Source organism: Limnohabitans sp. Rim8 (assembly GCF_943326455.1).
In the GTDB taxonomy this organism is placed as follows: Bacteria; Pseudomonadota; Gammaproteobacteria; order Burkholderiales; family Burkholderiaceae_C; genus Limnohabitans_A.
Window position 1 is genome coordinate 54,361 of record NZ_CALPTI020000010.1, and the last position, 43,114, is coordinate 97,474.

Annotated in this window: 48 protein-coding genes (1 of these 48 cut by a window edge); 20 read left to right on the forward strand and 28 right to left on the reverse strand. The window is 58.3% G+C overall.

Annotated elements, in window-relative coordinates; all coding sequences use genetic code 11:
* The 3 genes from Q1M54_RS08875 to Q1M54_RS08885 all read left to right on the forward strand — a co-directional run.
* A protein-coding gene (locus Q1M54_RS08875; protein ID WP_300556368.1) for a TRAP transporter large permease subunit crosses the window boundary here: on the forward strand, positions 1-8 show its 3' end. 1,291 nt of this gene lie to the left of the window's left edge; the window shows 8 of its 1,299 coding nt (coding positions 1,292-1,299); the start codon falls outside the window, past its left edge; its stop codon occupies positions 6-8.
* A 35-nt stretch (positions 9-43) separates the two neighbouring features.
* Positions 44-1,051, forward strand: coding sequence for a TRAP transporter substrate-binding protein (locus tag Q1M54_RS08880; protein WP_019427722.1), 1,008 nt, complete (start codon positions 44-46; stop codon positions 1,049-1,051).
* A gap of 97 nt (positions 1,052-1,148) precedes the next feature.
* Positions 1,149-2,342 carry a mandelate racemase/muconate lactonizing enzyme family protein gene (locus Q1M54_RS08885; protein ID WP_300556371.1) on the forward strand — a complete coding sequence of 398 codons (1,194 nt, stop codon included), beginning with the start codon at positions 1,149-1,151 and terminating at the stop codon, positions 2,340-2,342.
* 45 nt (positions 2,343-2,387) lie between these two features.
* Here Q1M54_RS08885 and Q1M54_RS08890 read toward each other — a convergent pair whose 3' ends face one another.
* The 9 genes from Q1M54_RS08890 to Q1M54_RS08930 are packed head-to-tail and all read right to left on the reverse strand — an operon-like array spanning position 2,388 to position 9,749.
* Positions 2,388-3,137 (reverse strand): SDR family oxidoreductase, encoded by a 750-nt coding sequence (locus Q1M54_RS08890; protein ID WP_300556373.1) that lies wholly within the window; start codon positions 3,135-3,137, stop codon positions 2,388-2,390.
* A 41-nt stretch (positions 3,138-3,178) separates the two neighbouring features.
* On the reverse strand, positions 3,179-4,219 hold the full coding sequence (locus Q1M54_RS08895) for an L-idonate 5-dehydrogenase (protein ID WP_300556375.1): 1,041 nt from the start codon (positions 4,217-4,219) through the stop codon (positions 3,179-3,181).
* A 20-nt stretch (positions 4,220-4,239) separates the two neighbouring features.
* Positions 4,240-5,022: an SDR family oxidoreductase gene (locus Q1M54_RS08900; RefSeq protein ID WP_300556377.1), complete on the reverse strand. Its 783-nt coding sequence runs from the start codon at positions 5,020-5,022 to the stop codon at positions 4,240-4,242.
* Positions 5,004-6,287, reverse strand: coding sequence for a TRAP transporter large permease subunit (locus tag Q1M54_RS08905; protein WP_300556379.1), 1,284 nt, complete (start codon positions 6,285-6,287; stop codon positions 5,004-5,006). Before Q1M54_RS08905 ends, Q1M54_RS08900 begins: the two co-directional genes overlap by 19 nt.
* The gene (locus Q1M54_RS08910; protein WP_300556381.1) at positions 6,284-6,823 is read right to left on the reverse strand and encodes a TRAP transporter small permease; all 540 of its coding nucleotides are present in this window, start codon (positions 6,821-6,823) and stop codon (positions 6,284-6,286) included. Before Q1M54_RS08910 ends, Q1M54_RS08905 begins: the two co-directional genes overlap by 4 nt.
* 53 nt (positions 6,824-6,876) lie before the next feature.
* A complete protein-coding gene (locus tag Q1M54_RS08915) occupies positions 6,877-7,851 on the reverse strand; it encodes a TRAP transporter substrate-binding protein (protein WP_300556383.1) in 975 nt (324 codons plus the stop codon).
* 39 nt (positions 7,852-7,890) lie between these two features.
* Positions 7,891-8,229 (reverse strand): hypothetical protein, encoded by a 339-nt coding sequence (locus tag Q1M54_RS08920; protein ID WP_300556385.1) that lies wholly within the window; start codon positions 8,227-8,229, stop codon positions 7,891-7,893.
* A gap of 19 nt (positions 8,230-8,248) precedes the next feature.
* Positions 8,249-8,779 carry a gluconokinase gene (locus tag Q1M54_RS08925; protein WP_300556387.1) on the reverse strand — a complete coding sequence of 177 codons (531 nt, stop codon included), beginning with the start codon at positions 8,777-8,779 and terminating at the stop codon, positions 8,249-8,251.
* 10 nt (positions 8,780-8,789) lie between these two features.
* Positions 8,790-9,749 (reverse strand): 2-hydroxyacid dehydrogenase, encoded by a 960-nt coding sequence (locus Q1M54_RS08930; RefSeq protein ID WP_300556389.1) that lies wholly within the window; start codon positions 9,747-9,749, stop codon positions 8,790-8,792.
* A 186-nt stretch (positions 9,750-9,935) separates the two neighbouring features.
* Between Q1M54_RS08930 and Q1M54_RS08935 the strand changes: the two genes are divergently transcribed.
* Positions 9,936-10,976, forward strand: a complete 1,041-nt coding sequence (locus tag Q1M54_RS08935; protein WP_300556391.1) for a LacI family DNA-binding transcriptional regulator — start codon at positions 9,936-9,938, stop codon at positions 10,974-10,976.
* A gap of 7 nt (positions 10,977-10,983) precedes the next feature.
* On the opposite strand, the gene Q1M54_RS08940 is transcribed toward Q1M54_RS08935, so the two are convergent.
* Positions 10,984-11,982 (reverse strand): 2-hydroxyacid dehydrogenase, encoded by a 999-nt coding sequence (locus Q1M54_RS08940; RefSeq protein ID WP_300556393.1) that lies wholly within the window; start codon positions 11,980-11,982, stop codon positions 10,984-10,986.
* A gap of 112 nt (positions 11,983-12,094) precedes the next feature.
* Between Q1M54_RS08940 and Q1M54_RS08945 the strand changes: the two genes are divergently transcribed.
* On the forward strand, positions 12,095-12,478 hold the full coding sequence (locus Q1M54_RS08945) for a hypothetical protein (RefSeq protein ID WP_300556395.1): 384 nt from the start codon (positions 12,095-12,097) through the stop codon (positions 12,476-12,478).
* Positions 12,479-12,548: 70 nt separating this feature from the next.
* Here the strand turns inward: Q1M54_RS08945 and Q1M54_RS08950 are convergent, their stop codons facing one another.
* Positions 12,549-14,384 carry a DEAD/DEAH box helicase gene (locus Q1M54_RS08950; protein ID WP_300556397.1) on the reverse strand — a complete coding sequence of 612 codons (1,836 nt, stop codon included), beginning with the start codon at positions 14,382-14,384 and terminating at the stop codon, positions 12,549-12,551.
* A gap of 335 nt (positions 14,385-14,719) precedes the next feature.
* On the opposite strand from Q1M54_RS08950, the gene Q1M54_RS08955 reads away from it, so the two are divergent.
* The 3 genes from Q1M54_RS08955 (at position 14,720) to ettA (ending at position 18,457) form a co-directional block, all read left to right on the forward strand.
* Positions 14,720-15,727: a tripartite tricarboxylate transporter substrate binding protein gene (locus Q1M54_RS08955; protein ID WP_300556399.1), complete on the forward strand. Its 1,008-nt coding sequence runs from the start codon at positions 14,720-14,722 to the stop codon at positions 15,725-15,727.
* A gap of 31 nt (positions 15,728-15,758) precedes the next feature.
* Positions 15,759-16,712, forward strand: coding sequence for a 3'-5' exonuclease (locus tag Q1M54_RS08960; RefSeq protein WP_300556401.1), 954 nt, complete (start codon positions 15,759-15,761; stop codon positions 16,710-16,712).
* Positions 16,713-16,795: 83 nt separating this feature from the next.
* Complete coding sequence (gene ettA / locus Q1M54_RS08965) at positions 16,796-18,457, forward strand: energy-dependent translational throttle protein EttA (RefSeq protein WP_300556403.1); 1,662 nt, start codon at positions 16,796-16,798, stop codon at positions 18,455-18,457.
* Positions 18,458-18,528: 71 nt separating this feature from the next.
* On the opposite strand, the gene Q1M54_RS08970 is transcribed toward ettA, so the two are convergent.
* A complete protein-coding gene (locus tag Q1M54_RS08970) occupies positions 18,529-19,155 on the reverse strand; it encodes a response regulator (RefSeq protein WP_300556405.1) in 627 nt (208 codons plus the stop codon).
* Between the two features lie 188 nt (positions 19,156-19,343).
* On the opposite strand from Q1M54_RS08970, the gene Q1M54_RS08975 reads away from it, so the two are divergent.
* From Q1M54_RS08975 to Q1M54_RS08990, 4 genes are all read left to right on the forward strand, one after another.
* Entirely contained in the window at positions 19,344-21,059 is a 1,716-nt protein-coding gene (locus Q1M54_RS08975; RefSeq protein ID WP_300556407.1) for a long-chain fatty acid--CoA ligase, read from the forward strand.
* Between the two features lie 14 nt (positions 21,060-21,073).
* Positions 21,074-22,093, forward strand: a complete 1,020-nt coding sequence (locus tag Q1M54_RS08980; RefSeq protein WP_300556409.1) for an LLM class flavin-dependent oxidoreductase — start codon at positions 21,074-21,076, stop codon at positions 22,091-22,093.
* Between the two features lie 23 nt (positions 22,094-22,116).
* Positions 22,117-23,136 carry a methionine synthase gene (locus tag Q1M54_RS08985; protein WP_300556411.1) on the forward strand — a complete coding sequence of 340 codons (1,020 nt, stop codon included), beginning with the start codon at positions 22,117-22,119 and terminating at the stop codon, positions 23,134-23,136.
* Between the two features lie 74 nt (positions 23,137-23,210).
* Complete coding sequence (locus Q1M54_RS08990; RefSeq protein WP_300556413.1) at positions 23,211-23,963, forward strand: 2OG-Fe dioxygenase family protein; 753 nt, start codon at positions 23,211-23,213, stop codon at positions 23,961-23,963.
* A 93-nt stretch (positions 23,964-24,056) separates the two neighbouring features.
* On the opposite strand, the gene bktB is transcribed toward Q1M54_RS08990, so the two are convergent.
* The 4 genes from bktB to Q1M54_RS09010 form a co-directional block, all read right to left on the reverse strand.
* Positions 24,057-25,241 carry a beta-ketothiolase BktB gene (gene bktB / locus Q1M54_RS08995; RefSeq protein WP_300556415.1) on the reverse strand — a complete coding sequence of 395 codons (1,185 nt, stop codon included), beginning with the start codon at positions 25,239-25,241 and terminating at the stop codon, positions 24,057-24,059.
* A gap of 125 nt (positions 25,242-25,366) precedes the next feature.
* Positions 25,367-26,122 (reverse strand): SDR family NAD(P)-dependent oxidoreductase, encoded by a 756-nt coding sequence (locus Q1M54_RS09000; protein WP_300556417.1) that lies wholly within the window; start codon positions 26,120-26,122, stop codon positions 25,367-25,369.
* A gap of 63 nt (positions 26,123-26,185) precedes the next feature.
* The gene (locus Q1M54_RS09005; protein ID WP_300556419.1) at positions 26,186-27,523 is read right to left on the reverse strand and encodes a c-type cytochrome; all 1,338 of its coding nucleotides are present in this window, start codon (positions 27,521-27,523) and stop codon (positions 26,186-26,188) included.
* The gene (locus Q1M54_RS09010; RefSeq protein ID WP_300556421.1) at positions 27,520-28,191 is read right to left on the reverse strand and encodes a c-type cytochrome; all 672 of its coding nucleotides are present in this window, start codon (positions 28,189-28,191) and stop codon (positions 27,520-27,522) included. Before Q1M54_RS09010 ends, Q1M54_RS09005 begins: the two co-directional genes overlap by 4 nt.
* 213 nt (positions 28,192-28,404) lie before the next feature.
* Between Q1M54_RS09010 and Q1M54_RS09015 the strand changes: the two genes are divergently transcribed.
* Both Q1M54_RS09015 and Q1M54_RS09020 read left to right on the forward strand, forming a co-directional pair.
* Entirely contained in the window at positions 28,405-28,923 is a 519-nt protein-coding gene (locus Q1M54_RS09015; RefSeq protein ID WP_300556423.1) for a GNAT family N-acetyltransferase, read from the forward strand.
* Between the two features lie 10 nt (positions 28,924-28,933).
* On the forward strand, positions 28,934-29,917 hold the full coding sequence (locus tag Q1M54_RS09020) for a tRNA-dihydrouridine synthase (RefSeq protein WP_300556425.1): 984 nt from the start codon (positions 28,934-28,936) through the stop codon (positions 29,915-29,917).
* 27 nt (positions 29,918-29,944) lie between these two features.
* Here Q1M54_RS09020 and Q1M54_RS09025 read toward each other — a convergent pair whose 3' ends face one another.
* Positions 29,945-30,310, reverse strand: a complete 366-nt coding sequence (locus Q1M54_RS09025; protein WP_300556427.1) for an Hpt domain-containing protein — start codon at positions 30,308-30,310, stop codon at positions 29,945-29,947.
* A 54-nt stretch (positions 30,311-30,364) separates the two neighbouring features.
* A complete protein-coding gene (locus Q1M54_RS09030) occupies positions 30,365-31,243 on the reverse strand; it encodes an NUDIX hydrolase (RefSeq protein ID WP_300556429.1) in 879 nt (292 codons plus the stop codon).
* Positions 31,244-31,410: 167 nt separating this feature from the next.
* Here Q1M54_RS09030 and Q1M54_RS09035 point away from each other — a divergent pair, with 167 nt between their 5' ends.
* From Q1M54_RS09035 to Q1M54_RS09045, 3 genes are all read left to right on the forward strand, one after another.
* Positions 31,411-32,325, forward strand: a complete 915-nt coding sequence (locus Q1M54_RS09035; RefSeq protein WP_300556431.1) for an SDR family NAD(P)-dependent oxidoreductase — start codon at positions 31,411-31,413, stop codon at positions 32,323-32,325.
* Positions 32,326-32,526: 201 nt separating this feature from the next.
* The gene (locus tag Q1M54_RS09040) at positions 32,527-32,799 is read left to right on the forward strand and encodes a DUF1883 domain-containing protein (protein ID WP_300556433.1); all 273 of its coding nucleotides are present in this window, start codon (positions 32,527-32,529) and stop codon (positions 32,797-32,799) included.
* A gap of 324 nt (positions 32,800-33,123) precedes the next feature.
* On the forward strand, positions 33,124-34,449 hold the full coding sequence (locus tag Q1M54_RS09045) for an NAD(P)/FAD-dependent oxidoreductase (protein WP_300556435.1): 1,326 nt from the start codon (positions 33,124-33,126) through the stop codon (positions 34,447-34,449).
* Between the two features lie 8 nt (positions 34,450-34,457).
* Here Q1M54_RS09045 and Q1M54_RS09050 read toward each other — a convergent pair whose 3' ends face one another.
* The 7 genes from Q1M54_RS09050 to Q1M54_RS09080 form a co-directional block, all read right to left on the reverse strand.
* Entirely contained in the window at positions 34,458-34,784 is a 327-nt protein-coding gene (locus tag Q1M54_RS09050) for a hotdog fold thioesterase (protein WP_300556437.1), read from the reverse strand.
* A 201-nt stretch (positions 34,785-34,985) separates the two neighbouring features.
* Positions 34,986-35,738: a short-chain dehydrogenase/reductase gene (locus Q1M54_RS09055; RefSeq protein ID WP_300556439.1), complete on the reverse strand. Its 753-nt coding sequence runs from the start codon at positions 35,736-35,738 to the stop codon at positions 34,986-34,988.
* Between the two features lie 59 nt (positions 35,739-35,797).
* Entirely contained in the window at positions 35,798-37,138 is a 1,341-nt protein-coding gene (locus tag Q1M54_RS09060) for an AMP-binding protein (protein ID WP_300556441.1), read from the reverse strand.
* Complete coding sequence (locus Q1M54_RS09065) at positions 37,135-37,602, reverse strand: MaoC/PaaZ C-terminal domain-containing protein (RefSeq protein WP_300556443.1); 468 nt, start codon at positions 37,600-37,602, stop codon at positions 37,135-37,137. The genes Q1M54_RS09060 and Q1M54_RS09065 overlap by 4 nt, the downstream gene beginning before the upstream one ends.
* Positions 37,603-37,620: 18 nt before the next feature.
* Entirely contained in the window at positions 37,621-38,088 is a 468-nt protein-coding gene (locus tag Q1M54_RS09070; protein WP_300556445.1) for a RidA family protein, read from the reverse strand.
* Entirely contained in the window at positions 38,051-38,488 is a 438-nt protein-coding gene (locus Q1M54_RS09075; RefSeq protein ID WP_300556447.1) for a MaoC/PaaZ C-terminal domain-containing protein, read from the reverse strand. Before Q1M54_RS09075 ends, Q1M54_RS09070 begins: the two co-directional genes overlap by 38 nt.
* Entirely contained in the window at positions 38,485-39,240 is a 756-nt protein-coding gene (locus Q1M54_RS09080) for a TetR/AcrR family transcriptional regulator (RefSeq protein ID WP_300556449.1), read from the reverse strand. Before Q1M54_RS09080 ends, Q1M54_RS09075 begins: the two co-directional genes overlap by 4 nt.
* Before the next feature lie 130 nt (positions 39,241-39,370).
* On the opposite strand from Q1M54_RS09080, the gene Q1M54_RS09085 reads away from it, so the two are divergent.
* On the forward strand, positions 39,371-40,381 hold the full coding sequence (locus Q1M54_RS09085) for a tripartite tricarboxylate transporter substrate binding protein (RefSeq protein ID WP_300556451.1): 1,011 nt from the start codon (positions 39,371-39,373) through the stop codon (positions 40,379-40,381).
* Positions 40,382-40,408: 27 nt separating this feature from the next.
* On the opposite strand, the gene Q1M54_RS09090 is transcribed toward Q1M54_RS09085, so the two are convergent.
* The gene (locus Q1M54_RS09090) at positions 40,409-40,702 is read right to left on the reverse strand and encodes a hypothetical protein (protein WP_300556453.1); all 294 of its coding nucleotides are present in this window, start codon (positions 40,700-40,702) and stop codon (positions 40,409-40,411) included.
* A gap of 376 nt (positions 40,703-41,078) precedes the next feature.
* Between Q1M54_RS09090 and Q1M54_RS09095 the strand changes: the two genes are divergently transcribed.
* The gene (locus Q1M54_RS09095; protein ID WP_300556455.1) at positions 41,079-41,651 is read left to right on the forward strand and encodes a TIGR00645 family protein; all 573 of its coding nucleotides are present in this window, start codon (positions 41,079-41,081) and stop codon (positions 41,649-41,651) included.
* Positions 41,652-41,730: 79 nt separating this feature from the next.
* On the opposite strand, the gene Q1M54_RS09100 is transcribed toward Q1M54_RS09095, so the two are convergent.
* On the reverse strand, positions 41,731-41,889 hold the full coding sequence (locus Q1M54_RS09100) for a TIGR02450 family Trp-rich protein (RefSeq protein WP_300556457.1): 159 nt from the start codon (positions 41,887-41,889) through the stop codon (positions 41,731-41,733).
* Positions 41,890-42,391: 502 nt separating this feature from the next.
* On the opposite strand from Q1M54_RS09100, the gene Q1M54_RS09105 reads away from it, so the two are divergent.
* A complete protein-coding gene (locus tag Q1M54_RS09105; RefSeq protein ID WP_300556459.1) occupies positions 42,392-42,721 on the forward strand; it encodes a GYD domain-containing protein in 330 nt (109 codons plus the stop codon).
* A gap of 108 nt (positions 42,722-42,829) precedes the next feature.
* Here the strand turns inward: Q1M54_RS09105 and Q1M54_RS09110 are convergent, their stop codons facing one another.
* Positions 42,830-43,051 (reverse strand): TIGR02450 family Trp-rich protein, encoded by a 222-nt coding sequence (locus Q1M54_RS09110; RefSeq protein ID WP_300556461.1) that lies wholly within the window; start codon positions 43,049-43,051, stop codon positions 42,830-42,832.
* Positions 43,052-43,114 lie beyond the last annotated feature (63 nt).

Consider the following 43,114-nt stretch of genomic DNA (forward strand, 5'->3'; position numbering starts at 1 on the left):
TGAGATGATTTTTTAACCCGTGTATTTTTTAAAGGAGACAAGCATGATGAAACGCAGAAATTTGGTGGCCCTGATTGCGGGCACATTCTTGGTGGCCTCCAGTGCCATGGCCCAGTTTGCCGACCGCAACATCAAGTTCACCAACGGCGTGAACGAAGACCACCCAGTTGGTGTGGGCGTGAAGAAAATGCAAGAAGTGCTGGCGGCCAAAACCGGCGGCAAGATGAAAATCACCGCCTTCTGGGGTGGTGCCGCGGGCGGTGACTTGCCAGCCACACAGGCTTTGCGTGCAGGTACGCAAGAGATGGTTTGCACCTCCAGCTCGCCTTTGGTGGGCATCATCAAAGAGTTGGGTGTGTTTGACTTGCCTTTCCTGTTTGCCAATGAAAAAGAAGCCGATGCTGTCCTTGATGGTGCAGCTGGCAGGTACTTCAATGCCAAGCTCGAAGCCGCAGGCTTGGTGAACCTGGCGTATTGGGAAAACGGTTTCCGTAACCTCACCAACAGCAAGCGCCCAGTCACCAAGTTGGAGGATTTTGAGGGTGTCAAAGTTCGTGTGATGCAGAACAACATCTTCCTGGACACCTTCCGCACGCTGGGCACCAATGCCGTGCCCATGGCTTTTGGCGAGGTGTTCACCGCGCTGGAGACCAAGACCATCGACGGTCAGGAAAACCCCTTCGTGACGATTGAGACCTCCAAGTTCAACGAAGTGCAGCGTTTCTTGAGTGTGACGCGACATGCCTACACGCCGTTCCTGATTCTTTACAGCAAAAAACTGTGGGACCAGCTGAACCCACAAGAGCAGGCGGTGTTGCGTGAAGCTGCACTTGAAGGCCAAAAAGTCCAGCGTGCCGCCAACCGTGCCCTGAACGAAAGATCTTTGGCTTCGCTCAAAACCAAGGGCATGCAGGTCAATGAAGTCAGTGCTGCCGAGCAAAACCGCATCCGCGCGCGCGTGGCTTCGGTGTACGACAAGCACAAAGACTCGATTGGCGCCGATGCCATCAAGGTGGTCCAAGACGAGCTGCGCAAGTCACGCGGCGGTTGATCTTCACGCCCTTTGATGAGGCGCTTTCGATGGCGCTGACCCAGAGCTCCACAGCCCCAAGCTGTGGGGCTTTTTTAACGACTGAATAGGTGTTCACATGAAAATCACGCAACTTGAGACCATCCGTCTGGGCGAGTTTCCCAACATCATCTGGGTGCGCGTGCACACCGATGAGGGCTTGGTGGGCTTGGGTGAAACTTTCATGGGTGCGCAAGCGGTTGAGGCTTATTTGCACGAATGGGTCGCGCCTAAATTGATCGGCCAAGACCCTCTGGCCATCGAGTCTCGCCAGCGCGACATCACTGGCTATTTAGGCTGGCGCGGTTCTGGTGTGGAAACGCGTGGCAACTCGTCTGTGGACATCGCCTTGTGGGACATCTTTGGCAAAGCCGCTGGCATGCCGGTTTACACGGCCCTCGGCGGCAAGAGCCGCGATGAGATTCGCGTGTACAACACCTGTGCGGGCTACCAATACATCCGCAGCAACGTCAACCAGACCAGCAGCAACTGGGGTTTGGGCAACAACGCCGGGCCTTACGAAGACCTGCAGGGCTTTTTGCACCGTGCCGACGAGGTGGCCGAGTCGTTGCTCTCCGAAGGCATCACCGGCATGAAGATTTGGCCTTTTGATGTGGCTGCAGAAAAGTCGCATGGCCAGTACATCAGCCCGCAAGACCTGAACACGGCGCTGGAGCCTTTTCGAAAAATCAGGAATGCGGTGGGCGACAAGATGGACATCATGGTGGAGTTCCACAGTCTGTGGCGCTTGCCCATGGCGCAAAAAATTTCAAGGGCTCTGCAAGAGTTCGACACCTTCTGGCACGAAGATGCCATCCGTATGGACAGCCTAGACTTGCTCAAGCAATACGCGGTGGACTGCAAGGCGCTGATTTGTGCGAGCGAGACGCTCAGCTACAAATGGGGTTTCAAGGATTATTTACAAACCGGCGTGGCGGGCGTGGCCATGCTGGACCTGAGTTGGTGCGGGGGGCTGACCGAGGCACGCAAAATCGCTGCCATGGCAGACGCCTGGCAACTGCCCGTGGCCCCGCACGACTGCACCGGGCCTGTGGTGTGGGCTGCGTCCACCCACTTGTCGCTGCATGCGCCCAATGCCTTGATTCAAGAGAGTGTGCGTGCTTTTTACAGCGGCTGGTACAAGGAGCTGGTGACCGAGCTGCCGCAAGTCAAAAACGGCATGATCAGCCTGAACGACAAACCGGGTCTGGGCTTGGAGTTGCTGCCCGACTTGCACAAGAGGGGCGATGCGGTGGTGCGCATCAGCCGATGAAAAAGGGGGTCTGAGAGGGCCCCCTTGCACATGGGTCTCGAAAAATCAACCGCGACCCACAAACGGCATGTTGGTGGCCATGACGGTGGTGAACAAGATGTTGGCGGACAAAGGCAGGCGGGCCATGGTCAGGAAAGTCTCGACCACAGCGCTCATGTCCATGCGCGGTTCGGCTTTGATGGTCAGGTCGGCCTGGTGCACGCCCGAGGCCATTTTGAGGGTCATGTCTGAAGCCACGTTGCCGATGTCGATCTGGCCCACGGCGATGCTGTAGGGGCGGCCGTCCAAAGACGCAGCGCGGGTCAGGCCCGAAATGGCGTGCTTGGTGGCGGTGTAGGCAATCGAGCCAGGACGCGGGACATGGGCTGAGATCGAGCCATTGTTGATGATGCGGCCGCCTTGCGGGCTTTGCTCTTGCATCAGCTTGAAGGCGTACGACAAGGTGTAGAAAGCGCCGTTCAGGTTGATGTCCACCGCACGGCGCCATTCGTCACCCGACAGGTCGCCTGGCAAGGTGTAGGGCAGGGAAATGCCTGCGTTGTTGAACACCAAGTCGAGGCGGCCAAAGCGCGAACGAATTTGCTCAAACAGGACTTTGACTTCAGGCTCTTTGGACAGGTCGGTCGGGATGGCGTGGGCGTTGCCAGCATGGGGGCCTGCTTCGGCCACGGCAGCGGCCAGTGCGTCGGCTCGGCGACCAACCAGAACCACTTGCCAGCCTTCTTTGAGCAGGGCCAGGGCGCAGGCTTTGCCAATACCTGAACTGGCACCGGTGACGAGGGCGATTTTGGACATGGTGAAAACTTTCTAGAGAGGACTGGAAAAACCTGCGATTTTCAGGCGTTTTGAAAAGAAATCTGTACCTTGAGCGACTGGCTTTTGTCTGCGGCCAGATCAAAAGCTTCGATGGCGCGCTCCACAGGCAAGATGCCGGTGATCACGGGTTTGCCGTTGACCAGGCCTTCGTTCAAAAAACGCACGGCGGTGGCGAATTCGGCGTGGAAGCGGAAAGTGCCGCGCAGGTCCACCTCTTTGGCCACGATTTGCGTCATGGGCAGGCTGATGTCGCCTCCCATGCCCACGGTGATCAGCACGCCACGGGGCACGATGGTGTCCAGGCCTAAGCGCAAAGCGGCTTCACTGCCCGAGGCTTCAAACACCACATCGAATTGGCCTTTTTCCACCTTGTAGGCCTCTAGCGCTTGGGGTTGGGTCTTGAGGTTGATGGTCTCGTCAGCGCCCATCTCTTTGGCGCAAGTCAAAGGCAAGTCGGCGATGTCGGCGGCCACGATGCGGGCAGCACCCGCACGGCGCAATGCACCAATCAAAAGCGAGCCAATGGGGCCGCAACCGGTCACCAGCACTTGCTTGCCCAAAACGCTGCCCGCACGCTGGATGGCGTGCAAGCCCACCGACAAAGGCTCAGCCAAGGCGGCTTCGGACAGACTCAGGTGGTCGGCAATCGGGTGGGCTTGGTAGCCCTCGATGATGAGTTGCTCACTGAAGCCCCCTTGGATGTGCGGGAAGGGCATGGCACTGCCGTAAAAACGCATGTGGAGGCAATGGTTGTGCTGGCCCGCTTGGCAAAAGCGGCAGTGGCCGCAGGGGCGCGAAGGTGAGATGGCAATGCGCTGGCCTTGGGGCACGCCGCTCACACCCGCTCCCACAGCATCGACCACACCCGAGATTTCGTGACCCAGCGCAATCGGCTGCTTGATGCGCACGGTGCCAAAGCCACCGTGTTGGTAGTAATGCAGGTCCGAGCCGCAAATGCCGCCATAGGCCACATTCACGCGCAGCTGCTGCTCACCCAAAGGTGGCAACTCGGTATGTTCGATGCGCAGGTCTTGGGCCGAATGGCAGACAACGGATTTCATGGGGGGTCCTCGCAAAAGCTTCAAAGGGTGGCGGTCACGCCGCCGTCAACATAAAGGATATGGCCATTCACAAAGCGCGAGGCGTCTGAGGCCAGAAAGACGGCCGCGCCGCCCAAGTCTTGCACATCGCCCCAGCGGCGGATGGGTGTGCGGCCCACCAGCCAGCTGCTGAAAGCCGGATCGTCGACCAGCTTCTGGTTCAGCTCGGTTTTGAAGTAGCCCGGGCCAATGCCGTTGACGTTGATGCCGAACTGGCCCCAGTCAATCGCCATGCCTTTGGTCAGCATTTTCACAGCGCCCTTGGTGGCGGTGTAGGGCGCAATGCCGGGGCGACCCAGTTCGCTTTGCACCGAGCAGATGTTGATGATCTTGCCGCGTCCACGTGGAATCATTTTTTGGGCCACTGCCTTGCCCACGAAGTACACGCTGTCCAGGTTGGTCTTCATGAGGGTGTGCCAATCGGAATCTTGGTACTCGTGCAGCGGGCCGCGAATTTGCATGCCCGCGTTGTTGACCAGGATGTCGATGGGGCCCTGCGCTTCGATGGTTTCTACCGCAGCACGCACACTGTTGGCATCGGTCACGTCAAACACCGAAGTGCTGACCGACAAGCCGTGTGCTTTCAAGGTCTGCGCAGCGGCGTGCACTTTGCTCGTCGTGCGGCCGTTCAAGATGACATGGGCCCCGGCTTGCGCAAGAGCCTCGGCCAGCGCCAAGCCAATGCCTGCAGACGAGCCTGTGATCAGGGCGCGGCGGCCCGATAAATTGAAGGAATCCAGAACATTCATCGCATCAACAACCATTTCAGAGGAACCATCACCAGGCTCGGGAAGGCAATGAGCGAACCCATCACCACCACCTGGGATATCAGGAAAGGCATGACACCCCGTATGACGTCGTGCATGGGAATGCGGCCCACCCCGCAGACCACGTTGAGCACCGTACCCACGGGTGGAGTCAGCAAACCGATGGCGTTGTTCATGATGAACAGCACGCCAAAGTAGACCGGGTCAATGCCTGCTTCGCGGACCAAAGGCATGAGCACGGGCGTCAGGATCAGTACCGTGGGGGCAAAGTCCAGCGCTGTACCCACAATCATCACCAGCAGCATCAACATGACCATCAGCAGGGTTTTGTTCTCGATGAACGGCCGCAAAATTGCGACAATCTGCGATGGGATGTTGGCCACCGTGATGAGCCAGGCCGACACCAAAGCCGCTGCCACCAAAAACATGACCACCGAAGAGGTTTTGGCAGCCGACAAAATGATGCGGTACAGGTCTTTGACCTTGATTTCACGGTAGATGAACAGGCCCACAAACAAGGAGTAAACCACCGCCACCACCGCCGCTTCGGTGGGCGTGAAAACGCCCATCTTCATGCCGCCGATGATGGTGATGGCCAGCAGGTAAGACCAAAACGCGTTGATGGTCACCGAGATGCGTTCTTTGAACGGCACCTTTTCGGCCACCTCCACCTTGTCTTTGCGGGCCACGATCCACCAGGTCACGATCAGGGCAAAACCCATCATGAGCCCTGGAAAAATGCCCGCCATGAACAGCTTGGAGATCGACACGCCGCCGATCACGCCAAACAAGATGAAGCCAATCGAGGGCGGGATCACGGGCGCAATGATGCCGCCCGCGGCAATCAGGCCCGCCGAGCGGTCCATGCGGTAACCGGCTTTGCGCATCATGGGCAGCAAGACGGCGGCCAGAGCAGCCGTGTCGGCAACAGCCGAGCCCGACAAGCTGGCCATGACAATGGCAGCGAACACCGCCACATAACCTAAGCCGCCACGAAAGTGGCCCACCCAGACCATGGCCGAATTGACGATGCGCCGGCTCATGCCACCTGCGTTCATCAACTCACCGGCCAACATGAAAAAGGGCACGGCCATCAGCGGAAAGTTGTCGGCCCCGTTGATCAGGTTTTGCGACACGATTTGCGTGTCGAAGTTGTCCAGGTGCAGCATCAGAGCCACGCCTGAGACCAGCAGTGAAAAGGCCAGTGGCATGCCCAGCGCCATGGCGGCGAGCAGCGAAACAATGAAAACAATCACGGTCATTTGGAGGCCCCTTGTGTGTGGGCGATCGCGATTTCTTCAGAGTCTTGCACTTGGATCAAATCGGTCTCTTTGAATTTTCCTTGTGCCAGATGCACCAGTTTGCCCAGGATCATCAGACCCATGGCCACACTGGTGATGTAGCCCACACCATAGACCCAGCTCATGGGTATTTCCGTCACGGCCGAGCGTGTGGTGGCGTTGATGCTGTGTTGTTTGAGTGTGCCGTAAAACATCAGGCTGCAGCAGCCCAGCATCAGCAGGTTGGACACAGCGAAAGCCAATTTTTTGCCGCGAAGGCTGAGCTTGCGCACGATGGTGTCCAAGCCGAGGTGACCGTTTTCACGCATGGTGACAATGGCCCCCAAGAAGGTGATCCAGATGAACAAAAACCGCGACAACTCTTCTGAGCTGATGATGCCGTCGTTGAAGCCGTAGCGCAGCACCACGTTGCCAAACACCATGATCACCATGGCCGACAACATGATGACCAGCGTGACTTCTGCCAGCTTGAAGAAAAGGTCGTTGATTTTTTTCATACGGAAATCAAAAAAACCCCCTCCAAGGAGGGGGCGTGTTGTCGGTCAAATCATCACTTGGTGTCTTCGATGGCTTTGAGCAAAGCCGGTCCGTTTTTCTCGCCAAAAGTTTTGGCAATTTCTGCTGACACGATCTTCTGGAACGGGGCCATGTCCACCTTCTCAATCACCTGCATACCGGACTTCTTCAGATCGGCCAACACCTTGCCCGCGTTGGACGCGTTCAAGTTGCGTTGGAAGGTGGCGGCTTCGCGTGCTGCATCGACCATGATTTTTTGGTAGTTGGCGGGCAGGCTGTCAAATTTGGCCTTGTTCATCGCCACCACCAAAGGCGAGTAAACGTGGTTGCTCACCGTCAGGTGCTTTTGCACTTCGAAGAACTTGGACGACCAGGTCACGTTGATCGGGTGCTCTTGTGCGTCAAAGGTGCCGGTTTCCAAGGCGGTGTACAGCTCGGCAATTGGCATGGGCGAGGGGTTCATGCCCAGCAGGCGAAAGGCCTGGATGTGGTACGGATTGGGTGTGGAGCGGATCTTCAAGCCCTTCAAGTCCTCGGGCTTGTTGACCGGACGCTTGTTGTTGGTGAAGGCGCGCCAGCCGTTTTCCCAGTAGGCCAAGCCTTTCAATCCGTGAGGTGTCAGCTCATTGAGCACGCCGGTGCCGACCGCACCATCCAGTACGTTGTAGGCGTGTTGTGCGCTGCGGAACACAAAGGGCAGTTCCATCGCGGCCGTGTTGGGCACGATGCCGTTGAAGTTGGAGGCACCGCTGGAGACGATGTCGATCGTGCCGCCGCGTGTGCCGTTGATCATGGCCGCGTCGTTGCCCAATTGGTTGGCCGGGAACACGGTGATTTCAACGTCGCCGTTGGTGCGTTGTTTGACCAGTTCAGCCAGCTTCAGGGCGGCGGCATGCTGGCCGTCGGTGGCGTTGACCGCGTGGCCCATTTTCAGGTTGAACTTGGCGGCGTAAGCGCTGGAGCCGACGGCGGCCACAAGGCAGGCGAGAAGGATGCGGGAAAGTTTCATGGTGTTGTCTCCTGGTTTAAAAAAGGACTGTCGCAAAACTCAATCGGTGGGCAGCGCATATTCATCTGCGCTGAAGACGGTGTGAAACACAGTGCCATCGAACATGGCGATCATGTCTTTCGACACTTCTTTGCTCTTCATGCGCACCTCGGAGGCCAGGGCGATCGCTATCGCCTCGCGGCTGGGGTAGCGGACGGCCAGCACCATGCCAAAGTGAGGATCGGCTACATCGCTTTCGACCTGGCGCAAGACGCGCACTTCTTGGGCGCCGGGAAAACGGGTCCACAGGGGCACCAGGTTCTCTCGGATGTAGCGGTTGAACGCTTCTTCCATGCCGGGTTTGACTTGGCCTTGGAAGAATGCACAGCGGATGAACATGAGGAGACTTTCGTAAAAATCAGAGGGCAGGGTGCAGCCGGCTGTGTAGAGCCTGGAGTGCTTGCGCGACCATGTCCTGTATGGGCTCGGTGATGGGCAGGCGAATGACATCGGTTTCATCGGCCCGGGGCTTTTCGAGGGTGAGGAACTGGCTGTCGAGCAAACCCGGTTGCATGTAATGCCCCACTCGCTGGCGCATGCGTTGTTGGATCAAATCGAAGTCGCCATCCAAAAACACAAAGCACACATCGCCTGCTTGTTCGCGGATGCGCTCGCGGTATACGCGCTTGAGTGCTGAACAGGCGACCACGCGCCCGGGTTCTTGGGCTTGCGCAAGGTAGTGCCCAATGCGGTCCAGCCAGGGCCAGCGGTCGGCATCTTGCAGGGCAATGCCCGAGCGCATCTTGGCCACGCTCTCGGGCAGGTGCAAGTCATCGCCATCCACCATTTCGAGACCCATGCGTTCGCCCAAGGCGCTCGCCATGGTCGACTTGCCGCAACCGGACACCCCCATGACGATCAGGCGCAAAGGCATGGTGTTCATGCGCATTGACTGTGGCTCACTTCAGCGCAGCTTGGCACTCGGGCACGGGTGTGTGCAGAGGCTGTCCCGCAATGCCGGCCTTCATGTTGTCAAAAGCCAGATCGGCCATGGCCTGCCGTGTTTCGGAGGTGGCGCTGGCCATGTGCGGCGTCAGCACAACATTACGCAGGCTCCACAGCGCTTCGGGCACATGGGGTTCGTTGGCAAACACATCGAGGCCTGCGCCTGCGATGGTGCCGTTTTGGAGGGCGGTGATCAGGGCCTCTTCATCAACCACGCTGCCACGGGCCACATTGATCAAAAAGCCACGGGGTCCCAGGGCTTTCAGCACTTCGGCGTTGATCAGGTGTTTGGTGCCTGCGCCGCCGGGCGTGATGGCTACCAAAAAGTCCACGTGAGAGGCCAGATCGGTCGCCGTGGGATAGAACTTGTGGCTCGATTCTGGTTTTTCGGTGCGGGCGGTGTAGGCGATCGACATGCCGAAAGCCTGAGCCCGTTGCGCGATGGCCTTGCCAATGCGGCCTAGCCCGACGATGCCCAGGCGTGCGCCCGTGACCTTGCGGCCCAAGGCCATGGGGCCGTTGGGCCACTGGCCTGCACGCACAAACTGGTCTGCCTGAGGAATGGCGCGGCCCACCGACAACACCAAACCCATGGCCAGATCCGCGACATCGTCGGTCAGCACATCGGGTGTGTGGGTCACGGGAATGCCGTACTCGATAGCGGCGGGCACATCCACACCGTCATAGCCCACGCCAAACACCGCCACTACTTTGGCATTGGGCAGTTGCGCCAGCAGACTGCGCGGCACGCTGGCCTCCCCCGTGCCGGCAACACCCACGATGCGGTGGGCCAGGGCGGCAAAGGCGGCCGGGTCGGTCACATGCGTGCGGTCGTGCACCGTGTACAGCGATTCCAGGGCTTTTTGGTAAAAGGGGTGCAGTTTGGCCACGGCCAGCACATCGGGTTTGGACACGTCACAACTCCTGTTCCTCGCTTTTGGACAGCGCTGTCCAAAAGGCTTAAAAAATGTCACCCAGATCGAATGCCTTGACATCGGCTGGCTTGCGGGAGATCCGGTTTTGGCAAGATTTCTCTTCAAAACCTGAGGGATAGCGCTATCCTATCGACCTGGTCACCCAGAACTTCTACGGATAAACCCTTGCCTAGTCCTCTTGCCCAGACCCGAAAGCACCGCGCATCAGGCCGCGTCACGCTGAGTGATGTGGCCCGCGCCGCGGGCGTGAGCCCCAGCACCGTCTCGCGGGCGCTGCGCGGGGAGCGGGCGGTGGACCCGGCCCTGATTGAGCGCGTCATGGCCGTGTCGGACATGCTTGGCTATGTGCCCGACCCGGCAGCCAGGGCCTTGGCCTCGCAGCGCAGTGACCATGTGGGCATCCTGATTCCACTGTTGTCCAATGCCCTGTTTGTGGACCTGCTCGACGCCGCCCAAACCAGTTTTCGCGCGGCCGGCTACCAGACCCTCATGGGCGTGACCCACTACAACCCCAGCGAAGAAGAACAACTGTTGCGCGAGCAACTGCTGCACCGCCCGGCGGGCCTGCTGGTGACCGGTCTCGATCACAACCCGGCGACACGCCAGCTGATGGCACGCAGCCAGGTGCCCTGCGTGCACCTGATGGATATGCCCGCCAGCGACGGTGAAGCCTTGTATTGTGTGGGCTTTCGGCAAACCGATGCAGGCGTTGCCATGACGCGCCACCTGCTGGGTAGAGGCCGCCGCCGCATCGCTTTTGCCGCGGCGCAACTCGATCCGCGCGTGATGCAGCGTCTGTACGGCTGGCGTCACGCCTTGCAAGAAGCGGGTGTGTTCGACCCCACGCTCGAATTCCTCAACCCCGCACCCTCATCGTTGGCATTGGGTGGCTTGATGTTCGAGCAAATCATGCAGCAGCGCCCCACCGTGGACGCCATCTTTTTTTGCAACGACGACCTGGCCCAAGGCGCTTTGATGGCGGCGCTGCGCAGGGGGGTGTCGGTGCCGCAGCAAGTGGCCATTGCCGGGTTCAATGACCTGACCGGCAGCGACCAAATGCTGCCCCCGCTGACCACCGTTCGCACGCCGCGAGCGCGCATTGGCCAGGCGGCCGCGGACATGCTGTTGAGCTTGATGCGCGGTGAGGAGCCCGAGCAGCCCCAGCTTGACTTGGGCTTCGAGATCGTCCAGCGCCAAAGCAGCTGAGGCGTTTTTAACCCATGCTGCCTGGCCCATGCAGGACATGGATCAAGGGCTCGCCCCGGCTCAAGCGGCCGATGTTTTCGGCCAGGGTCTCCTGGCGGCGGCGCACCGTGCCGGTTGTCCAGCCCGACATGTGCGGCGTCATCAGCACGTTGTCCAAACCCGAAAAATCGAACTTCGACGGTGCGCATTCGCTTTGCGTAGGGGTGGGATACTGGTACCAAGTGTCGATCACGGCTCCTCCAATTTGACGTGATTTCAGGGCCGCGTAAAGCGCTGACTCATCGATCACCGCACCCCGTCCCACGTTGAGCAGCACCGCATCGGGCCGCATGGCGGCCAAGACCGAAGCATTCACCAGCCCCTTCGTGTCCTTGGTCAGCGGCAGGCTGACCACCACCGCATCGGCGCTGGCCATGAAGGCGTGCAAGTCGTCCAGCGTCCAGCTGTGCTCCACCAGGGGGTGACGGATGGGGCTGCGGTTGGCCACATGCACCCGCATGCCAAAGGCCTTGGCGCGGTGGGCCACGGCTTGCGCGATGTGCCCAAAGCCGAGCAGGCCCAGGGTTTGCGCCCCCAGTTCTGAGCGTAGTGCGGCCTGGCGACCAGCCCAAAACGTCCATTGGCCTTGGCGCAAGTCTTGGTCAGCGCGTGCCAATGGCACATGGCGCGTCAGCAAGGCGGCCATCACGTACTCGGCTATCGCGCTCTCGTGTCCAAAGCAATTGGCCAGCGAGCACTGCGTGGGCAGCAGCGCGGTCGAGATAGCGTCGGTGCCCGCGGCCGGAGCGTGGAACAGCCGCGCCTTCAGGGGGGTGGGCATGGCGCTGTGGAGCTGGATGCCGATCACCACATCCGCGTTTTCGTACAAGGACTGTTCACCCGGCTGATCCAGCCCATCGCTCAGATCGCTGATGCGGTGCTCTGGGGCGATCAGTGCTTCAAAACCTTGGCGAAAATTGGCTGCATTCTGGCCATGGAAAACGATGTTCAAAGGGGCGGTGTTCATGGCGTCTGGTTGGGGTGAAAAACTTGACTTTCAGTCTAAGTCACGGACCTTGGGTCAACTTGTTGGCTCGGCGACAATCGGGCCTTGTAGTTTTTAGGAAAAGGTCACGTTCATGCAAGCCCTGAAAAAAGTCATTCTCTTCACCGACACCGACGGACGTGCCCGTTTTCGAGAAGAGTCGATAGCCCTGACCGAGGGCACACCGCAGAGTCAGTTGTCGTCTTTGATGGCGGCCAGCGCCTGCCAGTTGCGCCAAAGTCCGGTGGGTTTTCGCAGCAGCTTCCATTGCACCGGTAACCCGCAGTGGCTGTTTGTGTTGGGTGGCCAGATGGAGATTTTCTTGCAAGACGGCAGCTCACGCGTTTTTGGCCCGGGTGATTTTTTCTATTCGGCCGATACGCTGCCCCAAGGGGCCACGTTTGACCCCGCCGTGCACGGTCACTGGAGCCGCCAAGTCGGCCCCGATCCGCTGGTGACTTTGTTCGTGCGCGACTGATTCAGCCGGTCAGTCGTGCAAAAAAAAGAGCCCGCTTTTGGCGGGCTCTGTTCATGGTGCAGGGGGCTGATCAACGACCGAAGCCACGGCCTCCGCCGCCGCCGTTGCCACCCCGGTTGCCACCACCGTAACCGCCGCCACCGCCACGGCGGCCGCTGCTGGCCAAGCTGTCGATGCTGGTGCGTGTCGGGTCTGGCTGCCCGCTGCTGCGCACGGGCTTGCGGTTGGGCAAGTCCAGCCGCGCAAACTGCGTGGTTTTCAGGGGGTCAATGTGGCGTGGCAATTCGTCACCGTCGTTGCGGTGGCGGTCTTGCCCACCTTGTCCCCCTTGCGGGCCACGACCAGGTCCACGGCCATCATGACGCGGGCCCCGTGGAGGACGGCCTTGGCCATCACCGCGGTTCTCAAAGCGTGGATCGCCGCGTTGCTCTTGGCCGCGTCCGCCATCACGTCCACCTTCTCGGCGACCATCGCCCTGACCTTCAAAACGTGGAGCACCTTGGGGGCCACCTTGAGGGCCGTTCCGGCGTGATGGCGCTGGACCGTTGCGTGGCGCACGGGCAGGGCCTTGGCCCTCACCGCGTGCTTGGCGCTGGCCTTGGCCACCACCACCCACGGCGACTTTGTTGTCGCGGATGCGCTGCATCATGTCTTGGCGTGCGGCCTTGGCGGCTGCGGCCATCACATCGCGGCTTGGCGGCTTGCCTGCACCGCCCCACAAAGTTTGGCGACCCATGGCGATGGGCTCGGCCACCTCGCCTGGCTCGGGGCCAAAGCCTTCGAGCATCTGGACTGGAATTTCTTGTTTGGTGAAGCGCTCGATGTCCATCATGAAGCCTTCTTCGTCCAAGCAGACCAAGCTCACGGCTTCGCCGCTGGCGCCGGCGCGGCCCGTGCGTCCAATGCGGTGCACGTAGTCTTCGGAGACGTTCGGGATTTCAAAGTTCACGACGTGCGGCAAGTCTTCGATGTCAATACCGCGCGCGGCAATGTCGGTGGCCACCAAGGCGCGAATCTCGCCACTCTTGAAACCGGCCAAAGCCTGGGTGCGCGCTGTCTGGCTCTTGTTGCCGTGCAGGGCCATGGCTTTCACGCCGTTTTTGGTCAAGAAATCGGCCACGTTGTTGGCGCCGAACTTGGTGCGGGTGAACACCAGCACCTGGCTCCAATCGTGCTTCTGGATGATGTGCAACAGCACGTCTTTTTTCTTGCTGCGGCCCACCGGGTGGATCACCTGCGTGATGCGCTGAACCGTGGTGTTGCTGGGTGTGACCTGGATGCTTTGCGGGTCTTTGAGCAAGTTGGCTGCAAGTTCGCGGATCTCGTCACTGAATGTGGCCGAGAACAACAAGCTTTGCTTGTCTTTGGGCACCAAGGCCAGGACTTTCTTCACGTCGTGGATGAAACCCATGTCCAGCATGCGGTCGGCTTCATCGAGAACCAGCATTTCGATGCTGGACAAGTCCAAAAAACCTTGCCCTTGCAAGTCAAGCAAACGGCCGGGTGTGGCCACCAAGATGTCCACACCGCGTTTGACTTTGCTGATTTGAGGGTTCATGCCCACACCACCAAAAATCACGGCGGAGTCGAGCTTGAGGTATTTCCCGTAATCGCGCACCGATTCTTCGACCTGCGCGGCCAATTCGCGGGTGGGCGTGAGCACCAAAGCGCGGATGGCTTTGCCACCAAAGCGGTTTTGACCGGGCTCACTCAGGCTCAGCTTGTGCAGCATGGGCAAGGTGAAGGCGGCGGTTTTGCCGGTGCCAGTTTGTGCGCCGGCCAGCAAGTCTTGTCCGGCCAAAACGGCGGGAATGGCTTGTGCCTGGATAGGGGTGGGGGTGTCGTAGCCGAGCTCGCGCACCGCTTGCATGATGGCCGGGGCCAGGTTCAATTCTTCAAAGTTCATTTTCTGAGCGCCATGTCCGGCGCTGGGTGTCGACTCAATCAATGCTGTTGGCAGTGACCAGTGTGGGTCGACAGGTCTTAGGGTGGGCATGGAAACCGCAGGCGCTTGTTTTGAGCGATGCCCGGGTCAGGCCCCAGCAGGAGTGCTGATGCTGAAGCAACTGGAGGCCTCAACGGGGTGAATTGTCTCACAAAGCCAGAGAAGCCCTGACAAGCACCATTTTGACCAACCCGCATGCTCCTGTGGGTGTCATGGGTTCAAACCCCAATTCAAAGCGTAAAGATACCCGCCTAGACTGTGAACCAGACACATCCAACATCACCTAGGGAGACCCGATGCTCATTCGTCACCTCAACACACGCCGTCATCTTTTGATGGCGTCCACTCTGATGGCTGTCGGTCTGACCAGCTTGACTTGGATGGGGTCAGCCCATGCCCAGACGGCCGCATGGCCAGCCAAGCCCATCAAAATCGTGGTGGCCTTTCCACCAGGCGGTCTGACCGATGCTTATGCCCGCAACTACGGTGAGTTCCTCAGCGGTCGTTTGGGTGTGCCGGTGGTCATTGAAAACAGGCCCGGTGCAGGCGCCATCATCGGTATCGATGCGGTGGCCAAGTCCCCAGCCGACGGCTACACCTTTGTCATGAGCACCTCAGGTACGTTTTGGCAAAACAGGGTCTTGTACGCCAAGCTGCCCTACAACCTGGACAAAGACCTGACCCCAGTGACCGTGTTTCCATCCGGCCCGTTGGTGGTGGGCATCAACGACAAGATCCCTGCCAAGACCATGGCCGAGTTTGTGGCCTGGGCCAAGAAGAACAACACCTCCATGGGCACCTATGCGCCGGGTTCCTATCCGCACATGCTGGCCGATCAGACCAACCGCCAGCAGGGCACCACCATCCAGTCGGTGCACTACCGGGGTGAAGCGCCCATGTGGCTGGATGTGGCCTCGGGCCAATTGCAAATTGCGGTGGGCAGTTTCCAGGCGTTCAATGCTGTGTCCACACGGGGCGTGCGCGCCATTGGCGTGACCGGCAACTACCGCTCGCCCAAACTGCCCGATGTGCCTACGCTCACCGAGCAAGGCAACACCGAAAAACTGGTCACCCTAGAAGGCGGGCTGCCGCTGGTGGCCCCTGCCGGCACACCCGAAGCCGTGCTCAAACGCATGGCCGACGAGGCCGTGGCCTGGTCCAACACCGACAAAGCCGCCAAGCTGCGTGAAACCTTTGCCATCCCCAACAAACCCAAAAACCTGGCGGCCACCCGCAAGGACTGGGAGGCTGAAGTGCCCGTCTGGATCAAGCTGGCGGTGGATCTGGGCATCAAGCTGGACTGAGATCGCCGAAGTCGCGGTTTAATCTGGGCTTATGAAAAAAAGCGACCAATTGAGTTTTTTTGATGTCCCGGCCCCCGCTGCGTCCAGCGATCCCGAGACCATGGCCCAAACCCTGGCACAGCACCCAGACTTTCGGGTGCTGCGGCGTTTGGTGCCGCAGACCGATTACGGTCCTTTGAGCGGGCAAGCCACCCAGCGCGTGATCGTGCTGGACACCGAGACCACCGGGTTGGACAGCAAGAGCGAAAAGGTCATCGAGTTGGCCATGTTGTCGGTGTTGGTGGACACGACGACCGGTTTGCCGGTGGGGCCAGTCACGGTTTACGAGTCGTTTGAAGACCCGGGAAGGCCGATCCCGCCGCAGATCACCGAGATCACAGGCATTGACGACAGCATGGTGCAGGGCCAACGCATCAACGACGCGGCCGTGAAAGCGCTGGTACAAGAGGCTGATTTGGTGGTGGCCCACAACGCCGGGTTTGATCGGCCCTTTGTGGAGGCGCGTTTTCCGGTTTTTGCTGACAAGGCGTGGGCTTGTTCTTTTCAAGGCATTGACTGGAAAAAAGAGGGCAGCGGCTCGGCCAAATTGGAGTTTTTGGCGTCTGAGCGCGGCTGGTTTTACGACGCGCACCGGGCTCAGGTCGACTGCCATGCCTTGTTGCAGGTCCTGGCCTCGCCATTGACCGATGGTCAAACCGGCTTGTCGCGGCTTTTGTCCGGACTGGGCCAAACCCGGTACAAATTGAGGGCTACGGGGGCGCCGTTCGAGTCCAAAGACAAACTCAAGGCCCGCGGCTACCGCTGGGATGGCGAAGGCCGGGTATGGTGGTGCAGTTTGGCTTCAGACGATTTGCTGGACGCCGAGTGCGACTGGCTGCGCGAAGAGGTGTATGGCCGCCGCAGTGCACGGGTGCAATTGGAGGCCTTGGACAGCCGGGTGCAGTATTCCTCGCGATCAGGTCACGTGTCTGAGCGTACGGTCTGATTTTTTCCTTCAAACCCCGGCAAGCGGGGATAATGCCGGGTTGCACGCGCTGCAACCGCGCTTTTTTCTATTCAGGTTTACACATGGCTCAATACGTATTTTCGATGAACCGGGTTGGCAAGATCGTGCCGCCCAAGCGTCACATCCTCAAAGACATTTCGCTGTCTTTCTTCCCAGGTGCCAAGATCGGCGTGCTGGGCACCAACGGATCGGGCAAGTCTACTTTGCTGAAGATCATGGCCGGCATCGACAAAGAGATCGAGGGCGAAGCCATTCCCATGGCGGGCCTGAAAATCGGTTACCTGCCGCAAGAGCCCCAGCTTGACCCCAACGAAACCGTCCGCCAATCGGTCGAAAACGGCATGGGCGAGATCAAGGCAGCGCAAGCCCGCCTCGAAGAGGTGTATGCCGCCTACGCCGAAGAAGACGCCGACTTTGACGCCCTGGCCGCCGAACAAGCCAAGCTCGAAGCGATCATTGCCACTGCCGGTGACGCCTCTGACCACCAACTCGAAATCGCGGCCGATGCGCTGCGACTGCCTCCATGGGATGCCGTGATCGGCAACCTATCGGGCGGTGAAAAACGCCGTGTGGCGCTGTGCCGTCTGCTGCTCTCGCGCCCCGATATGTTGTTGTTGGATGAGCCAACCAACCACTTGGACGCAGAGTCGGTGGACTGGCTGGAGCTGTTTTTGCAGCGCTTTTCGGGCACCGTGGTGGCCATCACCCACGACCGTTATTTCTTGGACAATGCCGCCGAATGGATTTTGGAACTCGACCGGGGCTCCGGTATTCCCTACAAAGGCAACTACTCCAGCTGGTTGGAGCAAAAAGACGCCCGCCTGGCCACTGAGCAGCGCACCGAAGACGCTCGCTCCAAAGCCATGAAGAAAGAGCTGGAATGGGCGCGGGCCAACCCCAAAGGCCGCCAAGCCAAGAGCAAGGCGCGTTTGGCCCGCTTCGAAGAGTTGAGCGACCACGATTACCAAAAGCGCAACGAGACGCAAGAAATTTTCATCCCTGTGGCCGAGCGCTTGGGCAATGAAGTGTTTGAGTTCAAGAATGTCAGCAAGTCCTTTGGCGACCGTTTGCTGATTGACAACCTGAGCTTTCAGGTGCCTGCGGGTGCCATCGTCGGCATCATCGGTCCTAACGGCGCCGGTAAGTCGACCCTGTTCAAACTGATTTCGGGCAAAGAGCAGCCGGACAGCGGTGAAGTCAAGATCGGACAGACCGTTCGCATGGCTTTTGTGGACCAGAACCGCGACGACCTGGACAACGACAAAACCGTGTGGGAAGACGTCTCAGGTGGCTTGGACATCATCAACGTGGGCAAGTTCCAGATGCCTAGCCGCGCGTATTGCGGTCGTTTCAACTTCAACGGTGGCGATCAGCAAAAAAAGGTCGGGATGCTGTCGGGCGGTGAGCGTGGCCGTTTGCACCTGGCCAAGACCCTGATTGAGGGCGGTAACGTTTTGCTGCTGGACGAGCCCTCCAACGACTTGGATGTGGAAACCTTGCGCGCTTTGGAAGACGCGTTGCTCGAATTTGCCGGCTCCATCATGGTCATCAGCCACGACCGTTGGTTCCTGGACCGCATTGCCACGCACATTCTGGCCGCTGAAGGCGACAGCCAGTGGGTGTTCTTTGATGGCAACTACCAGGAATACGAAGCCGACAAGAAAAAGCGCTTGGGCGAGGAGGGTGCCAAGCCCAAGCGCGTGCGCTTCAAGGCACTGAAGTGATGCGTTGACCTGTTCATTGACCATGAAAAACGGGCCCCCTTGGGGCCCGTTTTTTGATTGGCTGACAAGCTTTAAGCCATTGCAGGAGCCTGCTCAAGTCTGCGACCTGCGATCAAGGCCGTTAAAAAGCCGTTGAACCATTGCATGTTCACAGGTTTGGCCATGAAGATGGTGCCTTCTGGCAGGCCACCTTTGGCAGCAATTTCATCTGCACTGAGGGCGGAAATCACCAAGCAGGTCATGCGTTGAAATTGTGGCGAATGCTTGAGGGTTTTGAGCAATTCAAAACCATCTACGCCGGGCATGTTCAGATCGGCGATGAGCACGTCAGGTTGGATGCTCGCCATGTCAATCAAGGCTTCGAGACCGGAGGACATGGCCGTGCAATCGACGGGCATCTCACAACGGCCGCAAAAGTCTCGGATCATGTCTCGGGTGACGGGATCGTCTTCGACCAACAACACACGCAGGCGATGTTCTCTGCCATCCAGCGGGCTCATCAGCATGTTGTGCTTTTTTTGGTAATCGCGAATGGAGAGCATGGAGATGCGGCGGTGACCACCTTGCGTCTTCCAAGCCTGTAGTTCGTTTTTTTCGACCAAGGTTTGAATGGTACCCACGGACAAACCCAGCAGCTTGGCTGCATAGGTGGTGCCGCAGTAGTCCTCGGGTGTGTCGGGGTTGTGTGGTGTTTGCATGGGTTTATTTTAATAACAAAAATATTAAACACAAAAAAATATAACACTTTATTGCGCTATATAAAGTGGTTAAACAAAACGCCAACTTTTTAAGAACCTCTTTGGACTTGGTCCCCCTTGCGACAAAGAGAGGTCCGTGCTGAGCTGGGGCCACGATTAACATGGCGTGTACTACAAGGAGACATTGAATGCCTGCCCATGCTGCTGTTTGGCCCGCCCGACTGCCTGCCCGTTTATCGGCGCCTGTCACATCCTTGTGGATGAATTTGGCCATCAGTGCTTTGAGATACCCCGAGAAAGCGGCCTTGGTTTTTATGGGTCGGGTCTGGAACTACCGAGAGCTGGCCGCCAGCGCAGAGCAGTTGGCAGGGCAACTCAAGGCGCTGGGCGTGCAATCCGGTGACCGTGTGGTTCTGGACATGCAAAACTGCCCGCAGTTGGTGATCACCCACTTTGCCATCTTGCGGATCGATGCGGTGGTGGTGCCGGTCAACCCGATGAACCGGGCCGAAGAGCTCAAACACTACATCACCGACCCGGACACGAAAGTGGCGGTGACCACCGCCGATTTGGCGTCTGAATTGGCTCAGGCCAGCGAGGCTTTGCCGCCCGAGCAGCGCCTTAAACACCTGGTGGTGACGCAATTCACCGATGTGTTTGACCCTGATACCGCCGGCCCCGAAGACATGCCCGAGGCTTGGCGGCCGTGGTTGTTGCCGGTGCGTTTTTTGCCAGAGCTGGCTTCGGGTCAGGTGCATGCCTGGGCCGAACTGATGGCAGCCCCCGCGGTGGACTTGCCGCCACCACTCGCCAAAACGGATGACCTGGCCATCTTGCCCTACACCAGCGGCACCACCGGCTTGCCCAAAGGCTGCATGCACACGCACGGCACCATCATGCACAACGCCATGTCCAGCGGCTTGTGGGGCAACGGCACCCCCGAAAACGTGACCTTGTGCGTCGTGCCCATGTTCCACATCACCGGCATGGTCAGCGTCATGCACACCAGCATTTTGCTAGGGGCCAGTCTGGTGCTGATGCCGCGCTGGGACCGCGATGTGGCGGGGCATTTGATCTCGAAATGGGCCGTGACGCACTGGACCAACATCCCGACCATGGTGATCGACTTGCTGGGCAGCCCGAACATGGACCGTTATGACCTGAGCAGCCTGGCCTACATCGGTGGCGGTGGTGCGGCCATGCCCGAGGCCGTGGCCCAGCGTTTGCTGGACCAGTTTGGTCTGCGGTACGTGGAGGGTTATGGCCTGACCGAAACCGCAGCCCCCTCGCACACCAACCCGCCTGATGCGCCCAAGAAGCAGTGCTTGGGCATCCCCTTCATGAGCGTGGAGTCGCGCATTGTGGACCCCGAGACCCTGGCCGAGTTGCCGCCGGGCGAGTCGGGCGAGATCGTGATCAGCGGACCGCAGGTGTTCAAGGGTTACTGGAAGCGGCCCGAGGCGACAGCCGATGCTTTTTTTGAGCGTGATGGCTACCTGTTTTTCCGCTCGGGCGATATGGGGCGGGTGGATGAAGAGGGTTACTTCTTCATGACCGACCGTTTGAAGCGCATGATCAACGCGAGTGGCTTCAAGGTCTGGCCTGCCGAGGTCGAAGCCCTGATGTTCCGCCACCCAGCGATTCAAGAGGCCTGCATCATCGCCACCCGAGACGCCTACCGGGGCGAGTCGGTCAAGGCGGTGGTGGTTTTGCGGCAAGACCACAAGGGCAAGGTGTCCGAGCAGGACATCATCGACTGGTGCCGTGAGAACATGGCCGTTTACAAAATGCCCCGCGCCGTGAGTTTTGTCGATGCGCTGCCCAAGAGCGGCAGCGGCAAAGTCATGTGGCGTGCCTTGCAAGAAGCCGAGTTGGCCGCCATGGGGTCGCCTGCTAAAACTTGAGTCCTTTTTTTGGTATGAGCCTCAGACTTTCTGTCCTTGACCAATCGGCTGCTGCCTTCGGGCGCGGCCAAGACGCGACCATTCGGCAGACACTGGAGTTGGCGCAAAAGGCCGAGGCCTGGGGGTATGACCGTTTTTGGGTGAGCGAGCACCACAGCCACCCCAGCATCGTTGGCAGTGCGCCGGAGGTGCTCATGGCCGCGATTGCAGCTCGCACCCGGCGCATTCGGATTGGCAGCGCGGGGGTGATGTTGCCGCACTACGCCCCGCTTAAAGTGGCCGAGCAGTTTCGTGTTTTGGACGCCTTGGCCCCCGGTCGCATCGACCTGGGTGTGGGTCGCGCCCCGGGCAGCGATGGGCGTACCGCGCAGTTGCTCAACCCGGACCGCCATGCATCCGAGCGTTTTCCGCAGCAGGTCATGGAGATGCAGGCCTGGGTGAGTGGCCACAACCTGCCGCCGGGCCACCCGGGGCACAACGTGTTCGCCTACCCGCTGTCAGAGACTGCGCCCACCGTTTGGATGCTGGGTAGCTCGGATTACGGCGCCCAGCTGGCCGCACATCTGGGCTTGCCTTATGCATTTGCCTATTTCATCACCGACGGGCAGGGCGCAGACGAAGCCTTGCAGATTTACCGCGAAACTTTTCGACCCAGCGCAGCGCTGCAAAGGCCCCATGCAGCCTTGTGCGTATGGGCCTTGGCTGCAGACACCGATGAAGAAGCCTTGCGGCTGTTTGAGAGCCGTGCCCGTTGGAAGATGGATCGAAATTCGGGCCGTATCGGAGCGCTGTTGTCGCCAGAGGAGGCGGTGCGCGACTACAGCCCCGCAGAACAGTTCGCTCTGGCACGACTGCGTGAGTCGGCCCTGATCGGCTCGGCCGCCACGGTGGGCCGCAAATTGCGCCAACTGGCCGCGCGGCTGGAGGTCCAAGAGTTGGTGGTCATCACCTGGACGCATGACCCTGCAGCGCAAATGCGCTCTTACGAGTTGCTCGCCCAAGAATTTGGATTGACGGCAAACTCGGTGCTTTGATTTTTATTTTTAGGATTTTTGACATGTTCACCACCGCAATCGCTGGCAGCTTGCCCAAACCCGCCTGGCTGGCCGAGACAGAAAAACTCTGGCCCCAGTGGACCACCCAGGGCCCCGAGCTGCAGCAAGCCAAAGCCGATGCCACGCTGCTGTGGATCAAGGCGCAGGAAGACGCGGGTCTGGATGTGATCGGAGACGGCGAGCAGGCGCGACAGCACTTTGTGCACGGCTTTGTGGAGCAGGTCGAGGGCATCGATTTTGTGAACAAAGTGACCATGGGCATCCGCAACAACCGTTACGACGCGCAGGTGCCCCAGGTCATTGCACCGCTGCGCCTCAAGGGCCGCGTGCATGCTTTCGAGGCCCAATTGGCCCGCGCCCACACCCAAAAGAAACTTAAATTCACCTTGCCCGGCCCGATGACGATTGTTGACACGGTGGCCGACCGCTTTTACGGTGACAAGGTGAAGATGGCCATGGCCTTTGCCGAGTTGCTCAACCAAGAAGCGCTGGCGCTGCAAGCCGATGGCGTGGACATCATCCAGTTCGACGAGCCGGCGTTCAACGTCTACATGGAAGAAGCCGCCGACTGGGGCGTCAAGGCACTGGAGGTGGCTGCGCGTGGGCTGACCTGCACCACGGCCGTTCACATTTGCTACGGCTACGGCATCGAAGCCAACAACAACTGGAAAAAGACCTTGGGTGACGAATGGCGTCAGTACGAAAAAGTGTTCCCTGCCCTGGCCCAAAGCAGCATCCAGCAAGTGAGCCTGGAGTGCATGCACTCGCATGTGCCGATGGAGATGATGAAACTGCTGGAAGGCAAGGATGTCATGGTGGGCGTGATCGACGTGGCCAACCCGGCCATCGAGACGCCTGAAGAAATTGCCGACACCATTGGCCGTGCTTTGCAATTCGTGCCCAAGAACCGATTGATTGCCTGCACCAACTGCGGCCTGGCTCCCATGAGCCGCGCTGTGGCCGAAGCCAAGCTCAAGGCCTTGGCCGAAGGCGCGAAACTGGCCAGTCAGCGTTACGCCTGAAACGACAAACGCTGGGGTGATCAGGGTCCTGCATCAGGTTATGCTCACCTTTTGTCCAGGACCCGGATCAACCCATGCCCCAACAATTGCTGCACCCCCCGCTGACCTCGCCCGATTGGCTGAACGCCACTTTGGCGGACCAAGGTTTTGCGGTACTCGGGTCGGCCAGCGTGTGCGCTTTGGCGGGCGTTCACATCGACGCGCTGAAGGCTTTGCAATCCAGTTGGGATGATTTGCCCCCAGACCAATACCTGAAGGACGGCGGCCGCTACCGCCGCCGCCGCCATGCCAGCTTTGAGCTGACCGATTCACAAGTCAAGGCCACCCCCCACCGGGCCCATTGGCAGCCCCTTTCTTATAACGCTTTGCATGGTGGCATGCAGCGCTGGTTCGACCCCATGGCGCCACAGGTGGTGCAGGCAGCCGCTTGGCAAAAACTCTTGGCTTGGTTGGGTTCGATCGCCTCTGCCGCCCAAGGCGCACAGACCTGGTACACCGAAGCCCACCAGTTCCGGATTGACACCACCGATGGCATTGGCCGTCCTACGCCAGAAGGGGCCCACCGGGATGGCGTGAATTGGGTGGCGGTGTTCATGGTGGGACGGCACGGCATCAAGGGTGGCGAGACCCGGGTGTTCGACATGGACAGCCCCCGAGGTCAGCGTTTTACCCTGAGTGAGCCTTGGTCGGTGCTGTTGCTGGACGACAGCCGTGTGATCCACGAGACCACCCCCATTCAGCCTGAACAAGACGGCGGCTGGCGCGATACGTTGGTGATCACGCTGCGCTCGGGTGGGTTTTTGGACGAACCTGCGATAAAAAACTGAACAATTTGCGCACCCCAAAACAAAGAGCCCAGTGTGAAAACACCGGGCTCTTTGTTTATGGGGGTGATCCCGGTACACCGGGACCAGCGGGCATCACATGCGCTCAAAAATCGCGGCAATGCCCTGACCGCCGCCAATGCACATGGTGACCAGCGCATAACGACCTTGCACGCGATGCAACTCGTACAAGGCTTTGACGGTGATCACAGTGCCGGTTGCACCGATAGGGTGACCGAGTGAAATGCCCGAACCATTGGGGTTGACTTTGGCCGGGTCCAGGCCCAGTTCGCGGGTGACTGCGCAGGCTTGGGCGGCAAAGGCTTCGTTGGCCTCGATCACATCCAGGTCGTTGACCGTGAGGCCCGCTTTTTTCAAGACAGCGTGCGTGGCGGAAATGGGCCCAACCCCCATGATTTTGGGGTCCAGACCGGTGTGAGCATAGGCCACCAGTCGGGCCATGGGCTTGGCACCACGGGCCTTGGCTGCACTGGCTTCCATCAGCACCACGGCGGCAGCCGCATCGTTGATGCCTGAGGCATTGCCTGCTGTCACCGTGCCGTTTTCTTTCACGAACACGGGCTTGAGCTTGGCCATGTCTTCGAGCTTGCAACCGGGGCGGAAATGTTCGTCGGTGGTGTAAGCCACGTCGCCTTTTTTGCTTTTGAGCATGACCGGCATGATCTGGTCTTTGAAGTAACCGGCCGCTGTGGCCCGTTCGGCACGGTTGTGGCTCTCAACTGCCAAGGCATCTTGCATCTCGCGGGTGATGCCGTATTTGGCCGCCACGTTTTCGGCCGTGACACCCATGTGGATGGTGTGGAAGGGGTCGTGCAGGGCGCCAAGCATCATGTCCACCATCTTGGTATCGCCCATGCGCATGCCCCAGCGTGAGCTCAGGCTCGCATAGGGGGCACGGCTCATGTTCTCAGCACCACCGCCAATGGCGATGTCGCAGTCGCCCAACAAGATGGACTGGCTGGCGCTCACAATGGCCTGAAGGCCAGAGCCGCACAAGCGGTTCACGTTGAAGGCCGGCGTGCTTTCGGCGCAGCCACCGTTGATGGCCGCCACACGCGACAAATACATGTCTTTGGGTTCGGTGTTGACCACATGGCCGAACACCACATGGCCGACGTCCTTGCCGTCGGTGCTTGCGCGTGCCAATGCTTCGCGCACCACTTGCGCGGCCAACTCGGTGGGGGCGATGTCCTTCAGGCTGCCGCCATAGGTGCCAATGGCGGTGCGCACACCGCTGACCACAACAACTTCACGACTCATGGCAATTCTCCAGTTTGAAAAGAAATGAAAGAACGGGGTTTATTCAAGCTTACGGCGCAGTGTCGGGGGTGATGGCTACAGTGGCCTGACAAGCGCCTGTTCCATCGTTTGAAGCGAACAGGGTTTCAACCCCTGACATCGGCCACAGGTGCCTGACCAAAGTCAGCCCTTGCCAAAAAGCGCAGCACCTGCTCGGCCGCCTGCTCTGGGCTGCTGAGCTGGCCATTGGCTTTGAGCTGAGCAAATTTGGATTGATCGGGGAAGGTTTCGCTGGCGGAGCCGCGCAACTGCACTTGCATGTCGGTGTCGATCACGCCGGGGGCCAGCGAGCAAACGCGTGCGCCATGGGGATGCAGGGCTTCGTCCAGCGCTAGGCAGCGGGTGAAATGGTCCATGCCCGCTTTGGCTGCGCAATAAGCCGCTTGGGACGCCATGGGGTAGCGTCCCAGGCCGGATGAAATATTGAGCAGCTTGCGGGGCAAAGCCCAAGTTTGGGTGGCCCCCAAAAATACCGCACTCAAAACCATAGGTGCTTCCAGGCCGACGCGCAGGGCTTGGGCCAGATCGGCAGGCTGCGATTGGCGCAGCGGCACAACAGGGGGGATGACGCCCGCGTTGTTGATCAGGGTAGCGCTTGCCAAGTGAGCTGGGTTTTGGTTTTGCAACCAATCCCGCAAACGTGTGCCGATGCCTTGAGCATCGGCCAAGTCGTGTGTCCATTGCAGCAAGGATGCCCCAGCTGTTGCAGCCGCTGCTGCCAATTCTGGGCTGGCCTGGCGAGAGATGCACAGCAAGCTGTGGCTTGGTTTGAGCAACTGCTGTGCCATGGCCAAGCCCATGCCGCGCGAGGCGCCTGTCAGGATGTAAAGATGTTGGTTCATGCCCCGATCTTATGATCTCCAGCGCATTCAAGAGTTGCCGCAGTTGACAAGCTCTCAGCCCCTTCAGTTGCCTTGCGCGGCCCGGATTCGGTTGACCTGCAAGGGGGTGACTTCACCGGCTTGATGGCCCCATTGCGTGCGCAGATGGGTCAGCACGGCAGCGATGTCTTGGTCATGCAACTCCAGCACGCCAGGTGGCATGCCAAATGGCCTGGGGTGACCTTGGGTGGCGGGGCCGTAGCCGCCGTACAACACCAGTTGCACCAAATTGGTGGGATCTTTGAGCAACACGGCCCGGTTGCCAGCCAGGGCCGGGTAGGCCACTTCGCCCGAGCCGGTTTTCACGCCCTGACCTTGTTCGCCATGGCACTGCAGACACTGGCGCTCATAAACCTTGGCGCCTTGGGTGGCCACCTGCGGGCTGATGCGGGTGACCGGGTTTGTCTGGGGTGCGGGCTGGCGTGTACGCTGGGCCATTGATTGCAAGTAAAGCGCCATGGCCTGCAAATCGGCTTCTTTCAGGTGCTGCAGACTGTGTTGCACCACCTCGCCCATGGGACCATTGGTTTGGGCTGTGTTGGACGCGCCAGTGCGCAGCAGGCGCACGATGTCGGGCAAGGGCGTGCTGGCCATGCCGCTTTCGGCGTCATGGGCCAAGTTGGGGGCGTACCAGTTGACCACCGGCATCAAGCCGCCCGACAAGTCGTGCACAGGCCCTGTAGCGCCCAGCGCGTTGCGAGGGCTGTGGCAGGCTGCGCAATGGCCCAGGCCTTGCACCAGGTAGGCGCCCCGGTTCCATTCGGCGCTTTGCGCGTGGTCTGCTTGAAAAGGGCTGGGTTCAAAAAACAAGCTGCGCCAGACAGCCAAGGCGGGTTGCGTGCCATAAGGCCAGGCCAATGTGTGGGCAGGTTGGGCCTGCACCACAGGGGGCAGGGTGTTCAACCAAGCAAAAATCGCGTCGCTGTCTTGTCGGGTGACAACGCTGGTGTGGTTGTAGGGAAATGCAGGTGTCAGCAAACGACCATTCGCAGAACGGCCCCGGTGCATCGCCTGCCAAAAGTCTTGCGAACTCCATTTGCCTAAACCAGTATTGGGGTCCGGTGTCAGGTTGCTGCTGTACACCCCGCCAAACGGCGTGTCGATGCGGCGCCCACCCGCCAAGGGGATGCCTCCTCGGGTGGTGTGGCAGGCCATGCAGTTGCCCGCCAATGCCAAGTAGCGGCCTTGCTCGATTTGAGTGTCGGTGGCCGTGGTCGCTGCGACTGGCGCAGCTTTGGCGGGGGCCAATAAGTCGCCCCAGTTGTCCCAGAGCACTGCAACTGTGAGCGCCAGCAGGCTGATCAGTGTGACCCATGCCACAAGCCGCATGGGGTGCATGGGTTGCATACTGGGCTGGTTCATGGACGGGACCCTTTGACCGGTTTGGCAGGGTTCTGGGCGGACAGTTCGGGTGCGCTGCCGCAGCGCAGTGCTTCGGGCAAAGCGGGGCCTGCGGGTGGTTGCGCTGCTGGGCGGGTGTCGGAGGGTAAGGCTTGTCTGGCCAACCAACTGGACACGGCAATCAAGTCGCCGGCCGGCATGCGCTGGACAATTTCAGCCATGCAATCGGGGGCGTGCGCGCGGCGTTGCCGGGTTTGCCAGGCACCCAGTTGGGCGTTCAAATAGTCGAGAGGCAAGCCCAGCAGTCCTGGCACGTTGGGCTGCACGCCTGTCAAGCGCGCCCCATGGCACTGGGTACAAGCCGGTAGCCCCCGAGAGGCGTCACCCTGTGTGACCAGTTGCTGACCTCTGGCCAAGCGATCGGGTGTGATGGCGTTGTTGGTTTTGGGGGGGGCGTAGGGCAGTTGCAAATCAGCAAAGTATTGCGCCATCTCGCCCAGATAGGCATCGCTCAGAGGGTCTACCAAACGTGTCATCAGCTCGTAATGACGGCGGCCTTCGGCAAAATTGCGCAACTGGTTGTGCAAATACCCAGCGGGTTTACCGGCCAAGCGCGGGTAATAGCCGTCTGGTCCAGCCCGGCCTTGCTCACCATGGCAGGCGGTGCAGGCTCGGGTGCGTTCGGCCATGTCATCGGCAAAACGAAGGGGTGTCTGTGCGTGGGCCCCAACCGCCCAAAAGGTCCACGCCAGCCAAAAGCTGGTGCCCCAAAACCATCTTGGAGCATGTTTCAAAATCATCCTCATGCTTTGAAGATAACCGATGCGGCGACAATGTTGGGTTTTGCGCTGAATGCCCTGTGCATGCAGTGCGTTGTTTTTCTCATTCTTCCATTTCAAGCCATGTCCGATATCCAAGTCCGATTTGCCAAACTTCAAGATGCCCCAGCGGTGGCGGCTTTGCATGCGAGCGCTTGCCGCGCTGCCTATGCCGGTCAAGTGCCCGATGCCCATTGGGACGCCACACCCATGCCCAAGCGGGTCTCGTATTGGAGAGAAGCCATCGAGTACGGCGAGCCTCAAGTCATCGTGGCCACCCAAGGCCAAGACATTGTGGGTTTTGTCGGCTTTGACCGCTCGCGCGACCCTAAGTCCAAAAACACCACCGGGGAGATCTGGGCGATTTACGCTGCCCCTGACCGCATTGGCCAAGGTATTGGGCTGGCCTTGTGGGACGCTGCCCGTGAAGGTCTCGAAGACGAAGACTGCACCGAAGTGACGGTCTGGTTGCCGTTGTTGCATGAGCAAACCTTGCGTTTCCATGACTTGGCGGGTTTCAAGCGAGAGATGAACACCGCCCGCACCGTGCCACTGGGTGGTGTCAAGGTGGAAGAGGTTCGCCTCAAACGCAAACTGGGCTGACCGTCAAAAAATGCAAATCATGCTGGCCCCCATGGAGGGGCTGCTCGACCACACCCTGCGAGATGTGCTGACCCGAGTCGGGGGTGTGGACCTGTGCGTGTCGGAATTCATTCGGGTCACCAACACCGTGCTGCCTCGCCGGGCCTTCGAGCGTGTGGTGCCCGAATTGCGTCAGAAAAGTCGGACAGTGGCTGGGGTGCCGGTGAAAGTGCAGCTCTTGGGCTCGGACCCGAGTTGCCTGGCTGATAATGCTGCCGCTTTGGCTGAATTGGCACCGCATGGCATTGACTTGAACTTTGGCTGTCCTGCCAAAACGGTGAATCAGCACCGCGGCGGTGCTGTCTTACTGGATGAGCCCGAACTGGTGGGACAGATCGTAGCGGCGGTGCGCCGTGCGGTGCCCGCGCACATTCCGGTGTCGGCCAAGATGCGGCTGGGCTACAACGACGACAGCCGCGCCGAAGACTGTGCATTGGCCATCGAGGCCGCCGGGGCAAGTGAGCTGGTGGTGCACGCGCGCACCAAAGCCCACGGCTACCGGCCGCCGGCCTATTGGGACCGCATCGCCGATTTGCGCCAGCATGTGCGTTTGCCGATTGTGGCCAATGGCGAAATCTGGACCGTGGCCGATGCCTTGCGTTGCCAAGAGGTGACGGGCTGTGATCGGCTGATGATCGGTCGCGGCATGGTGACCGACCCGGGCTTGGCCTTGGCGATTGCACACCACCGCCAAACAGGACAGGTGCTTTTGCCAGGTCAAGGCGTGGCTTGGGTGGTGATGCTGGATTTGATGCAGGTTTTTTGGGTTGGTGTGAGTGCTCGTGTGGCGACTCGCCACCGGGCTGGTCGGCTCAAGCAGTGGCTCAATTACATGCGCCGTGTCTACCCGCAAGCACAGCAGGCTTTTGATGCCTTGCGTTTGGTGCACGATGCTCAGAAGATCGATGCTTGGTTATTTCAACAGCAGTCTGAATCGGTGTCCTGCTTGGGTTGATGCTGTGCCTGCAAGCCTGATGTGGTCTTAGGCCTTGTTGTGCAGGGTCATGTGCGCCAGCACTTCTTGACGCAGGGTCTCGAGTTTGGGCGCCAAAAGGAGGTAAGCAGTGCTTAAATCGGTGGCTTCGGCATGCTTGCTCATGTCTTCGATGAGCACAACGTGCGCCACCAAACTGTCTACACAAAAAACTGGGGTGAATCCTTTGATTTGGTGCAGGATGCGGTTAGCACCTTGAACATCCCCTTGATCGAGCAGGGTTTGCAGTCGGGGCAAGTCTTCGCTCAATGTCTGATGGAGTGTTTTGAGCAGAGACAACACGCCTTGGTTGTCACCGATGAATTCCATGGCCCGGTCGATGGACAGAAATTCAGGCATTGGCGTGTGGTTCATGGGGGCATTGAGTTACAAAAGGCGTCGGTCGGAACCAAAGCGGATGAAACCATTTTAGTCAAGCAATGCCGCCAGACCCAACTCTGGCTCAAAGCGTTGGTTGATGAACATCAAGCGACTGGGTCCAGGAAAGGCAGCTTGTCTGACTGAATGGCGCGGGTCGCCCGGGTAGCAGATGGTTCGAACGCCGTCGTGGTCATATGGCTCGGGCTCGATCACCGGAGGGCGTCGGTTGTTTGCCTCGGCCAGCACACTTTGGGCATGGGTGTGACGGCTCAGGTGGACCAAACTCATGATTTGGGGAGGCGCCAACTCGATCTCTCGGTTCCAGTAACGCAAGAGCGCATCGCGAGGGTTGATCCAAAGGACTTCGGTGGCTTCATGGTTGTCGTGCTCAGCCAATTGGTCGTCGGGCACCTGGGTGACAAAAAAACGTGTGTCAAAGCGCTTGTTCGTCACCGAAGCTTTGCGTGGCGTGATCCACCTGCACCAGGGCAGCAGCACATCGGTGTGCAAAGACAAAGACTGTGCTTGGAATGCGTCATGCCAACTTTGACCGCTGCGCAGCGCTTGCAGCAAGGCAATGGCTTGTGGCGTGGCATGCGATGCGCAGCCGAGCAAGACCCGGCATTCTTCGTAAGCCTCACGCATGGCGGCCACAAATAGACCCGAGGCACGTTCACTGGGCAGATCGGGTTCGTTCAGCCTGTCGTGCAGCGTGGCGCTGTCTTGGCTCAAGCGTTGTTGCCAGAGCGGGTGTTGGTCCTCAGGGTCGAGTTTGCCTCCAGGAAAGACGTAAACCCCTCCCAACACATTCGAGGCCTGGTGCCTGCGCATCAACAGCACTTGCAAGCCTGACGGGCCATCGCGCAGCATCACCACCGTCGCGGCGTCCAAAGGTGGAGCGGTCAAGATCTCGGTGTTCAGTTCCATGAGGGTGTCAATCGGGTAACAGCCAACGCCTTGGCGCTGGTTTAAAGTTGAAAAAAGAGTTGCTAAGCAGTGTCTATAAAAGCATTTCGATCAGGTTAGCAGATGAATCAGGGGCCATGTGTCGCCTGTTTTTCGCCCTGTCATTTCACATCACAAGGAAATAATTCATGAGCATCGATTTCAAAGGCCGCGTTGCCATCGTCACTGGCGCTGGCGGCGGTTTGGGCAAGCAGCATGCACTGGCGCTGGCTGCACGCGGGGCCAAAGTGTTGGTCAACGATTTGGGCGGCAATGTGCATGGTGAAGGGGGTTCGGTGTCAGCGGCCCAAGCGGTGGTGAACGAAATTTGCGCAGCAGGCGGTGAGGCGCTGGCCAACGGCGCATCGGTCACCGACTTTGAGGCCGTCAAAGCCATGGTCCAGCAAGCGGTAGATGCCTGGGGCCGGGTGGATATCTTGGTGAACAACGCGGGCATCTTGCGCGACAAGAGCTTTGCCAAGATGGATTTGGCCGACTTTAAGCTGGTCATGGACGTGCACGTCATGGGTGCTGTGCATTGCAGCAAGGCCGTATGGCCGATCATGCAAGCGCAAAATTACGGTCGTATTGTGATGACCACATCCTCAAGTGGGTTGTACGGCAACTTTGGTCAAGCCAACTATGGCGCAGCCAAGATGGCTTTGGCAGGCCTGATGCAAACACTTTCGATCGAGGGTGAGAAACACCACATCCGCGTGAACTGCCTGGCCCCAACGGCCGCGACCCGCATGACCGAAGGCCTGATGCCCGAAGCCGTGCTGCAAGCCCTGGACCCCAGCGCCGTGGTGCCCGCCATGCTGGTCATGGTCGGCGATGACGCGCCCAACCGGACCATCATTTGTGCGGGTGCAGGGAGTTTTGAGGTGTCCCACATTACCCTCACCCAAGGGGTTTATTTGGGCACTGGTCCCGATACAGCCGAACGCCTGTTGGCGGCCATGGCTCAGGTCACCGACCGAGAGGGCGAGATGGTGCCGCGTTCGGGTTCTGAACAAGGGACCTTGGAGGTGGGCAAGGCCATGCAAGCGCATCGCGCTGCATAAGATCTACCTCAGTGTCCCTTTGCGCTGGCCTGAAAGGGTCAGCGTCCGTGATGACTGCGCGCAGTTTTTCAAGCAACGGTTTGGAAAGCCATTCCCAATAGGCTATTTTCTAGACTACGCCCAGGCGCATGACAGGCTATGAAGAAAAACTTTTTGGATGGATGAAGCTTATGATCGCGGCAATATCCACAAAGGACATGTATGGGATTTTTGCACACGGACATCGGACCCAGACAAGCAGGAGCTGTGGTGGAGGTGACCATTTCATCTGCCGCCAATGTACGACTGATGGATGACAATAATTTTAATAATTACAAAAATGGCATGAAACACATTTACCTGGGAGGCCTCGTGCGCCAGTCACCCATACGGCTGACAGTCCCTACATTTGGTCACTGGCATGTGGCCATAGACGTCAACGGCATTGAAGGGTCCAGCGGACTGAAAGCCGGCGTGAAAGTGGTGGCAGCTTAAGCGCGCAGACAGTTCCACTGATTCATTGAGCTTGGTTGGATCGTTGGGCAGTAAGGCTTAGACCCCTAAGGAGAACCAAGAGGCAGATCTGAGCTGCACCAATTTCCAGTTATTGTTGCTCAAGCGCATATGCCAAGCCTGCCGGTATACGCTGTCATCTGCAGGTCACACCGACATCGAATTGCTGCAAATTTGGCGTTTGCATTGCGCTTTACTTCAAATGCATACAGACTGTTTTTTCAAGCTAGTATGTCACCAGGAAGTGGCGTTTCACGTTGCTGGATATCCCGGGCTGAACGGGTTGATCTGATCGCGAGCATTTAAATGAGCAAACAACACAAAATTGTCATCGTGGGTGGTGGCGCAGGCGGTCTGGAACTCGCAACCCGGCTAGGACATAGCCATGGCCGACGACAGCGTGCACTCATCACGCTGGTCGATAAAAACCGCACCCACATCTGGAAACCCAAGTTGCACGAAATCGCTTCGGGCAGCATGGACTTGGGCGACCACGAAGTGGATTACATGGCGCAGGCCCATTGGAACCACTTCACCTTTCGAATTGGTGAGCTCAAGGGACTCGACCGCGCCAACAAAACCATCGAACTCGCACCCTATGTGGACGAGCAGGGCCGAGCTGTGACGCCCACCCAACACATCCACTACGACACACTCGTGATTTGTATTGGGAGCTTGAGCAACGACTTCGGCACCCAGGGCGTCAAAGAGCATGCCTTGAAGCTGGAAACGCAGCATGACGCCAAGTCGTTTCATTCCAGGATGGTCAACGCCTGTATCCGCGCGCACAACCAGGCCGAGGTCATCCACAAACGACAATTGCATGTGGCCATCATCGGCGCGGGCGCCACGGGGGTGGAGTTGGCTGCGGAGTTACACCGCACGACGCGCGAGGTGGTGGCTTTTGGCCTAGACCGCATAGATGTCGACAAAGACATCAAAGTCAGCTTGATTGAGGCGGCCGACCGCATTTTGCCGGCCTTGGTGCCGCGCTTGTCGCAAGCCACTGAGCAACTTCTTTCGCGCTTGGGCGTGCAGGTGCTCACCAGCTCCAAAGTGATGGAGGTCATGCCCACCGGCATTCGCTTGGCCGATGGCCGCGAGATCGAGTCCGAACTGGTGGTGTGGGCCGCAGGCGTGAAAGCGCCTGATTTCTTGAAAGAATTTGGCGGGTTGGAAACCAACCGTATCAACCAGTTGGTGGTCCATGACACGCTTCAAACCACACGCGACCCCGATATTTTTGCCTTGGGTGATTGCGCCGCTTGCCCCTGCTCGGATGCCGATGGCGGCCGGGCGGGCATTGTGCCGCCGCGTGCACAAGCAGCGCACCAGCAGGCCACCCATATGTGGCAGCAAATTCAACGCCGCTTGGCCAACAAGCCCCTCAAGCCTTACCGTTACAGAGATTTTGGCTCACTGGTCTCTCTGGGCAAGTTCAGCACGGTGGGCAACATGATGGGCGGTTTGATCGGCAAGAGTCTGATGATCGAAGGCTATTTTGCCAAGCTCATGTACCTGTCTTTGTACAAACTGCATGAACTCGCCATTCACGGCATCCTCAAAACCACGCTCTTTACCCTGTCGCGCATGATCACCAAACAAACCAACCCGACCGTCAAGTTGCATTGAGGTCAGGATCAACGTCGCCGCACAGCCACTGTGTGGTTTGCTTTGGCAACATGGCTTGTGCGGCCCAGATGCAAGAGCCTGGCCACCCCATAGACGCATCCATCCGATACAGCACGGACATGGTTGGCGTTGATTTCCTGCCCGACATCAGGGTGTTTTTCAGGCTTGCCGACAAGTGACCCAGCCCATGAGTCCAAAGTTTCGGCCAGAACAACGGACACACCACCATGCAGCACGCCTGCAGGCTGCCGAGTCCGGGCATCGACGGGCATGCGAGCTTTGAGGTAGCTTTCACCTGTCTCCAGCACTCGATGCCAAGATGCCCGTTTGCGCACAGCGCTCCTCGTTCGTTCAGAGGGTCGAGATTGGGTGAACCTTTCCAGAGGGACATGTGACCGATCGTCCAGATATTGCAGCCACTTTAATGAAAGAACGCGGTATTCGTTGGTAGTTGAATAGGTTCTTTGAACAAATGGCGCCCACCCGGGCACCCTATGCTGCCAACGTTCGAGCGACGAGCGCTTGCCGACCGACACTTACCCCAAGTTGACCACAATGCCCGACAATTGGCTGGCACGCGGAGAAGCGAGGTAGACGACAGCATCTGCGACTTGTTCCGGTTCAATGGCCGGTAGGAAAATGCCATCCTTGATCAGGTCGGCGGTGCGGGTCTCATCCCCGTAGCGGCGCTTCGCCGTCGCTTTGAGCATGTTGTCAATGCGCTCGGTGCGGGTCGAGGGCGGATGGACACCCATGACTCGGACACCAAATTCCTTTGAGCCCAGGCCCATGCCTTTGGTGAACGCCGCCAAACCTGCGTTGGCCGTTGAACCACACAGGTAGTCGAAAGAGGCACGCTCTCCCGCCATGCCGATCACGTTGACGATGACGCCGCTACGGCGTTCCTTCATCGCTGCATAGGCTTGCCGGGTGAGGTTGATTGTGCCGAACAACTTGAGTTCCCACGCATGTCGCCAAGCCATATCGTCGATCGTTTCGATGGTCCCCGACGGAATGTCGCCAGCGTTATTGATCAAAATATCAATGCTTGCGCACAAGTCGGCCGCTTGCTTGAGTTCAGCCGGCTTGCGCAGATCCAGCGCATGAACATCGACTTGCACCTTGTAACGGGCGATGAGATCCGCTTGCACCTTGCTCAGAAGTTGCTGATTGCGCGCCACCAAAATCAGATTGCAGCCCTCAGCGGCAAACGACTGTGCACAGGCAGCCCCAATGCCTTTGGAGCCCCCGGTGATGAGAACCGTTTTTCCAGTGAGATGCAAATCCATGAGCGACTCCAGTCAATAAGCGGAGATTCAAAAAAATACGTGCAAGCTCATCAGATGCTTTAGCGCTTGTCCACGAAACGCAAGGCTTTGGTCTGACTGGACGGATCATAGATGTCGAGCGCAGCAGCAAATTCAACCCGTGGCCTGACACGCACTGCGTCCTGAACACGATCTGCTATGACCCCCGCCAGCTGCTCGCGGTCCGTTGAGTTCGTTGCAAGTCGGACCAGCAACTCGTCCATCGAGAACTCATCCTGAGCGTCCATGCGCTGCACCACCACCTGCAGTTCATCGACCTCGGGCAGACTTTGCAAGGTGTCGAGCAGCACTGCCGGATTGATCAACATGCCCTTGACCTTGACCAAGTCCTTGGCGCGCACAATTGGTCCGATGATCCGGTCACCATTGCGGCCACAGTGTGGGCAGGGCGAACGATCCATCGAAACCATGTCGCCCACCAAAAAGCGGATCAACACAGTGCCACGTCGATCCAGGTGGGTGACTGCAAGAGCCCCGCGCTCGCCATCAGGCAAGCGTCGCCCGGTGTCCGGATCGACGACTTCATGGAACTGAATTTCTGGCGCTGGGTTGTGCCAGCCGCTGTCTTCGCAGCACTGGGCGAAGGCACCAAGTTCCGTTGAACCATAGCGATCGAACACGGTGGCGCCTTGTGCGCCAAGTTCGCGCAAGCAGCGGCGGATTTCTTCACGCATAGCGGGTGATGACGCTTCGCCCGTGATGGCGCACATGCGGACACTCTTGAAGTCACTGCCGCTTTCAATGGCGCGCAACAACACCCTGCGTATGAAGCTTGGCACACCCCACAAGATCGTCGCGCGATGCAAGGCGATACTGCGCACGGCCTGATCGAGCGAACGATGGACATCGAACGCTCCATGTTTGGCGCCTGGCAGCGCAGCAAATATGGTCGCGCCGGCGGCATAAGCATTGGTCGCCGAGCGTATGAAAGCACCCATCGGGGCAGGCGTAAGCGGAAACAGGTTGGCAATCACATCTGTTTCACGGATGCCCGAAATTTCTGCGACACGTGCCGACTGCAACAGATAGGCGTGGTAATCGTGCGTCGTGTTGTAAACGGGCGTAGGCTCTGCACTTGTGCCGGTGGTGTAGATGACCTCCCACAGGACGCGCTCGTGCAAGGGCAGGTCGGGCAGTCGCAGGCGAAACTCTTCAGGTGAAAGCATCATGTCCTGCTTGCGCGTCAAAGGCAGGCGTTCCAAATCGGCCACGGTGGCGATTTGCGCGACATCGATGTTCAATTCTTGCCATTGGCGCCTGTACCACGGATGGCCGCGTGCGCACAGCGCCAACATGGCACGCAGCCGGTCAGACTGTAGTTGCTCAATAGCAGCGTTGGATTGGCCAAAAATGGGCGTCATGAGATGGCGCTGCCCCGCTGATTTTTACATTTGATCAGGGCAATTTTGTCGTTTTGAAAAACCAGCTTGTCATATTGATTGAAGACATGGTCGCGAAATGTAATCACGCCGCGACCAGGCTTGGATGAAAGTCGCTTATCGACAACCTCGACTTCGGTACGCAATGTATCCCCGGGCCTGACTGGCGCCAAAAATCGTGCGCGCTCGAGGGCGATCAAGCCATCGATGCTGTCCGAAAACAGAGCGCCCGTCATGGCGGTCGTGAATGACATGATCAGGTGACTCGGACAGATGAGGCTGCCATAGTCAGTTTTCGAACCTATCTCTGCATCCAAAAAGAGCGGCACTTCGTAGCGCACAAGCTTGCAAAAAGCGAGATGGTCTTCGAGGCTGATCAGACGCGAGGTGGTCGGGTAAAAAGAGCCCACTTCGAACTCTTCAAAGTAATGATTTGTGGCGACCATTTGGCGGAAGGTTGGTGTTTAACTGGATGCGTCACGCAAAACGGCGACGGCAGAAATTTCAATCAAGGCATCTTTGCGCAACAGACCCGCCACCAATACGCCAGCAGAGGTGGGTTGGGCGGTCTTGAAGAACTCGCGACGGACTGCAGCCGTGCTTTTGTAGTTTTCCGTCGTCGTGAAAAAATCATGCGTTTGAACGATGTCATCGCAAGTCCCGCCCACTTCGTTGAGAAGTTTTTCGAACTTGCGAAAAATCTGCCGCGTCTGCTCTTCGATGTTGCCTGGCGCGGTGATCTTGCCCGCATCGTCGGTGCCAGTGGTGCCGGACAGCCATACCATATTGCCGACCCGCAAGGCCGGCACGTAGGTCAGATGAGCGGGCCACTCCTTTGCCCCCGTTATTTTTTCGCGAATCTGGGTCATTGTGATGGTCTTTATGGTGGTTGGTTTAATTTTCAAAAGCGCGGTAAAGGTGAAACCCTTCAAGCAGAACTTCTCCGCGTTGGTTCAACAGGCTGGTTGTGAAGCGATAGAAAACTCGGTGCGCTTCTTGCCAACTCTTCTCGAACACAATGCGCGGGCGGATCGTGTCGCCCACCACCGCTGGTCTCAGAAAGCGACAACCTTGCTCGACAAACACCAATCCTTCGATCTGGTCGCGTGCCGTGGATGCCCCTAGAGCGGTCAAGGATGCCAGTAGCAGTCCGTGTGCGAGCGGCTTGCCAAAGCGTGTTTGGCTGGCGTATTCGACGTCGTAGTGAATTGGATGGACGTCACCGGTGACGGCAGAAAACATCACGAAGTGGGTGTCATTGAGGGTTTTTGACGGCCCTTCAAAAACGGTGCCTGGCACAAGTGCGAGCGGACTTGCAGGGGGGTGACTCATGTCGCCTTTCGGTTGACCTCGGGTCGCTTGGACCGGGTTGGGGAATGGGTTAGGGGGCCTGACGTTTCCCTGATGTGCTTGGCTGCACCTTTGGTTGGGTCGGCCTTGGGCTGCAAAGCTTTCATCAGAAAATTGGCCAAACCGTGAGCGACCTCGTCGGCGGTCAGCAAGCCTTCCGGACGGTACCACTTGGGCAGCCAGTTGATCGCGCCCAGCATGGCCAGACTGGCGAGCTTGACGTCATCACAGACATAGACGCCACGCTGAACGCCGGATTCGATCAATTGCCGCACGCCAGCTTCGAATTCATCGCGTCGGGCCACGTACAGGCTGCGTTGCAGGGGTGTGAGGTTGTCCAGATCGGTCAGCAAGACGCTGCCAAAACCATTTGCCAGCATACCGGCGATATGTTGAACGAGCAGGGCATGCAAAGGTTCATTCTGGCCAGAATGGCCCGCCAAAATGGCGTGGAGTGCGTCAAGGCTCAAGTCCATGCAACGCATGTGACATTGGAAAAGGATGTCCTGCTTGTCCTTGAAATAGTAGTAAAGGTTGCCTTTGGTGATGCCCAGCTCGACGGCGATGTCTTTCATGGTCAAGTTGGACAACCGTGTGTCGCGCAAGACCGTGCCAACGCTGTGCAGTATGGCGTCGCGGCGCGACCCCTTGGAAACCATGCGGCCAACCCAGCGTCCTGCTTTTTCCCCGCCAGAAATCGCTGGCAATGATTTTTTGGAGGAATTTGACAACATGGTCAAAATCATACATCGTGCTTGTGCCGCTTGCAAACTGCAGTGCCTGGTACCTCCCTGTAAGGCTGAAAAAGGAGGGCCTCAAGGACCACTGCGATGTCAATGAGAGTCATCAACTTAGGATTCGAATATGAAAAGTACTTGCGCATCATTGGTTCGTCCCTCACGCCTGGCCTTGCGGCTAAGCACGCTTCTTTTGACTTGCGCCGCCATGGTGGGGGTGCACAGCGCTGCTTGGGCGCAGCAGTACCCGGATCGGCCGATCCGCATCGTCAACACCTTTCCTGCCGGCGGATCCGGCGATGCGGTTGTTCGCATCGTGATGGAAAAAGTTGGGCAGGCCCTTGGCCAGCCTTTTGTCATCGACACGCGCGCCGGCGCATCGGGTGCGATCGGTTCAGCGCACGTTGCCAAGGCCGCTCCTGACGGCTACACATTGGTATTGGGTACAGCCAGTACATTTGGCTCCAACTCCAGCACCCAAAAGAATTTGCCCTACGATCCGATCGCCGATTTCACGCCGGTCATCAACATGGCGACAACCCCTTTTTTCCTTTTGGTGAACCCGTCGGTGCCTGCTAGAAATCTGAGTGAGTTCATCAGTCATGCGAGCGCCAACAAAGGCAAACTCAACTTCGGTTCATTTGGCCCTGGCAGCTCTAACCACCTCGCCTATGAATTGCTCAAGCAGTCCACCAGTCTGGATATCGTGCACGTTCCTTACAAAGGTGGTGCCCCCCTCATCACCGCCTTGCTTGCGGGAGACATCCAGTCGTCGATGGATGTGTATGCGACATCCAACCAGCACGTCAAAGCGGGTAAATTCCGCGTGCTGGGTGTTGCCTCTGCGAACCGCTTTTCTTTGACTCCCGATGTACCGACATTGCGCGAACAAGGTCATGCCGTGGAGGGTGGAACCTTTTTTGCATTGCTTGGGCCGGCCAAAATGTCGCCGCAAATCGTCGCGACCTTGAACCGCGAAGTCAACAAAGTGCTGCAAATGCCTGATGTCCGAGAAAGGTTAGCCGCCATCGGTGTCGAGCCTGTCGGTGGCTCGCCAGAGGTGCTGGCCTCAACCGTCACCGCCGAAATTCAAAAGTGGGCTCGTCTGGTTCAGTCGCGCAATCTGAACTTTGATTAAGCCGGTTTCTGTCAAGCAGTTGCTTGATCAGTACAGTGGCTGCTTTGTTGCCACCACCCGGTGAGTCGAACGCATCGTCATGGCGTTTAATAAAGGCGGCGTGCAAGACCAGCGGGTCTGCGCGATCGCCAGCGAGCTGGCCTGCGCCTGGGCCAGCTCGCCAAAACCGCCAAGCCACTCACACTTCAGCAGATCCGGCTCACGCAGTTGAAGGCCGTTGTGGATCGCCAGAAAGAGGCATTCAAGGGTGAGTGTGAGAGGCAAAAGCATCAACCAGAAGCCGAGCAGGTACGCCAGGGGCAGGGTGTTGATGGCGGCCAACGTGCGGTTCGAAATGTTTGGAGCCCGCCTGAAATCAGGGTATTCGCCTCGATGTATGGGTTGTTTTTGAAACCGCGGCGAAACGGATGACAGGCGATGCAGAAATACTTTTTGCCCTCAAACCCAAGCCTGCCGCCACACGCTGTCGTCCTGCATATCGCGCCAAGCAATGACCTGCACGGCCATGGAAAACACCGCCATGGCGTAGTAGCTGCTCCAGTTGTAGCGGGTGATGGCAAAAATTTTTCGGACCCTACTACCTGCTCAGTTTTATCCGGACAATTGCTTTGGGGAAGAATGGATCACAAGATGATTTGTAAAACTTGTGAGATAGACTGTTTAAAACGTTAAATTCATTTATTCAAACAGAGTTCGCATGAAATCCATTGAAAACCTTCTTGAAGCTTTGATTTTCAACAGCCGTTGGCTGCTTGCACCGTTTTATCTTGGGCTCGTGTTCGGTATTTTTATGTTGTTGGTCAAGTTCGCGCAAGAACTGATACACGTCATACCCAATATTTTCACATCCAGTGAAAGCGAAGTTGTGCTGGCGGTTTTGGCCTTGGTTGATCTCTCCTTGGTGGCGAACTTGCTTCTTATCGTGATTTTTAGTGGGTACGAGAATTTCGTCTCCAAGATCAACACGAAAGGGCATGAGGACCGGCCAGAGTGGATGGGTCAGGTTGATTTCGCCAGTTTGAAGATCAAAGTCATTGCATCCATCGTGGCCATCTCTGCCATAGAGTTGCTCAAGAGCTTCGTGAATCTCAGCATACTTCTTAAAACCGGCGGTGACACCCCCGCAATCTGGTCAGAGGCAGATCAAGCCCTGGCATGGAAAGTCGGTATTCACGTTGGTCTTGTTATCACTGGCTTACTCTTTGCCTACATGGACTATGTATCCGAACGGACCCATGCGCTGAAACATAAAGGCAGTCCCGAGCATTGAACTGCGCTTAATCGGCCGATGCTCAGTCAAACCCAGCCCTGCCGCCAAACGCTGTCATCCTGCAAGTCACGCCAAGCAATCACTGAACAGCCTTGGAAAACACCGCCTCTATTTCCACCTGTTCAATCGGGTCGGTGGGCTCATCGGGCTGAATCACCCGGCCGACCAAAAAGTGCTTTTGTTTGGGCACGGGTTGCACAGCGGTCCATTTGGTTAGCAGCAGTTTTTTGGCAATCATGGAGTTTATATTTTTAAACTTTTTGTTCTAAAGGTTCGCCACTTCCCCCGCCGCATTTATGGGTAAACACCAATAAGTCAATGTGCCAGGCCTATTTCAATTTTCAATTCGTCAGCGTCAAATTCAAAACTGCACTTTGCGTTGAAGTGCGCTTCATTTACTCAAGGAGTTGACAGTGTCTCAAATCATTTCGCAAGCCGTTTTCAAACCAAACCCTGGGGCAGACATGGCCAAATTTATGGCAATCGTTGCTGAAAGTGCTGCCATATGGCGCTAGCACGGAGCCGATGTTTCTGTTTGGACGGTTTCCACAGGAGAGATTGGCAACATGGTTTTTGCCACCCGTTATGAAAGCTACGAGGCCTACGGTAAATGCGTTGACGCTGTGTACAGTGACCCTGAATTTCAAGCGTGGTCTGTTCGTGCGACGGCCAGCGGGTTGAGCAGTTGGGTTCGCAGTAACTTGGCACGCCAATTACCCATTTGATTGAGGAGACAAATCATGGCTTTGTATCTGGTTCGTTCACGCTACACACCATCGGCTTTTCAGGGCATGCTGGCAGCGCCAAGCGATAGAGGAGAGGCTGCAAAAGCGCTTTTCAAATCTATGGGTTTCAAAACACATGAAGTATTGTTTTCAATTTCCAATGGCAGCATCGTTTGTTTGATTGAAGGAACGGCGGAGCAAATCACTGAGGCACAAATGATCACCATGTCAACCGGTGCCTTCGCTGAAATTCAAGTAGAAGAATTGATTTCAACCAAAGCCATGAAAGCGGCCATGACCAGCGCTGGGGCTAAAGCTGCCAAGTACAAAGCACCCAACAAATAATTTGCTTTTGTGCCTTGAAACCAAATTAAGCGTGGCAAGTTGTCGTGTCAAACGGCACTTGCCGACCACCCGAGGCCGATGGCACGTTGGCCATGAACCTCAAGAGCATCAAACCCAACCCTGCCGCCACACGCTGTCGTCTTGCAGATCGCGCCAAGCGATGATTTGCGTCGCTTTTGAAAACACCGCTTCGATTTCCACCTGTTCAATCGGGTCGGTGGGCAGTTCGGGATGAATCACCCGACTGACCAAAAAGTGCTTTTGTTTGGCCACGGGTTTGACGGCGGTCCATTTCGTTAGCAACAGTTTTTTGGGGTTGAGGGGGTTCATGGGTGCACGCCTTCAGCGGCTGTTTTGCATTTCACGCGCTACCGCCTCGGCCAGATCGATCAC

What these genes read in the sequence shown, in the direction of transcription:
- Q1M54_RS08880 (WP_019427722.1), top strand. Translation starts at nt 44, where the DNA reads ATGATGAAACGCAGAAATTTGGTGGCCCTGATTGCGGGCACATTCTTG.
- Q1M54_RS08885 (WP_300556371.1), top strand. Translation starts at nt 1,149, where the DNA reads ATGAAAATCACGCAACTTGAGACCATCCGTCTGGGCGAGTTTCCCAAC.
- Q1M54_RS08890 (WP_300556373.1), bottom strand. Translation starts at nt 3,137, where the DNA reads ATGTCCAAAATCGCCCTCGTCACCGGTGCCAGTTCAGGTATTGGCAAA.
- Q1M54_RS08895 (WP_300556375.1), bottom strand. Translation starts at nt 4,219, where the DNA reads ATGAAATCCGTTGTCTGCCATTCGGCCCAAGACCTGCGCATCGAACAT.
- Q1M54_RS08900 (WP_300556377.1), bottom strand. Translation starts at nt 5,022, where the DNA reads ATGGTTGTTGATGCGATGAATGTTCTGGATTCCTTCAATTTATCGGGC.
- Q1M54_RS08905 (WP_300556379.1), bottom strand. Translation starts at nt 6,287, where the DNA reads ATGACCGTGATTGTTTTCATTGTTTCGCTGCTCGCCGCCATGGCGCTG.
- Q1M54_RS08910 (WP_300556381.1), bottom strand. Translation starts at nt 6,823, where the DNA reads ATGAAAAAAATCAACGACCTTTTCTTCAAGCTGGCAGAAGTCACGCTG.
- Q1M54_RS08915 (WP_300556383.1), bottom strand. Translation starts at nt 7,851, where the DNA reads ATGAAACTTTCCCGCATCCTTCTCGCCTGCCTTGTGGCCGCCGTCGGC.
- Q1M54_RS08920 (WP_300556385.1), bottom strand. Translation starts at nt 8,229, where the DNA reads ATGTTCATCCGCTGTGCATTCTTCCAAGGCCAAGTCAAACCCGGCATG.
- Q1M54_RS08925 (WP_300556387.1), bottom strand. Translation starts at nt 8,779, where the DNA reads ATGCGCATGAACACCATGCCTTTGCGCCTGATCGTCATGGGGGTGTCC.
- Q1M54_RS08940 (WP_300556393.1), bottom strand. Translation starts at nt 11,982, where the DNA reads ATGAACACCGCCCCTTTGAACATCGTTTTCCATGGCCAGAATGCAGCC.
- Q1M54_RS08945 (WP_300556395.1), top strand. Translation starts at nt 12,095, where the DNA reads ATGCAAGCCCTGAAAAAAGTCATTCTCTTCACCGACACCGACGGACGT.
- Q1M54_RS08950 (WP_300556397.1), bottom strand. Translation starts at nt 14,384, where the DNA reads ATGAACTTTGAAGAATTGAACCTGGCCCCGGCCATCATGCAAGCGGTG.
- Q1M54_RS08955 (WP_300556399.1), top strand. Translation starts at nt 14,720, where the DNA reads ATGCTCATTCGTCACCTCAACACACGCCGTCATCTTTTGATGGCGTCC.
- Q1M54_RS08960 (WP_300556401.1), top strand. Translation starts at nt 15,759, where the DNA reads ATGAAAAAAAGCGACCAATTGAGTTTTTTTGATGTCCCGGCCCCCGCT.
- ettA (WP_300556403.1), top strand. Translation starts at nt 16,796, where the DNA reads ATGGCTCAATACGTATTTTCGATGAACCGGGTTGGCAAGATCGTGCCG.
- Q1M54_RS08970 (WP_300556405.1), bottom strand. Translation starts at nt 19,155, where the DNA reads ATGCAAACACCACACAACCCCGACACACCCGAGGACTACTGCGGCACC.
- Q1M54_RS08975 (WP_300556407.1), top strand. Translation starts at nt 19,344, where the DNA reads ATGCCTGCCCATGCTGCTGTTTGGCCCGCCCGACTGCCTGCCCGTTTA.
- Q1M54_RS08980 (WP_300556409.1), top strand. Translation starts at nt 21,074, where the DNA reads ATGAGCCTCAGACTTTCTGTCCTTGACCAATCGGCTGCTGCCTTCGGG.
- Q1M54_RS08985 (WP_300556411.1), top strand. Translation starts at nt 22,117, where the DNA reads ATGTTCACCACCGCAATCGCTGGCAGCTTGCCCAAACCCGCCTGGCTG.
- Q1M54_RS08990 (WP_300556413.1), top strand. Translation starts at nt 23,211, where the DNA reads ATGCCCCAACAATTGCTGCACCCCCCGCTGACCTCGCCCGATTGGCTG.
- bktB (WP_300556415.1), bottom strand. Translation starts at nt 25,241, where the DNA reads ATGAGTCGTGAAGTTGTTGTGGTCAGCGGTGTGCGCACCGCCATTGGC.
- Q1M54_RS09000 (WP_300556417.1), bottom strand. Translation starts at nt 26,122, where the DNA reads ATGAACCAACATCTTTACATCCTGACAGGCGCCTCGCGCGGCATGGGC.
- Q1M54_RS09005 (WP_300556419.1), bottom strand. Translation starts at nt 27,523, where the DNA reads ATGAACCAGCCCAGTATGCAACCCATGCACCCCATGCGGCTTGTGGCA.
- Q1M54_RS09010 (WP_300556421.1), bottom strand. Translation starts at nt 28,191, where the DNA reads ATGGCCGAACGCACCCGAGCCTGCACCGCCTGCCATGGTGAGCAAGGC.
- Q1M54_RS09015 (WP_300556423.1), top strand. Translation starts at nt 28,405, where the DNA reads ATGTCCGATATCCAAGTCCGATTTGCCAAACTTCAAGATGCCCCAGCG.
- Q1M54_RS09020 (WP_300556425.1), top strand. Translation starts at nt 28,934, where the DNA reads ATGCAAATCATGCTGGCCCCCATGGAGGGGCTGCTCGACCACACCCTG.
- Q1M54_RS09025 (WP_300556427.1), bottom strand. Translation starts at nt 30,310, where the DNA reads ATGAACCACACGCCAATGCCTGAATTTCTGTCCATCGACCGGGCCATG.
- Q1M54_RS09030 (WP_300556429.1), bottom strand. Translation starts at nt 31,243, where the DNA reads ATGGAACTGAACACCGAGATCTTGACCGCTCCACCTTTGGACGCCGCG.
- Q1M54_RS09035 (WP_300556431.1), top strand. Translation starts at nt 31,411, where the DNA reads ATGAGCATCGATTTCAAAGGCCGCGTTGCCATCGTCACTGGCGCTGGC.
- Q1M54_RS09040 (WP_300556433.1), top strand. Translation starts at nt 32,527, where the DNA reads ATGGGATTTTTGCACACGGACATCGGACCCAGACAAGCAGGAGCTGTG.
- Q1M54_RS09045 (WP_300556435.1), top strand. Translation starts at nt 33,124, where the DNA reads ATGAGCAAACAACACAAAATTGTCATCGTGGGTGGTGGCGCAGGCGGT.
- Q1M54_RS09055 (WP_300556439.1), bottom strand. Translation starts at nt 35,738, where the DNA reads ATGGATTTGCATCTCACTGGAAAAACGGTTCTCATCACCGGGGGCTCC.
- Q1M54_RS09060 (WP_300556441.1), bottom strand. Translation starts at nt 37,138, where the DNA reads ATGACGCCCATTTTTGGCCAATCCAACGCTGCTATTGAGCAACTACAG.
- Q1M54_RS09065 (WP_300556443.1), bottom strand. Translation starts at nt 37,602, where the DNA reads ATGGTCGCCACAAATCATTACTTTGAAGAGTTCGAAGTGGGCTCTTTT.
- Q1M54_RS09075 (WP_300556447.1), bottom strand. Translation starts at nt 38,488, where the DNA reads ATGAGTCACCCCCCTGCAAGTCCGCTCGCACTTGTGCCAGGCACCGTT.
- Q1M54_RS09080 (WP_300556449.1), bottom strand. Translation starts at nt 39,240, where the DNA reads ATGTTGTCAAATTCCTCCAAAAAATCATTGCCAGCGATTTCTGGCGGG.
- Q1M54_RS09085 (WP_300556451.1), top strand. Translation starts at nt 39,371, where the DNA reads ATGAAAAGTACTTGCGCATCATTGGTTCGTCCCTCACGCCTGGCCTTG.
- Q1M54_RS09095 (WP_300556455.1), top strand. Translation starts at nt 41,079, where the DNA reads ATGAAATCCATTGAAAACCTTCTTGAAGCTTTGATTTTCAACAGCCGT.
- Q1M54_RS09100 (WP_300556457.1), bottom strand. Translation starts at nt 41,889, where the DNA reads ATGATTGCCAAAAAACTGCTGCTAACCAAATGGACCGCTGTGCAACCC.
- Q1M54_RS09105 (WP_300556459.1), top strand. Translation starts at nt 42,392, where the DNA reads ATGGCTTTGTATCTGGTTCGTTCACGCTACACACCATCGGCTTTTCAG.
- Q1M54_RS09110 (WP_300556461.1), bottom strand. Translation starts at nt 43,051, where the DNA reads ATGAACCCCCTCAACCCCAAAAAACTGTTGCTAACGAAATGGACCGCC.